We start from the raw sequence: 56,435 nt of genomic DNA, 5'->3' as shown, positions 1-56,435 counted from the left end.
CTCCTGCGGTAATCCATACTGGCTGAGATCGACCAGCGAGCCGCTGCCGAGATCCGCCACTACCGGAACATCCAGCTCCTTGCCAATAGTGGCCAGCTCTGCCTCATCCACCGACTTCGTAAAGCCTTCGATGCTGTAATTACTGGTATGTACTTTCATCAGCAGACCGGTGTTTTCATTTACCGCCTGACGATAATCTTTCGTGTGGGTCCGGTTGGTGGTACCCACTTCGCGCAGAATACATCCGGCCTGACACATCACGTCCGGAATACGAAATGCGCCGCCAATTTCTACCAGTTCTCCGCGTGAAACGACCACCTCTTTGCCGTTAGCCGTGGCCGCCAGCATCAGCAAAACCGCTGCCGCATTGTTATTGACGATACAGGCGTCTTCCGCCCCCGTCAGACGGCAGAGTAAATCCGCCAGGGCCCGATCCCGATGTCCACGCCCGGCATCATCCAGGCTGTATTCCAGCGTCACCGGCGTGCGCATCGCCTGCACCACCGCCTCGATCGCTTCTTCGGCCTGCGATGCGCGACCAAGATTGGTATGCAGCACCGTTCCGGTCAGGTTAATCACCGGACGCAGCGCACTTTGCGATTCTCGTTCCAGCCGGGCGCAGGCCTCTTGCGCCCAGTCCTCACACCATGCCGGGAGCGCGTGCGTGTCGCGAATAGCTTCTCTGGCTTCGTCGAGCATGTGACGCAGCAGGTCAACCACCCGGGTATGACCGTGAGACTCACGTAAAGCTGGGAAGGCGCTATCGCGCAATAAACGATCGATCGCAGGAAGCTGGCTGTAGAGTGAACGCATGTCGGTTGTCATGAAAGGGCCTGGCTGTTGGTGGCCCTCTCCACCGTGGAGAGGGATATCGATATAGGAAGGATTGTACCGTGACTTTGCTTAGGCGAGTATAATGTGTATCAAGCCTTTGGCGGTTCCGTACGGGCAAAACTTTCGCGTTGAAAGAGCGTTTCCACCAGTTTGACCAGACGCGGGCGATCAACACACCAGCCTGGCGCAACCCGACGGAAATTGAGATAACCGACGGCACAGGCAATCGCAATGGTGGCCAGGTTAACCGTATCCGTTTTCAGCGTACCCTCCGCCAGATAACCTTCCAGCATATCCAGACTACGGGTAATCTTCTCTCGCTGGCGTAACAGTTCGGTTTCTGACTGCTGCGCGGCGGGGCGAGCCTGTTCGCGTACCGAGACTAAACCGGCATCCATAATGCCATCGGCCAGCGCTTCCAACTGGCGTACCTTCAGCGCCGCCAGTGGTTCACGCGGCAGCATCGCTGGCGCAATATCCAGCAGTTCTATGTATTCCGCGATGATCGGAGAGTCAAACCAGTACTCGCCCTCATCGGTAACCAACGCGGGCACTTTTCCTAACGGGTTATAGCGTGCCACGCCGCTATCTGCGTTATAGGGGAGTTCATTCACAAATTCGAAAGTGATGCCCTTTTCCAGTAACAGAATAGAAATTTTACGCACAAAAGGGCTGGTATAGCTGCCAATGAGTTTCATGCCGGGTCCTTTTTGCCAACAAAAATATCAGTATGGCTCAGGTCAGTGCAAATGGCAGGTGATGACGGTCTCAATGATCCAAATAAAGGTAATGCATCCAACTGGTCATGCGCAGCAGCACTTTTCGCATCACTGAAACGTGAGCGAAATGGTCGGAATAGACCGCCACCTGGGCATAGATACCGTCCGGCAGCGCATCCACATCGGCATTGGGAGCCAGCTCAATCGTGGCCAGCACGCCATCGGTACCCGGCACCACCGTTAAGGACTGTAATGCTCCCTGCGCCTGATAAGAACCGCCCGGAACAACCGGCAGAATGCTGGTGAGCTTGCCGGAGAATACCTGGCCTGGCAGCGCGTTGAAGACCACTTCCGCTTCATCACCCGGTTTAAGGCGCAGCAACGAATTCTGGCGGAATTGCGCCACGATTTGCCGTTTTTGTTCCGGAATAAATACCATCACCGGGCGCAGAGGCAGCGCGGCGGCATAGGTCCCGGGCCGGATAAGCACCTGCGTTACATAACCGTTGCTGGGCGCACGTACGATAGTCTGCTCAAGATTGTATTTGGCTTCAGCGAGCTGGGCGCGCAGAGACGCAACCTGAGATTGCTCTCCATTGACCATACTGTCTAACTGGCTCTGAATCTGCGTCTGTTCAGCAACGGAGCCTTTGACCAGCGCATCCTGCGCCAGAAAGTTTTGCCGGGCATTGTCGATGTCGCTTTCAGAGAATGGATTAACCTTCGCCTGACTGCCCTTCAAATAGCGTTGATAATCTTTATACAGGCGATCTCGTTCAGCGGAAACGCGGGTGGTATTGGCTACGGCTTCAGACAGCTGCGCTTTCATATTGTCGATGTTGTGCGTAGCGGTCACCAGGTCGGCCTGCAGCCTGTCGACCCGCGCCTGATAACGAACGGGATCGAGTTTAAATAACACCTCGCCTTTTTTAATCAGCTGATTATTTTTATCTGTCACCTCACTAACAATTCCGGTGACCTGTGGGGTAACAGGAATTGAAATAACCGCCTTTTGCGCCGTAAAGGTATACGGGTGGTTATAGTTCATTAATAAAATGAGTCCCGCCACAATAAACACCCCACCTAATGCGGCGGTGGCAAGCGTCCATTGATTTACCGGAATACGGAATATTTTAAAAATGGCCCAGGCGAATGCCACATAGGTCAGGACAATCAACAAGTCCATGATCAAATCTCCGGAAAGGTGGAGTTATCGTTTTTTTTCTCCCCATCCAGTCTATTTTCCAACTGGGTGATGCGCGCGGCCAGCGCGGCAATTTCAGGGTCAGGTTCCTTCCCGGACGGCGTGATGTGTGACTGCATTCCCCAGCCTCGTTCTGGCTGATAGAGCGTGGCCCAGATCCACAGGAAGGGCCAAATAACATGCAGCGTAAATAAACTCACCCAACCCGCCGTATGGATGGCATCGGCATGGGGATGGTTGCGCTTCTTAGCCATGTTATAGGGAATATCATGGATGGCGATGATTCCGTAAAACAGAACCAGAAAAACGAAGATCAGCACACCTAACGCGAAATAGTTTAGAAACATACCCGCCTCGTATTCACGCTAATCAGAGCTTTCAATTGCAGGCAGCCGAAAGGAGTCATGGCTGGTAATTTGAACATAATTGCAGTTAGCCATTTCCGCCATACCACCAGGGTATAAATTTTCAGGTTGATGGCTTGCGGGGTAGTTGCAAGAAATAGGTGATGAAACAGAATCCGCTCCAGATCACACCAAGAGAAATCCAGACAAATATTTATTGCGAAGTAGATCACAAATACCCAACAAACAGCCAAAGCAAAAACGTGAACAACTTCACACTTAACGCCCATTTTTAGCCAATTCTTGACCTGTGATGTTTTTTTGTACCGATATTTTGTGATGAAAATCACATTAACTAACGCCATACACCCTATATTTACGTGACAAACGTCACATAAAAATCCGTCGACTGGACAGTTGAACGATTCAGTGCCAGATTTCGCAGTATCTACAGGGTCCGGCTACCTCCTGCCGCTACATTAACAAACCTCGGGCTTTTAGCCTGCGCGACAGCAAACATAAGAAGGGGTGTTTTTATGTCATCCGATATTAAGATCAAAGTGCAAAGCTTTGGTCGATTCCTCAGTAACATGGTGATGCCAAATATCGGCGCGTTTATCGCGTGGGGTATTATCACCGCATTATTCATTCCGACAGGGTGGTTGCCGAACGAAACGCTGGCGAAGCTTGTCGGCCCAATGATCACCTATCTGCTGCCGCTGCTGATCGGTTATACCGGTGGTAAGCTGGTTGGCGGCGAGCGTGGCGGCGTGGTGGGTGCTATCACCACCATGGGCGTTATCGTCGGTGCCGATATGCCAATGTTCCTCGGCGCGATGATCGCAGGTCCGCTGGGCGGCTGGGCTATCAAACATTTCGACAACTGGGTAGACGGTAAGATCAAGTCCGGTTTTGAGATGCTGGTGAATAACTTCTCCGCAGGCATCATCGGGATGATCCTCGCCATTCTGGCATTCCTTGGCATTGGCCCATTGGTTGAAGCACTGTCCAAAATCCTGGCGGCAGGCGTTAACTTCATGGTTGTCCATGACATGCTGCCGCTGGCGTCTATCTTCGTTGAACCGGCGAAAATCCTGTTCCTCAACAACGCCATCAACCACGGTATTTTCTCACCGCTGGGTATTCAGCAGTCCCACGAGATGGGCAAATCCATCTTCTTCCTGATTGAAGCTAACCCGGGTCCGGGTATGGGCGTTCTGCTGGCATACATGTTCTTCGGTCGCGGCAGCGCTAAGCAGTCCGCAGGCGGCGCGGCTATCATCCACTTCCTGGGTGGTATCCACGAAATTTACTTCCCGTACGTGCTGATGAACCCGCGTCTGATCCTGGCCGTTATCCTCGGCGGTATGACTGGCGTATTTACCCTGACTATCCTGAACGGCGGCCTGGTTTCTCCGGCTTCTCCGGGTTCTATCCTGGCCGTGCTGGCAATGACGCCGAAGGGTGCTTACTTCGCGAACATCGCTGCTATTTGTGCCGCAATGGCTGTCTCCTTTGTCGTCTCAGCCATTCTGCTGAAAACCAGCAAAGTGAAAGAAGATGATGACATTGATGCCGCTACTCGTCGTATGCACGACATGAAAGCGGAATCCAAAGGTGCATCTCCGCTGGCGGCTGGCGACGTGACTAACGACCTGAGCCATGTGCGTAAAATCATCGTTGCCTGCGATGCGGGTATGGGCTCCAGCGCCATGGGGGCGGGCGTACTGCGCAAGAAAGTGCAGGATGCCGGTCTGTCTCAGATTTCCGTCACCAACAGCGCGATTAACAATCTGCCGCCGGATGTCGATCTGGTCATTACTCACCGTGACCTGACCGAACGTGCGATGCGCCAGGTGCCTCAGGCACAGCACATTTCGCTGACCAACTTCCTCGACAGCGGCCTGTACGCCAGCCTGACCGAACGTCTGGTTGCAGCACAGCGCCACAACGTGAACGAAGAGAAAGTCCGCGATCACCTGAAAGACAGCTTTGAAGAGGGTGATACCCACCTGTTCAAACTGGGTGCGGAGAATATCTTCCTCGGCCGTAAAGCCACTAACAAAGAAGAAGCGATTCGCTTTGCCGGTGAGCAACTGGTGAAAGGCGGCTACGTTGAGCCAGAATACGTCGAGGCGATGCTGGACCGCGAAAAACTGACCCCGACTTACCTCGGTGAGTCCATCGCAGTGCCGCACGGTACGGTTGAAGCCAAAGACCGCGTGCTGAAAACCGGCGTGGTGTTCTGCCAGTACCCAGAAGGCGTGCGCTTCGGTGAAGAAGAAGACGACATTGCCCGCCTGGTCATTGGTATCGCCGCACGTAACAATGAACATATCCAGGTGATCACCAGCCTGACCAACGCTCTGGATGACGAATCCGTGATCGAACGTCTGGCCCATACCACCAGCGTGGATGAAGTTCTGGAACTGCTGGCCGGTAAAAAAGCTTAACCATTAAGTATCTCCAAAATAGTTCGAGCTGCAGAAAGGCGGCAACGCAGCGAATCCCCAGGAGCGTACATAAGTACGTGACTGGGGTGAGCGAGGAGAGCCAACGCATCTGCAGTTCGAAATATGAAGGCGATATCCTCTCCCTTGTGGAGAGGGTTAGGTTGAGGGAAACGCCTCACCCCAGCCCTCTTGGGTAAAAACATTAATGAAGGTTAATACTATGAAAGCATTACATTTTGGCGCAGGTAATATCGGTCGTGGCTTTATCGGCAAACTGCTGGCGGACGCGGGGATACAACTGACGTTCGCGGATGTAAACCAGGTCGTGCTCGATGCCCTGAATGCCCGTCATAGCTATCAGGTTCATGTGGTGGGTGAAAACGAGCAGGTTGATACCGTTTCCGGCGTCAACGCCGTGAGCAGCATCGGCGATGATGTTGTCGACCTGATTGCCCACGTAGATTTAGTCACTACCGCCGTCGGTCCGGTCGTTCTTGAGCGTATCGCTCCGGCCATCGCCAAAGGGCTGGTTAAACGCAAGGCGCAGGGCATCGCCACTCCGCTGAATATTATCGCCTGTGAAAACATGGTGCGCGGAACCACCCAGTTGAAAGGCCACGTTATGAACGCGCTGGCAGATGAAGACAAATCCTGGGTTGAAGAACATGTTGGCTTCGTCGATTCCGCCGTGGACCGCATTGTTCCCCCTTCGGCTTCTGCGACCAACGATCCGCTGGAAGTCACCGTCGAAACCTTCAGTGAGTGGATTGTCGACAAAACACAGTTCAAAGGCGAACTGCCTGACATCCCGGGAATGGAATTAACTGATAACCTGATGGCATTTGTCGAACGTAAACTCTTCACGCTGAACACCGGGCATGCTATAACCGCGTACCTCGGAAAATTGACCGGTCATCAGACCATCCGTGACGCGATTCTCGACGAGAAAATCCGTGCAGTGGTAAAAGGTGCGATGGAAGAGAGCGGCGCGGTACTGATCAAACGCTATGGCTTTGATGCAGCAAAACATGCGGCATACATTCAGAAAATCCTCGGTCGCTTTGAAAACCCGTATCTGAAAGATGACGTTGAGCGCGTGGGTCGTCAGCCGCTGCGTAAACTGAGCGCGGGCGATCGTCTGATTAAACCGCTGCTGGGCACGCTGGAGTATGGCCTGCCGCACGCGAATCTGGTCACCGGTATTGCTGCAGCGATGCACTATCGCAGTGAAGAAGATCCGCAGGCCCAGGAACTGGCCGCGCTGATTGACGAAAAAGGTCCACAGGCCGCGCTGGCACAGGTTTCCGGTCTGGATGCCAACAGTGATGTGGTGGCGGAGGCGGTTAACGCATATAACGCAACCAAATGATAGAGAATGTGGCGCAGGTCAGCCTGCGCCCAAATGACAGATTGTCAGATATGCAGGCAATAATGGAACAAACGCAGGCCTTTGAAAATCGTGTGCTTGAGCGTCTGAATGCTGGCAAAACCGTACGCAGCTTCCTCATCACCGCCGTAGAACTGCTCACCGAAGCGGTGAATATCCTTGTGCTTCAGGTATTTCGCAAAGACGACTATGCGGTAAAATATGCCGTAGAACCCCTGCTCGACGGCGACGGTCCGCTGGGCGATCTTTCCGTTCGTCTGAAGCTAATTTACGGTCTGGGCGTACTCAGCCGGCCGGAGTATGAAGATGCGGAGCTTCTGATGGCGCTGCGGGAAGAGTTAAACCATGACGGTAATGAATACGCGTTCACCGACGACGAAATTCTTGGCCCATTTGGCGAACTCCACTGCGTGACGGCACTCCCGCCGCCACCGCAGTTTGATACCTCAGACTCAGGTTTGCACGCAATGCAGATTCAGCGCTACCAGCAGATGGTACGCTCCACGATGGTACTTTCCCTGACCGAGCTGATTTCTAAAATCAGCTTAAAAAAAGCCTTTCAAAAATAAGACCCTGCAGGCTTACTTCTCTTCCTGCTGCGGTCGATACAGCTGCCGATAATACGCCAGACGTTGCAGATACAGCTGCGCATTCTCCTGCGGTATTTCAGTAGGGACAACGTTGCGCGGTGGTGTTTTATTCAGATATTCGCGAAAAGCCTGGCTTGAAGCCATAAAATCGACCGTCTTATCAATAAGGGCCGAAACGTTCTCACCTATTTTCGCCATAATCTTCCCTCCTCCATGTATTAACCGCGCTCAGCCTGCGCGGTTGCTCATTTAAGTTTAGGATCGGTTGGGCGATTATATTGAGGAAAACGTGCTTCACTATGAACCCGTCAATAAAAAGCACCACGGCCGACCTTATCACTTAAAACTCCTTATTAATCAAAATATTAGTATTTTCATTAGCTAAATAATACTTGCAACATTTGATTATTTATCTTCGATTAGTTGTGAATAATCCCGCTCTGCGCGCATACTATAGGATATTCATCCTATTTTTATCAGAAGCTATCCTATGAAAGAAGTCGAAAAAAACGAAATTAAACGCCTGAGCGATCGTCTGGACGCGATCCGCCACCAGCAGGCAGACCTGTCCCTGGTTGAAGCCGCCGACAAATATGCCGAGCTGGAGCAAGAGAAAGAAACGCTGGAAACCGAGATCGCGCGTCTGCGTGACGTCCACGGTCAGAAGCTGAGCAAAGAAGCGCAAAAGCTGGCGAAACTTCCTTTCCGTCGTGCTATCACCAAAAAAGAACAGGCCGACATGGGCAAGCTGAAGAAGAGCGTGCGCGGCCTGATCGTCGTTCACCCGATGACCGAGCTTGGCCGTGAAATGGGCCTGAAAGAGATGACGGGCTTCGCGAAGAGCGAGTTCTGATCTCCCACCGGGCAACATTCGCTTGCCCGGTCCTTCCCTTCCCCTCGCAATTGGCCCTACCAATTTTAGCCAGATCCTACCAGCACCTCACATTTCATTAAAATGTGCGTACAATACCGTTGCCAATAAATAACATTTGATTAACTATTCATTGTCATTACCCCTACACAACAATATTGGCAGGGCCACTTTTACACATAATGTGACCAGGAGATGAGCACAGACTCATTCCATTATGTCGGCGGCCCCCAGGAGACCTGCAATGAATCTCTGGCAACAGAACTACGACCCGGCCGGTAACATCTGGCTTTCCAGTCTGATCGCATCGCTCCCTATCCTGTTCTTTTTCTTCGCCCTGATTAAGCTCAAGCTGAAAGGCTATGTTGCGGCGTCATGGACGGTGGTGATCGCTCTGACGGTCGCCCTGCTGTTTTACAAAATGCCAGTCGATCACGCTCTGGCTTCCGTGGTGTACGGCTTCTTCTATGGTTTGTGGCCAATTGCCTGGATCATTATCGCCGCGGTATTCGTCTATAAAATCTCGGTGAAAACCGGGCAGTTCGACATCATCCGCTCCTCAATACTCTCGATTACCCCGGACCAACGTCTGCAAATGCTGATTGTCGGTTTCTCCTTTGGGGCATTCCTCGAAGGGGCGGCAGGATTTGGCGCTCCGGTAGCGATTACCGCTGCACTGCTGGTTGGTCTGGGCTTTAATCCTCTGTACGCGGCAGGTTTGTGCCTGATCGTAAACACCGCTCCGGTCGCTTTTGGCGCAATGGGCATTCCGATTCTGGTTGCCGGTCAGGTTACCGGGCTGGATAGCTTCGAGATTGGTCAGATGGTGGGCCGTCAGTTACCGTTCCTGACCATTATCGTGTTGTTCTGGATTATGGCGATTATGGATGGCTGGCGCGGCGTAAAAGAGACCTGGCCTGCGGTGATGGTCGCTGGCGGCTCGTTTGCTATCGCGCAGTACCTCAGCTCTAACTTTATCGGGCCGGAACTGCCAGACATTATCTCGTCTCTGGTTTCGCTGGTCTGCCTGACGCTGTTCCTGAAACGCTGGCAGCCGGTACGCATCTTCCGCTTTGGCGATATGGGCGCTTCACAGGTCGATCAGACGCTGGCTCGCACCCACTATACCGCTGGACAGGTGGTCCGCGCCTGGTCTCCGTTCCTGTTCCTGACCGCCACCGTCACGCTGTGGAGCGTACCGCCGTTTAAAGCGCTGTTTGCACCAGGCGGCGCGATGTACCACTGGGTGGTCAATATTCCGGTTCCGTACCTCGATAAGCTGGTTGCCCGTATGCCGCCGGTTGTACACGAAGCCACAGCCTACGCGGCGGTGTATAAATTTGACTGGTTCTCCGCAACCGGTACCGCGATTTTGTTTGCCGCCCTGCTGTCTATCGTCTGGTTGAAGATGAAGCCGTCCGCAGCGCTGCAGACTTTTGGCAGCACGCTGAAAGATCTGGCATTACCTATTTACTCCATCGGAATGGTGCTGGCATTCGCGTTTATCTCAAACTACTCCGGGCTTTCATCAACCCTGGCGTTGGCCCTGGCACACACCGGCAGCGCGTTTACCTTCTTCTCACCGTTCCTCGGCTGGCTGGGGGTATTTCTGACCGGGTCCGACACCTCATCAAACGCACTGTTTGCCGCCCTGCAGGCTACGGCTGCTCAGCAAATCGGCGTTTCGGATGTGCTGATGGTGGCGGCAAATACCACCGGCGGCGTGACCGGCAAGATGATCTCGCCGCAATCTATCGCTATCGCCTGTGCGGCAGTGGGATTAGTGGGGAAAGAGTCTGACCTGTTCCGCTTTACCGTGAAACACAGCCTGATTTTCACCTGCATGGTGGGTGTGATTACCACGCTGCAGGCCTATGTCTTAACCTGGATGATTCCATGATAGTGATGCCCAGACGCCTGTCAGACGAAGTCGCATCTCGTGTGCGGGCGCTGATTGAAGAACAACAGCTGGAGGCGGGCATGAAGTTGCCCGCTGAGCGCCAACTGGCTGTACAGCTCGGCGTATCGCGTAACTCGCTGCGCGAGGCGTTAGCAAAGCTGGTCAGTGAAGGCGTAGTGATTAGCCGTCGTGGCGGCGGGACGTTTATCCGCTGGCAGCATGAGGCCTGGTCTGAACAAAACATCGTTCAGCCGCTGAAAACCCTGCTGGCTGACGATCCTGATTACAGTTTCGATATTCTGGAGGCCCGCCACGCCATCGAAGCCAGTACCGCCTGGCACGCAGCCATGCGGGCCACCGCCGCGGATAAAGAGAAAATCAGGCTCTGTTTCGAGGCCACGCAAAGCGAAGATCCGGATCTCGCCTCGCAGGCTGACGTTCGTTTTCATCTCGCCATTGCGGAAGCCTCGCACAACGTGGTGCTGTTGCAGACCATGCGCGGTTTCTTCGACGTCCTGCAGTCTTCGGTAAAACAGAGCCGCCAACGTATGTACCTGGTACCGCCCGTATTTTCTCAACTGACGGCGCAGCATCAGGCCGTGCTGGACGCCATTGTTGCCGGGGATGCCGACGGGGCGCGTAAGGCCATGATGGCGCACCTCAGTTTTGTCCACACCACAATTAAACGATTTGATGAAGATCAGGCCCGGCAGGCGCGTATAACTCGCCTGCCCGGTGATCCTGGTGAGAATAGCAGGGAGAACAACACATGATTATTTCAGCAGCCAGCGACTATCGCGCCGCAGCCCAGCGCATCCTGCCCCCCTTCTTGTTCCACTATATTGACGGCGGGGCGTATGCCGAGCACACCTTGCGCCGTAACGTGGCAGACCTGTCAGAGGTGGCGCTGCGCCAGCGCGTACTGAAGAATATGTCCGACCTGAGCCTGGAAACCAAGCTGTTCAACGAAACACTCTCCATGCCGGTAGCCCTCGCGCCTGTCGGCTTATGCGGCATGTACGCACGCCGGGGCGAGGTTCAGGCCGCCGCCGCCGCTGATGCCAAAGGCATTCCGTTTACGCTTTCCACAGTGTCCGTATGTCCGATTGAAGAAGTCGCCCCGACCATCAAGCGTCCGATGTGGTTCCAGCTGTATGTTCTGCGCGATCGCGGTTTTATGCGTAACGCACTGGAGCGCGCCAAAGCGGCGGGTTGCTCCACGCTGGTCTTTACCGTCGATATGCCAACGCCTGGCGCACGCTACCGTGATGCCCATTCCGGTATGAGCGGTCCAAATGCGGCACTGCGTCGCTACTGGCAAGCAGTCACTCATCCACAGTGGGCATGGGACGTTGGTCTGAACGGTCGCCCGCATGATTTAGGCAATATTTCGACTTATCTGGGCAAACCCACCGGCCTTGAAGATTACATCGGCTGGCTGGCGAATAACTTCGATCCGTCGATTTCCTGGAAAGACCTCGAGTGGATCCGCGAATTCTGGGATGGTCCGATGGTGATCAAAGGGATCCTCGACCCTGAAGATGCCCGCGACGCCGTACGCTTTGGCGCGGATGGTATCGTTGTCTCTAACCACGGTGGCCGTCAGTTAGATGGCGTGCTGTCTTCAGCTCGTGCGCTGCCCGCCATTGCCGATGCGGTGAAAGGCGATATCACCATTCTGGCTGATAGCGGGATCCGCAATGGTCTGGACGTTGTACGCATGATAGCGCTGGGCGCGGATAGTGTACTGCTGGGGCGTGCTTATCTGTACGCGCTGGCGACCCACGGCCAGGCCGGTGTGGCGAATCTGCTGAACCTGATCGAGAAAGAGATGAAGGTGGCGATGACCCTGACCGGTGCGAAGTCGATTAGCGAAATCAGCCGTGATTCGCTGGTACAGGAACTGGGTAAGAGCCTGCCTGCCGCGCTGGCACCTCTGGTCCAGGGTAGCGCAGCGTAACAACATCCCCGTAAACCCCATTTTCTGAATGGTCGGTCTGTTTTCAGCCCGACCATTTTTTATCCAAAACTAACGACTAGTTAACATTTACAACCAATATATTTGACAACTTTTTATCCACCCGCCAAATGTATAGACAAGCTAATACAACAGCATTTTATACATATAACAACCATCATAACGGGCGAGGGTGACATGGCTTATTCCGGAAAAGTGAATATCCAGCAGGCGATAGATGACAGTGCTTTTTCGCGCTTCCACTGGGTCATTATTGTCCTGGGTTTTCTGGTTTTAGCCATTGACGGCTTCGATACGGCGGCGATGGGCTATATTGCCCCCACGCTTTCAGCCGACTGGGGGATCAAGAAACAAGATCTTGGACCGGTGTTAAGCGCCGCGCTATTGGGCCTCTCATTTGGTGCCCTGCTGGCCGGACCGATTTCCGATCGTATGGGTCGTAAGCGCGTCCTGGTCTTTTCCTGTCTGTTCTTTGGCCTCGCCAGTCTGGGAACCGCCTATGCCCAGACGCTGAATATGCTCACGTTTTGGCGCTTTCTCACCGGGCTTGGGCTTGGCGCGGCAATGCCCAATGCCATCACCCTGGTGTCAGAATTCGCCCCGAAACGCTGTCGTTCAATGGCGATTAACACCATGTACTGTGGCTTTCCGTTAGGGGCTGCGGGCGGCGGCGTGATCTCCTCCTGGCTGATCCCCAACTACGGCTGGCACAGTGTTCTGCTTGCTGGTGCGATCGCCCCGCTGGTCCTCACCGCACTGTTGGTGCTGTTCCTGCCAGAGTCGGTTAAGTATCTGGTTCACCGCGGTAAAGGGGTTGCACAGATTAAACGCATTGCTCAACGCTTTATGTCGGGAAGTCTGGAACAGGTTACCCAGTTTTATCTGGATGAAGACCGTATCACGGTCAAAAAAAGCAGCGTGGCACAGTTATTTAGTATGCCCTGGCTGCCGGGTACGCTGATGCTCTGGATGACCTACTTTATGGGGCTGGTTATCTATTACGTGCTGCTGAGCTGGATGCCAACGCTGATGCTGGGAATGGGCTATCCGCTGGCCGAATCCGCCTGGCTGACATCGCTGTTTACCTTTGGCGGTACGGCGGGGATCCTGCTGGCCGGTTGGTTAATGGACCGCTGGGAAGCCCATAAAGTGGTCTCACTTGGCTTTATTCTGACGATGCTGTTTGCCCTCGCTCTCGGGTTTGAACATAACCACATCATCTTGTTCGGCGCACTGATCTTCCTGATGGGGATTACCATGAACGGCGCGCAGTCCGGGCTGCAGACGCTGGCCGCCACGTTTTATCCAACCCACTGCCGTGCGACGGGCATTGCCTGGATGCAGGGCGTGGGCCGCTTCGGCGGCGTAGCCGGAACGATGATGAGCGCCCAGTTGCTTTCCCTGCAATGGCAGGCAGACAGTATCTTAATGTTCCTCAGCCTTCCGGCCCTGGTCGCTGCTGCCGCGACAATTTACAAGCTGCAGCGCTATAAACCGCACGCGCTGACCGTCGCATAGTACCCGCTCTTTCTGCTATTCTGCCCCCCGTTATCAAGGGGGCAGTATGCTTAACATCGTTTTATTCGAACCAGAAATCCCGCCAAATACCGGCAATATTATCCGTCTTTGCGCCAACACCGGCTTTCGTTTGCATATTATAGAGCCAATGGGCTTTACCTGGGACGACAAGCGCCTGCGTCGCGCGGGGCTGGATTACCATGAATTTACCGCCGTGCTGCGCCACCCTGATTACGCCGCCTTCGTCGCCGCAGAACATCCGCAGCGCCTGTTTGCTCTGACCACCAAAGGTACGCCAGCGCATAGCGCGGTATGCTATCAGGACGGGGATTATCTGATGTTTGGTCCGGAAACACGCGGTCTGCCAGCCAGCATCCTTGACGCGCTGCCGGCCGAACAAAAAATTCGTATTCCGATGATGCCAGACAGTCGCAGCATGAACCTGTCAAATGCGGTGTCGGTGGTGGTGTATGAGGCCTGGCGCCAGCTAGGGTATCCGGGCGCGGTACTGCGTAGCTGATGATTGTTGGATGGCGGCTAGCGCCTGATCCGACCTACATTAATTTGATGAAATTCATTTCGAGCGTTATCGGCGCAGACAGATTGAACACGGACTGCGCGCAGTCACCGGAGCGTACACGCAATACGTGAGGATGACGAGCACAGCTCAGGTTCAATCTGCCAGGTAAGATAGCTCGAAATCAGATACCATCTCCATACTCAAAAGTATGATGTATCCCGTTGAAATGCTGATCCATATCCATGGACGGCTTATCGCTGTCAGGCTTGCCGACGATGCGTGCCGGAACGCCTGCTGCAGTGGTATGCGGGGGTACCGGCTGTAAAACGACGGAACCTGCGCCAATCTTCGCGCCGCGCCCGACTTCAATGTTGCCGAGAATTTTTGCTCCCGCGCCAATCATCACGCCTTCACGAATTTTCGGATGACGGTCACCGCCGGCTTTACCGGTCCCGCCCAGCGTGACGGATTGCAAAATAGAGACGTCGTTTTCAATCACGGCAGTTTCACCGACCACAATACCAGTGGCGTGATCGAGCATAATCCCACGGCCAATTTTTGCCGCCGGGTGAATGTCTACCTGGAAGCTAACGGACACCTGATTTTGCAGGAAGATCGCCAGCGCCTGACGCCCCTGATGCCACAGCCAGTGACCGATACGGTAGGCCTGAAGCGCATGAAAGCCCTTCAGATACAGAAGTGGGGTGGAATATTTATCGACAGCCGGATCACGCGTGCGTACCGCCTGAATATCACAGGCCGCTGAGGCAATCATTTCAGGATCGGCCGCGTAGGCCTCTTCCACGACTTCGCGAATGGCAATGGCGGGCATGATCGGAGAAGCGAGTTTATTCGCCAGCATATAGCTTAGCGCACTGCCGAGGTTTTCATGCTTGAGCAACGTTGCGTGATAAAAACTGGCCAGCATTGGCTCACATTCCGCCAGTGCCCGGGCTTCCGCTTTAATGTTTTTCCAGACGATATCCAGTTCTTCACACGGCATTGCGTACTCCAGAAGGTAGCAAAACGACCGACCCGTTCTTCGCGGGTCGGGTCGTTATATTCAACAGTTCCTTACAGCTAGTGGCGACTCAGCTCGTCCCTGCGTGCACGGCCTAATAACGTCAATGCTGCCTCGCGCGCGTTTTTTCCGCAATACAATACTTGATAAATTTCCTCGGTTATTGGCATCTCAACACCAAAACGGTGCGCCAATTCACGAACTTCTTTCGTATTGCGGTAGCCTTCAACCACCTGACCAATCTTGTCCTGCGCCCCCTGCACGTCCATCCCCTGGCCGAGCATCATGCCAAAACGACGGTTACGCGACTGGTTGTCGGTACAGGTCAGCACCAGATCGCCTAAACCCGCCATACCCATAAAGGTGGCAGGATCGGCACCCAACGCCGCGCCAAGGCGAGACATTTCGGTCAGTCCACGAGTGATCAATGCGGTTCGCGCATTCGCGCCGAAACCGATGCCGTCAGACATCCCCGCGCCAATCGCAATGACGTTTTTCACCGCGCCGCCAAGCTGCACGCCAATGAAATCCGGATTGCTGTAAACGCGGAAGCTCTTGCCACAGTGCAGCAACTGCTGGAGATCGTCAGCAAAGGTGTCGTCCGTCGAGGCCAGAGAAATCGCCGTCGGCATGCCCGCCGCCAGCTCTTTGGCGAACGTCGGACCGGAGATAACCGCCAGTGGAATAGAATTCCCCAACGCTTCACGCGCGACGTCCTGCAGCAGGCGTCCCGTTTCCGCTTCCAGACCCTTTGTCGCCCAAACCAGACGCGCGTCAGGACGCATCAGCGGTTTGATGTTGCGCAGCACTTCGCCAAAGACGTGGCTCGGCACTACCACCAGAATATTACGACTGGCGGCCAGTGCAGTGGCTAAATCACTTTCCAGGCGCAGCGTTTCGGGAAAAGGCACATCAGGGAGGAACGCGACGTTGCAGCGATCGTGCTCGAGGGTCGCGATATGTTTCGGATCATGGCCCCACAGGACAACCTGATGGCCATTTCTTGCCAGGGTGATGGCAAGAGCGGTGCCGTACGAGCCGGCACCAATCACAGTCATTGAAGCATTACTTTGGTTCATCAGGCATCCTGATGTTCTTCAGTACCTTCGCCAGCCTGCTGCTGTAAATAGTTCATGAACAGCGCATCAAAGTTGACCGGCGCAAGGTTCAGTTGCGGGAATGTACCGCGGGAAACCAGGCTGGTGATGCATTCGCGGGCATACGGGAACAGAATGTTCGGGCAGTATGCACCAAGGCAATGCGCCATCTGAGTCCCTTCAATACCACTGATGGAGAAAATACCGCCCTGCTGAACTTCACACAGGAACGCAGTTTCTTCACCCAGAGAAGCCGTTACGGTGACACGCAGCACTACTTCATACACATCATCTGCCAGTTGGGTAGATGCGGTATCAAGATCCAGTTTAACCTCTGGCTGCCAATCTTTCTGGAAAACATGTGGTGCATTTGGCGCTTCGAAAGACACATCCTTGGTATAAATACGTTGGATCTGGAAAGCCATTTCAGTGTTATTTTGTTCTGACATGTTGAGAAAACCCTTTAGTGTTGTCCTTTAAATACTTCGGTACGCCTTAACGCAGCAGTGGATCCAGTCCACCACGTGCATCCAACGCATACAAGTCGTCACAACCACCAATGTGCTGTGCATCAATAAAAATCTGCGGAACCGTTGTACGGCCACTGCGCTTGATCATCTCTTCACGCTTCACGGCATCGCCGTCAATCGGAAGTTCCTGGAAACTCACACCCTTGCTGTTCAACAGCGCCTTTGCACGATGGCAAAACGGGCAGGTTGCTTTGGTATAGATCTCAATATTGGCCATGACTTATCTCCAGTGTTCTTTTACCCTGAGGCATGAAAGAAGACGGGTAAATTACTTGCCGCGAACCAGTGGCAGATTCTCGCCACTCCAGCCCGCTACGCCGTCTTTCAGTACAGATACCTGCTCAAAACCGGCTTTAATCAGCGCAGTTGCTGAATCCTGGCACTGCATACCAGAGCCATCAACCACAATAACAGGTTTGTTTTTGTGTTTTTCCAGCTCGCCAAAATTGTTGGCTTTGATTTCGCTCGGCAGCAGGTTCGTGGAGCCCGCGATATGGCCTTTGCGGAAGTCGTCGCGCTGACGTAAATCCACAATCACCGCATCTTCTTTGTTGATAAGACGAGTAGCTTCTCCGCGCGTAATTACCTTCACTTTCGAAGTCAGGCTCTTAAACGTGGTAAATAATACAGCCGCCAGTAACGCAATCCAGGCGATACTCAATACAGGGTGGCGACTAACAAATTGCATAATTTCTTGCATGGGGGGTAACAACTCCCGACTTAGTGATTAAAAAACCAGGAAAGGAGTATACCTGCGCGTTGGCGCAAATACAGCCAGAGCGTGCATTGGATTGCATTTTTGCGGGGCGCTACGGAAAAAAAAACGTAAATCCGCGCCCTCTGCGACACGCTCTGGTCGATTATTTGATCTTCTGGGGCTATTTTATCGATTCAGCTGTAGTAAAATTACGCAATTATTTTTGTCTATTGAGTGTGAGGTTGTCGCAATGTCGGTTTCTAAAAAACCTATGGTACTGGTGATTCTGGATGGCTATGGCTATCGTGAAGACAGCCAGGATAACGCCATCTTTAATGCCAAAACCCCGGTAATGGATGCTCTGTGGGCAAAACGTCCGCATACCCTGATTGATGCCTCTGGCCTGGAAGTCGGCCTGCCCGATCGCCAGATGGGCAACTCCGAAGTGGGTCACGTCAACCTGGGCGCGGGCCGCATCGTGTATCAGGACCTGACCCGTCTGGATGTTGAAATTAAAGAACGGACTTTCTTCGCTAACCCAGTGCTGACCGATGCGGTCGACCAGGCAAAAAATAGCGGCAAAGCGGTTCACATCATGGGCCTGCTCTCTGCTGGCGGCGTTCACAGCCACGAAGATCACATCATGGCGATGGTAGAAATGGCAGCTGAACGCGGTGCTGAGAAAATCTATCTGCACGCTTTCCTTGATGGCCGTGATACCCCGCCGCGCAGCGCTGAACATTCGCTGCAGAAATTCGAAGAGAAATTTGCCGCGCTGGGCAAAGGCCGCGTAGCGTCCATCATTGGTCGTTACTACGCCATGGACCGCGACAACCGTTGGGATCGCGTTGAACAGGCTTATGACCTGATGACGCTGGCAAAAGGCGAGTTCCAGTTCGCTACGGCTGTTGAAGGCCTGCAGGCTGCTTATGCCCGCGACGAAAACGACGAATTCGTGAAAGCGACCGTGATCCGTGCTGAAGGCCAGGCTGAAGCCGCCATGGAAGACGGCGATACGCTGATTTTCATGAACTTCCGTGCTGACCGTGCGCGTGAAATCACCCGTGCGTTTGTTAACGCTGACTTCGACGGCTTCGCCCGTAAGAAAGTCGTTAACCTCAACTTTGTGATGCTGACCGAATACGCAGCCGACATCAAAACGGCTGTTGCTTACCCACCAGCGTCTCTGGCCAACACCCTTGGCGAGTGGATGGCGAAGAATGACAAAACGCAGCTGCGTATTTCCGAAACTGAAAAATATGCCCACGTGACCTTCTTCTTTAACGGCGGCGTAGAAGAGCCGTTCAAAGGCGAAGACCGCATCCTGATCAACTCGCCGAAAGTCGCGACCTACGATCTGCAGCCGGAAATGAGCTCTGCTGAGCTGACCGAGAAGCTGGTTGCTGCGATTCAGAGCGGAAAATACGACACCATCATTTGTAACTACCCGAACGGCGACATGGTTGGTCACACCGGGGTGATGGAAGCTGCGGTTAAAGCGGTTGAAGCGCTGGATTACTGCGTTGAGCAGGTGACTAAAGCGGTTGAATCCGTTGGCGGCCAACTGCTGATCACCGCAGACCACGGTAACGCAGAGCAAATGCGCGATCCGTCCACCGGTCAGGCGCATACAGCACACACCAACCTGCCCGTTCCGCTGATTTATGTCGGTGGTAAAAACGTCAAAGCAGTTGAAGGCGGCAAACTTTCTGATATCGCCCCGACGATGCTGACGCTGATGGGTATGGAAATCCCGCAAGAGATGACTGGTAAGCCGCTGTTCATCGTGGAATAATCCCTCCCCATGAGGGGAAAGGCGATTAATACCATCACTTGGGCCGTGAAACTGCAAAAGCTTTCAGTCAGGCCCTTGTTCTACGCCAGCGCGCTTAGCGCTGGCGTATTGCTGTGCGCCTTTTCCGCCCACGCGGACGAGCGCGATCAGCTCAAATCTATTCAGGCTGATATCGCGGCAAAAGAACGCGCGGTACGCCAACAACAACAACAACGCTCCACTCTCCTCGCTCAACTTAAAGCTCAGGAACAGGCCATCGCCGTTGCTGCCAGGCAACTACGCGAAACGCAAAACTCGCTGGCGCAGCTGAATGCGCAAATCACTGAAATGAATGCCGCCCTCGCGAAGCTGGAAAAACAGCGGGCTGCGCAAGAGCGTAGCCTGGCAGCCCAACTTGACGCAGCGTTTCGCCAGGGCGAACACACCGGTATTCAGCTCATTCTGAGCGGGGAAGAGAGCCAGCGCGGGCAACGCCTGCAGGCCTATTTCGGCTATCTGAACCAGGCGCGGCAGGAAACCATCGCGCAGTTGAAACAAACCCGCGAAGAAGTCGACTCGCAAAAAGCCGAGCTGGAAGATAAGCAGAGCGAACAGCAGACGTTGCTGTACGAACAGCGCGCTCAGCAGGCTAAGCTGGAGCAGGCGCGTAATGAACGCAAGAAGACGCTCTCGGGTCTGGAGTCATCGATTCAGCAGGGTCAGCAGCAACTGGGCGAAATGCGCGCCAACGAATCACGCCTGCGCAACAGCATCGCTCGCGCCGAAGCCGCAGCCAAAGCACGCGCGGAACGTGAAGCACGCGAGGCGCAGGCCGTACGCGACAAACAGAAGGATGCGTCACGGAAAGGCTCAACCTACAAGCCAACCGAAAGCGAAAAATCACTGATGTCCCGTACCGGCGGTTTAGGTTCCCCACGCGGCCAGGCATTCTGGCCCGTTCGTGGCCCAACGCTACATCGTTATGGCGAACAGTTGCAAGGTGAGCTACGTTGGAAGGGGATGGTTATTGGCGCATCCGAAGGCACCGAAGTTAAAGCCATTGCCGATGGGCGCGTCATTCTGGCGGACTGGTTGCAGGGCTACGGCCTCGTAGTCGTCGTTGAGCACGGTAAAGGCGATATGAGCCTGTACGGTTATAACCAGAGCGCGCTGGTCAGCGTCGGTACGCAGGTTCGCGCCGGGCAGCCTATTGCACTTGTGGGTAGCAGCGGCGGACAGGGCAGGCCGGCACTCTATTTCGAAATTCGTCGCCAGGGTCAGGCGGTCAATCCACAGCCGTGGTTGGGAAGATAAGTTTTGCCTCAATTTCGTCGTCTATTATTCTCTCTCGCCAGCGTGCTGGCCTTCGCAACACCTGTTTTTGCTGGCAAACTTGCCATCGTTATTGATGATTTCGGCTATCGTCCACACACCGAAAATCAGGTTCTGGCGATGCCTTCCACCCTCTCCGTTGCCGTTCTGCCTAATGCCCCACACGCGCGTGAAATGGCGATTAAAGCGCATAACAGCGGGCATGAAGTTTTAATCCATCTGCCGATGGCGCCGCTGAGCAAACAGCCGTTAGAGAAAGATACTTTGCGCCCGGAAATGAGCAGCGAAGAGATTGAGCGGATTATTCGCGACGCGGTAAGCAAAGTACCGAATGCGGTCGGGCTGAACAACCATATGGGCAGCGCGATGACCTCCAGCCTGTTCGGCATGCAGAAGGTGATGCAGGCGCTGGAACGCTACGATCTCTACTTCCTGGACAGTATGACCATCGGCAACAGTCAGGCAATGCGCGCAGCATCAGGAACCGGCGTGAAGGTTATCAAACGCAAAGTCTTCCTGGATGACACGCAAAACGAAGCCGATATTCGCCGTCAGTTTAATCGTGCCGTTGAGCTTGCGCGCCGCAACGGTTCAGCAATTGCCATTGGGCATCCTCACCCTTCGACGGTTCGCGTCCTGCAGCAAATGCTTTATAACCTGCCTGCGGACATTACGCTGGTTCGCCCAAGCAGCCTGCTCAATGAACCACAGGTAGACACCTCCAGACCAAACTTTACACCGCCGAAGAATGGTAAACCTGATGCGCCACGTAATCCTTTCCGCGGGGTGAGATTATGCAAACCGAAGCAGCCGTTAGAGCCGGTTTACGCCAGCCGCTTCTTCAGCGTGCTCGGTGAAAGCATCACCCAAAGCACGCTGGTGCAGTACATGCGCCTGCAATGGCAGGGCTGGGGGAATACATCCTCACCCAGCGCTATGAACGCTAACGTAAATTAAGCGTTTTACGGGCAATACGAGAAGGCGAGGATGTTTTATCGCGCCATTTCCAGAGACGGAATGACCATAGCAGCGCCTGGTACAAAACTTTGGCGCTGCGTACGTTAGTAATCATGCGTTTATACATACCAGAGACAAAAATCTCTGCAATCATGCGTTGACGAATATGGACATCCGGCTCTTTGCGTACTGCGTGGCAAACGCGTAATGCTTCATAGGTTATTTGCTGATGAAATTCCGGATAAATAGTAATCCGACCCGCATATTCACGATTCAACTTATCCAATAACCGTGTAATTTTAATATAGTGGCGTTGGTAATTGAGATTTTTTAAGCCTTGTCTTTTAAGACGGCTAACTGATTGATCGTGTAAGAAGTATTTATACAATGATTGCTCGGTATATCGCACACGTTTGGCGTTAAACATAAACTCCGTCGTCCATACAATATCCTGATGATGCAACCCTGGAATAAACGCTATCTTGTTTTTCTCGATAACATCTCTGCGATAAACCCCCATCCAGACCACATGCGTCCAACGGCGTGAAGCCAATGCCATACGTAACCAGTCGGGGCCGGTCAATACACCCGTAGACCGCAGACGGTCCGTCGGTATTGATTGCCAGGTGTCCCCCGTTTCGAAAATGCACCAATCAGAATTGCACTGTGCCAGATCGAGGTCATCCTGAAGCGCCATGGTCATCAGGGTTTCATACATATTGGGATAAACCAGGTCATCGGCATCGACAAATGCAACATAATCCCCTTTGGCCACTGCCAGACCACGATTACGCGCGACAGATGCCCCGGCGTTAGGCTGATGTAACAACCGGACATGGGAATAGTTATCAGCATAATGTCTTGCAATATCAACAGAGTTATCCGTTGAACCGTCATCCACAATAATGATCTCTATCGCAGCCCATGTCTGTGCGATCAAAGATTCCATGCAATCCCGAAAACTATCACCCGCGTTATACAACGGAATAATAACACTCAACATATTTGTGCGGTTTCTCATCAGATAACCCAAGTTTGTCAGTACACTGATGACTTTTACTACAGTTTCATTAAGGAATTATTAAGGTTAGAACGTTTAATTTTCAGAAGCGGCGCAGCGAAAGCAACCAGTATGGGAAAATGCCATGCGGCGCCTGAGTTCAGCGGCCTGTGATAGCTCAGATCGTCTACATATTGAGGGACACAACCTGTATACTATACCCCTGTAAATTAACGCGCGATGTACACTGATATTGAGGAAAGTGATGGCCATCAGTAAGACACATGAAAAAGGTTATACGGTCTATTGCAAAGAGACCAAAATAGACCTTAAGTCACTGATGAATAAGTATATAAACAAAGAAATCAGTGGCAAACCATTGAGCAGTGGTAACGCCATGCGCAGTGTAGAACTGGTCGAGTACAACTCACAAAAATTTATCATCAAAAACGACCGTGAAGTTGATCCTCGATTTGAGAAAAAAATGCAGAATTTTATCTCCGGCCCCTTTTATTCCAGGCTCATCAAGAAACTGGACACACTCTCCCCGGAAATGCGCGCCTGTACAGCGGATCTCTACTATGCCGCTGAAAAAGTACGCCTTCGTCAGTGTCATGATGTTTATATTATTCATGAATATGTTGAAGGCACTCCTTTAAAAGAAATTAACCATAAGAATGCCGATGAAGTGAAACAGTGCGTTCTGCGCCTTCACAAAGCCGGGTTGGCATCTAATGATATCCACCCTGGAAATTTCATTCGTACGCCAGGCGGTGAATTAAGAATAATTGACTTATCCTGTAAGGGAAATATGAAGATTTGCCAGGCTAATGATATTTTAGCTTTGCAGCGAAAATATCATATTAACATCAAAGGAAAAGGGTTAATCTACAAGCTCATCTGGCTCAAAGAAGCGACAAGAACTTTATCCAGAAAGCTTCGTGGCAAATAGTATTTATTCTTTATACGGCCAGAATAAAGAATCTGGCCGTTGGTAGCATTTAATACAAGTCGAGCATTCAATCCCAGCTCAGGATCACTTTCCCTGACTGGCCCGAGCGCATCGCGTCAAAGCCCTGCTGGAATTCATCGATGGAGAATCGATGGGTGATGATCGGCGACAAATCCAGACCAGACTGAATCAATGCGGCCATCTTGTACCAGGTCTCAAACATCTCACGACCGTAGATACCCTTAATAAACAATCCTTTAAAGATAACTTTAGTCCAGTCGATGGACATGTCTGATGGTGGAATACCCAGCATAGCAATACGGCCACCGTGGTTCATGGTGTCCAGCATGGCGCGAAACGCTGGCGGCGCGCCGGACATCTCCAGACCGACATCAAACCCTTCGGTCATGCCCAGTTCAGCCATCACGTCGGTCAGACTCTCTTTCGACACGTTGACCGCGCGAGTAATGCCCATTTTACGCGCCAGTTCAAGGCGATACTCATTAACATCGGTAATCACCACGTGGCGTGCGCCAACGTGCCTGGCAACCGCTGCCGCCATAATACCGATTGGACCCGCGCCGGAAACCAGCACATCTTCCCCAACCAGATCGAACGACAGCGCCGTATGCACCGCATTACCGAACGGATCGAAGATAGACGCCAGGTCGTCAGAGATGTTGTCCGGAATTTTAAACGCGTTAAATGCCGGGATCACCAGGTATTCTGCAAAGCAGCCAGGACGGTTTACGCCAACACCGGTCGTATTGCGGCACAGGTGAGTACGTCCACCGCGGCAGTTACGGCAATGCCCGCAGGTGATATGACCTTCGCCTGAAACGCGATCGCCGATTTTAAAGCCTTTAACTTCCTGGCCGATGCCAACAACTTCGCCGACATATTCATGTCCAACGACCATCGGTACCGGGATGGTTTTTTGCGACCATTCATCCCAGTTATAAATGTGAACGTCAGTCCCGCAGATGGCTGTTTTACGGATTTTAATCAGCAAATCGTTATGGCCGACTTCCGGTTCAGGAACGTCGGTCATCCAAATGCCCTCTTCCGCTTTCAGTTTGGATAACGCTTTCATTTCACATCCTCAGGCAATAACGCCCAGTTGTTTACCAATGCGTGTGAACGCCTCAACAGCACGCGTAATCTGCTCAGGGGTATGCGCCGCAGACATCTGGGTACGAATACGCGCCTGACCTTTTGGAACCACCGGATAGAAGAATCCAGTAACGTAAATCCCCTCTTTTTGCAGCTCGCGGGCGAAATCTTGCGCCACTACCGCATCCCCCAACATGACCGGGATAATTGCGTGATCCGCTCCCGCTAACGTAAAGCCTGCGGCAGACATTTGCTCGCGGAACTGACGTGCGTTCTCCCACAGGCGATCGCGCAGCTCGCTGCCTGCTTCGACCATCTCCAGCACTTTAATGGAGGCAGAAACAATTGCAGGAGCCAATGAGTTGGAGAACAGATACGGACGGGAACGTTGACGCAGCCACTCAACAACCTCTTTGCGCGCTGCGGTATAACCGCCAGATGCGCCGCCGAGCGCTTTACCCAGCGTACCAGTGATGATGTCCACACGCCCCATCACGTCACAGTATTCATGTGAGCCACGACCATTTTCGCCGACAAAGCCGACAGCATGGGAATCATCAACCATGACCAGCGCGTCGTATTTATCCGCCAGGTCACAAACGCCTTTCAGGTTAGCAATCACACCATCCATAGAGAACACGCCATCGGTGGCGATCAGGATATGACGGGCTCCCGCTTCACGCGCTTCTTTCAAACGAGCTTCCAGTTCGACCATGTCGTTGTTGGCGTAACGGAAACGCTTTGCTTTACACAAGCGAACACCGTCAATGATAGAAGCGTGGTTGAGCGCATCTGAGATAATCGCATCTTCTGCGCCCAGCAGCGTTTCAAACAGGCCGCCGTTGGCGTCAAAGCAGGAAGAGTAAAGGATGGCATCTTCCATACCGAGGAATGCCGCCAGTTTTTGCTCCAGTTGCTTATGGCTGTCCTGGGTACCGCAAATAAAGCGGACCGAAGCCATACCAAATCCGTGAGAATCCATACCTGCTTTTGCAGCTGCAATCAGTTCCGGGTGGTTAGCCAGCCCCAGATAGTTGTTCGCACAAAAGTTAATAACGTGGCTTCCGTCCGCCACGGTGATATCCGCCTGCTGGGCAGACGTAATAATGCGCTCTTCTTTAAACAATCCTTCCGCACGTGCGGTTTCGAGATCGTTCGTTAACTGTTTGTAAAAATCCCCACGCATTTCAATTCTCCAGACTGGGCAAATTTCAGCACATATTACCCAAAGCTATACGCTGATACGAGATGACGCATCATCACTTCTTCAAAATGAAGCATAAATCACGTATACCCACATGGCTAATCAGTGATGCCGTCGTATGGATTCATTGGACGCAATTAATCGCAACCAATTGAATTGGCTGGATTTTATAAAAAATCATAAAAAAACAACAGCAATAGCAGAAGAATGCCTTTGCAGCATTCTATCTGGTTAGGTAACCCTTCAATCTCATTCAAGCCACTACTTTCGAGTGAGAAAAATTCGCAATGCCTGGAGTTTTGCACCTAAAGCGGTTCGCCGATAAACACGGAACAGATCGAACCATTTGCCCCGACCAAGGTAATTAAGCATTAATAGATCAGGGCGCTTGTAATAACACATGACAAAAATACCCTGATCATCATCAACAATATTATTTCTGAGAGTCTCTTTTTGACACTCAGTGACTAATGAGTAAAACTCTTTCCATTTCTCTGGTGAACCAACAATAGCGCCGCCGATAATATAAGTATGATTTCCGATCATAAAATCAAAAACCTGTTTTCTGGATGATATAACCAGACCCTTTTTAATCGTGAAGAGATGCATTTTATTACGGTCAAAAGGGAAGTCCCATACTTTTAATCCACGAGTAACCTGCGGTTTACGGCAATATCCGAAGTCTACCCAAGCAACCATCGGAGTATTAACTAAGCCTGCATTTATGGCCTTCACTACAAAATATGCTTTTAAATTATTGATCAACACATATTCTGGAGACCAGTACTCAGGGTTACCTAGCTGTCGCGTCTCTAATTTATTCTTAAAGGTATCATCCTGCTGAATTTGTCTTATTTTATTATTAATATGCTTAAATTTTTTACCTAAATCTATGGTTATAATTTTTGTGGGCTTACCTTTGCGTATTTCCGCAACTCTGTCTTCAAACTCAGACGAGGTAAAAATAACCATATCATTTTCTAAAGCGGCTAACCGTTTGAAGTAGTCAAAATAGACATCAGAAGATCGGGAAAGTTTTTCACGGAAGCCTTTATTAACAGTCCACTCCCCCCTACCGATATCAAAATATGCTGTCACAATAGTGGTAGACGATTTCATAACCATTTTCAAACCATTAATAAAAAAAATATTATATCACAAAGTTTTTGTTTTTGTACATATAATATACATAGATGGATATAAAAAAACTAAGTACATTTAAGATTAATTTAATAGACTTAATAACCATTAAATAAGCATTCTTATACTGGTGTTTATAGGCCTTCTACCGACCCACCATCTTACTTAAGAGGCTGAAGGGATGCCGATGTGATGGTATGATTACAGACATTAGTGTCTGAGATTGTCTCTGACTCCAAAATTCGAAGGTTACATTTATGATCATCGTTACCGGCGGCGCGGGCTTTATCGGCAGCAACATCGTCAAGTCATTGAATGATAAAGGCATCACCGACATCCTGGTGGTGGACAACCTGAAAGATGGCACCAAGTTTGTTAACCTGGTGGATCTGAATATTGCTGACTACATGGACAAGGAAGACTTCCTGATCCAGATTATGGCCGGAGAAGATTTCGGCGATATCGAAGCGATTTTCCACGAAGGCGCATGCTCCTCCACTACCGAGTGGGACGGCAAGTATATGATGGATAACAACTATCAATACTCCAAAGAGCTGTTGCACTACTGCCTGGAGCGTGAAATTCCGTTCCTGTATGCGTCCTCTGCCGCCACCTACGGCGGCCGCACTTCTGATTTCATCGAATCCCGTGAATATGAGAAACCGCTGAACGTTTACGGCTACTCAAAATTCCTGTTCGACGAGTACGTTCGTCAGATCCTGCCAGAAGCCAATTCTCAGATTGTTGGCTTCCGCTATTTCAACGTCTACGGACCGCGTGAAGGCCATAAAGGCAGTATGGCGAGCGTCGCTTTCCACCTCAACACCCAGCTCAACAATGGCGAAACACCAAAACTGTTCGAAGGCAGTGAAAACTTCAAGCGTGATTTCGTTTACGTAGGCGATGTGGCTGCGGTGAACCTGTGGTTCCTGGAAAACGGGGTTTCCGGCATCTTTAACCTTGGTACCGGTCGTGCGGAATCTTTCCAGGCCGTTGCCGATGCAACGCTTGCGTACCACAAAAAAGGCAGCATTGAGTACATCCCATTCCCGGAAAAACTGAAAGGTCGCTATCAGGCGTTTACCCAGGCCGATCTGACTAATCTGCGTGCTGCGGGCTATGACAAGCCGTTTAAAACCGTTGCTGAAGGTGTAACGGAATATATGGCCTGGCTGAACCGCGACGCGTAAGTATGAAAATTTTGGTGGTAGGCCCGTCCTGGGTGGGCGACATGATGATGTCGCAAAGTCTCTATCGCACGCTTAAGGCGCGCTATCCCCAGGCGATAATCGACGTGATGGCACCTGCATGGTGCCGTCCGTTATTGTCGCGCATGCCTGAAGTTAACGAAGCTATCGCCATGCCGCTGGGACACGGCGCGCTGGAGATCGGCGAGCGGCGTAAACTCGGTCATAGCCTGCGTGAAAAACGCTATGACCGCGCCTATGTGCTGCCTAACTCGTTTAAATCCGCGCTGGTACCGTTTTTTGCTGGCATTCCCCATCGTACCGGATGGCGTGGTGAAATGCGCTACGGCCTGCTAAACGATGCGCGCGTGCTGGATAAAGATGCCTGGCCGCTGATGGTCGAACGCTATGTAGCCCTGGCCTATGATAAAGGCGTAATGCTGTCAGCTAAAGATTTACCGCAGCCTCTGCTATGGCCGCAGTTGCAGGTAAGCGAAGGTGAAAAGTCCCTGACCTGTCGCCAGTTTTCCCTTTCTGCCGAACGCCCCATCATCGGCTTTTGCCCTGGTGCGGAATTTGGTCCAGCGAAACGCTGGCCACATTACCACTACGCAGACCTGGCGAAGCAACTGATCGATGAAGGCCATCAGATTGTGCTTTTTGGCTCTGCAAAAGACCATGACGCCGGAAATGAGATCCTGGCGACGCTGAGCGTTGATCAGCAGGCCTGGTGCCGTAATCTGGCGGGCGAAACACAGCTGGAGCAGGCCGTCATTCTGCTCGCCGCCTGCAAAGCGGTGGTCACCAACGACTCTGGATTAATGCACGTTGCCGCAGCGTTGAATCGACCTCTGGTAGCGTTATATGGCCCCAGCAGCCCGGATTTTACTCCGCCGCTTTCACACAAGGCTCGCGTAATTCGCTTGATTACGGGCTATCACAAAGTACGCAAGGGAGATGCAGCAGAAGGCTATCATCAGAGCCTGATTGACATCACACCCCAGCGCGTGCTGGAAGAACTCAACGACCTGTTGTTACAAGAGGAAGCCTGACGGATGCGGGTACTGATCGTTAAAACATCGTCTATGGGCGATGTACTGCATACGTTACCGGCATTAACCGATGCGCAGCAGGTCATGCCGGATATTCAATTTGATTGGGTAGTGGAAGAAGGCTTCGCGCAGATCCCATCCTGGCATGCAGCCGTTGACCGGGTGATCCCAGTGGCGATCCGCCGCTGGCGTAAAGCCTGGTTTTCAGCGCCGATTAAAGCCGAGCGTAAAGCCTTTCGCGATGCGGTGCGTTTACAGCAGTATGACGCGATAATTGATGCGCAGGGTCTGGTAAAAAGCGCGGCGTTGGTTACGCGTCTGGCACGTGGCATCAAGCATGGTATGGACTGGAGCACGGCGCGCGAACCATTGGCGAGCCTGTTTTATAATCGCAAACATCACATTGCCAAACAGCAGCACGCGGTAGAACGTACGCGTGAATTGTTCGCCAAAAGTCTGGGATATTCTAGGCCCCAGTCGCAGGGTGATTACGCTATCGCTCAGCATTTTCTGAAAGAACGTAATGCTGATGCGGGCCAGTATGCCGTATTTCTGCATGCCACAACGCGTGATGATAAGCACTGGCCAGAAGCCAACTGGCGGGAGCTAATTGGCTTGTTAAATAACGCTGGCATACTTATTAAACTGCCATGGGGTGCTCCTCATGAAGAAGCACGAGCCCGTAGGCTGGCAAATGGTTTTTCTTATGTTGATGTTCTTCCACGGATGACTTTGGGAGAGGTCGCTCGCGTACTGGCGGGGGCAAAATTTGTGGTGTCGGTTGATACAGGCCTGAGTCATTTAACCGCTGCACTGGATCGCCCTAATATTACGTTGTACGGTCCAACGGACCCAGGATTGATTGGTGGGTATGGGAAGAATCAAGTGGCATGTCGCTCAGAAAGTGAAAATCTTTCAGACTTGCGTTCTTCGACCGTATTAGAATCAATTAATTGCAATTTTTTAAATAATTGTCTGTAAGTGTCGGAGAAATGATGGCTTTAACAAAGTTTTTTTTAGATGAGAAAAAAAACTGGAAGATAAACTGGAATAGAGGACTTATATTTCTGTTTGTCGCCACCTATTTCTTAGGTGGTATTACTCGTTATAAACATTTGATTGTCATCCTGATGACTATCACAACGATAGTTTATTTATGTAAGAATCCTCGACATTATATTCCTATTTTTAAAACATTTGTTTTTGCAAGTGTATCATTTCTTGTAATCGCTACCTTCGTCTCTTTAGTGTTCACTCCTGAACTAAAAGCTAGCCTGAAAGAGATAAACAACTCAGTTGTTGAAAATGTCTTATTATGCACTATTGCGATCCCTGTATTACTAAGAGAAGAAAGCAAAGAAACCATTTCAAAGTTGATATTCTTCTCGTTCCTTACAGCTCTTAGTTTGCGATGCCTTTCAGAACTTGTCCTTTATTATCAGGACTATCAGCAAGGAATCATGCCTTTTACTAATTACCAACATCGCGGAATTTCAGATGCAATGGTGTTTTTATTCCCAGTGCTTCTGAATCTATGGCTCGTTAAATCAGCGAAATACCGTATATTATTCCTGTTGTTAGGGGCGATATACACCTTTTTAATTCTTGGAACATTGTCCCGTGGCGCATGGTTATCTGTATTCATTATTGCTCTTACATGGATAATCATGTACAAACAATGGCGATTGCTTACTGTAGGAATCCTCGTAGCTATTGTTGCTCTGACAGCTATATTTTCACACAAAGATATGTCAGAAAAACTGACCTTTAAATTGCAGCAAACTGACAGTTCATATCGCTATACTAACGGTACGCAAGGAAGTGCGTTTGACCTAATCTTAGAAAATCCAGTTATTGGTTATGGTTTTGGTAATAACGCTTATAAAACTGTATACAACAAGCGTGTTGTTGATTATCCAAACTGGACATTCCGCGAGTCAATTGGACCACACAACCTTATTCTTTTTGTATGGTTTGGTACAGGATTACTTGGACTTGTGGGTTTAATACTGGTGTACACTAGCATTGTGAGAGAATGTGTTACGCATGCATTTAGGGAGAATTACTATTCCCCATACAATGCTTATATAATAATTTTACTTTCATTTTTCGGTTATTTTATTATACGTGGCAACGTTGAGCAGATTGAGTTAGATCTGTTGGGTATTTTTGCAGGTTTTCTGTTAGCGCTGAAGAATAAATAAAATAGTAAAAAAAAGGCTACTTTATGTAGCCTTTTTTTCACTCGAACCAGTTACAAATAACCTCTTCAAACCGTTGTGTAACCGCAGACCAACTATAGTTTCCAAAGACATATTGCTGACCTCGTTGGGCGGTATCCGCTAAACTACTTTCCGCCATTACCCTGGTAATATCCTGAGTAATAGTTTCTGCAGTCATCGGCTCTGTAAGGTGATAGCCTGTAATTTTATCTTTAACAAACTCAACCATGCCGCCTCGAGTACTGACTAATACAGGTCTTCCAGCGCCCATAGCCTCAATAGCCACCATACAAAATGGCTCCTGAAATTGAGAAGGAATCACAACTATATCTGCCAGTGGATAGTAATAGTGCATTTTCTCGGGTGAGATACTACCTAACATAATACAATGTGGTTTGAGGCGCTCAGCTATTTCCCGAACTTCACGCTGATAATCACCTTTATCGTTCTTACTTACTTCCATGTGATCACCAACAACCACAAGCTTCAGATTTTTGTTCTCATGCAGCAACTTTTCAAAAGCCTGCAGAAGTAAGAGAACGCCTTTATCAGGGACTATACGTCCAGCAAAAAATACCACCTTGCTTTCAGGGGGAATATTTAATTTATTTTTTGATATTGATTCATATGACGATTGATAGATATCCAAGTCAATACCATTAGGCACAATAACAATATCAGCTTCAGGAAGATAAGATTGATAATAGTTCTTCAAAAACAAACTTGGTACGATCATCTTAACTTTTTTATCAAGCAACTTAGGTTCAAACGCATTATGCATATGAATCACAACTTTAGCCTGAGGAGCTTGCGAACGAATTTGTCGATATAGCTTCATACTGTTATGGACAACAATCACACTTTGATCGGTTATCTCAAACTTTTCGGCAACTTTCAGTATGCGCTTTGAATAAGGTAACGGATCCAGCCGAGTCCACTTTTGGAAAATACGCTTATATACCGAGCTAAATCCAATACGATGAATACTACATCTTTCGTTTACGTAAGAATAATCAGAATATCCTTCATTCTTTATACAGACAATACGATTAGGGAATTTGGTTCTTTGGGCAACCTGATACATCCAGGTCTCAACTGCTGCGGCACCACGTGGTGGAATAGAATAAATAGGTGTTACAGTAAATATGATTTTATCAATCATAAAGATCACCATTACATTGTTTTATATTTAATTGCTGCGATCAGGCCTGGAATTATTTTATTTTGATAAAGAAGGTGTTTATATTCTTCTCTATATTCGTGCTTTTGTTTTGCAACTTGATAAGGCTGATTCTTCCATGGTGACTTCTCATATACTGTGCGGAAAAATTGTGCTGAGGAATAGTCAGCCCACTCGTGCCATGGTTTTGTTACACCAGTATAATGAATAAATACTGTCTCTTCATTAATCACTGATTTATAGTAATTTTTATTTTTAATCTCAAACTCAGACTTCAATGAATAAATTGAGTTATATTTCCTCGGTAGTAATACCGCATGATGCAAAAACATGATATTTAAAATATCCTGGTCAGGATATTTTACTCTGGAAACTATACTTTCATCTGACAATAGTTCGAAGAATTTTTTCGTTAAATTAGAGTTAAGCCATTGCTGCAAGTTTATATACATGACACCCGAGTTAAAGTAGTTGCCTTTAAACTCAGGATTATGTAGACGCTCTGCACTTTTATCCTGCATTGAATCAACATCTACTACAACCGCACCATATTCCCCATCAAATTTCAGTGCGGCAAGATCCTCTAAAGAGCCTTTACACGTAATATCAGCATCAAGATATAGCAGTCGATCTAATCGTTCAGAAAAATAATCAAATGAAAGCAAGCGATAGTATATTGACACTGGCCATATATTTGTTTTAGGTAGTGACACCAGCGGTTCAGAATCAATATGATATAGCTTAATAACTGTTTTATACTGTTCTGCTAATTGTGTCAAAAGTACAATATATTCTTGATCTAAATAATCCGCAATAATATGAAAAGTAAAATTAATATTACTCTCTTTATTATTTTCAAGGATTGATGCAATAGAAATTGCCGCGCCAGTTTGGTAATTTTTATCGATTCCCCATGAGATATTAAAAGTGTCACGATCATCACATGGTGTAACACGTCTGTCTAACTCAATAATATCTTTGAAGTTAGTTAATCTTTTGAAGTCCAAGTTAATTACCTTTAATTATTTCAGCTATATTTTCCAGCGGCTAAGATATGCATTGCTGTTGATTATTTTAACAATGTACTTAGCCAGCAGTTAACCTTTCAACTTGGTCAGATAATAATTAAAGTAGTTACACAGTCCCTGAACGTATAACCCTTGTTTAAATTTATGCTTTGCACAATATCTGAATTGATTGCTATTGGTCGGTTTGAGAAGCGCTACTGAATGCCAGGGCGAGGCCTCTTTCGCAACTAAAAAACTCTTCGATACCGGATAGTTGGACCACTCATGCCAGGGTTTTGTCGGTCCCACATAATGAATGAAGACAGTTTCATTATTCACAGGATTGACTACTGTATCTTTCAGTTCATAATTAATGCTAAAGCGTGTATTGTATTTACCATTGATAAAAGTTACTTTTCCGGCTAACAATACATTAAGGACATCTTGATCAAGATGAGTTATTCTTTCCACCCATTCTGGAACTCGCAACATTTCGATGGCTCGGGAAGAGATATTATTACTGTGCCATGCATTGATGTTGATAAGTAAGAATCCAGCATTAAAGTATCCGGTGATTAATTCTGGAGTGGCCAGCGTTACAGAACGATTATGCCACCATTCGGAATCTCTTTCCGTTACAACGACAGCGATCTCATCTGCGGAAAACTTATAATCGACCAGTTCTCGTACACTACCCTGGCAAGCAATATCAGCATCCAGGTATAATAATTTATCTATTTTATTATAGAAATAATCTGCAATAACAAAACGGAAGTATGTTGCATAAGTCCAGTTTTTTGTACTAGGTAAGTCTTTTAATTTATTGCAATCAATTAGGTAAACTTTGATACAGGATTGATATTGTTTAGCAAGATCGGCGAATCTGGCTTTATCACTCTCATCGAAATAATCAGTAAATATATGAAATGTGAAATCGATTTTTTTATTCGACAATAATACAGAGGCTATTGATACACCGCAGCCAAATAAAAAATTCCTGTCAATACCATAACCGATATTAAAACAGTCTGCAGAAGCATTTTCCCGAAAATCGTACTCAAAAACAGAAAGGATAACTTCTTTATCGCTAAATTGAGACATTTGACTCTTACCAATTTTTGAGAAATAGACCATGTTCTCACATGATGCATTTCAAATAGTTCAGGATAAATTAATCACAGAGATTTACGGATTGTTCTTTCGCGTATTTTATTAGCTTTAACCTGAGCTTCCTTGAACAAATCAGCCTCCTGACTTAGGATGCTTTTCAACGGCAACTCGCAATAGATGCGTAGAAATCTATAAATATCACGCTGGGTTAATCCAATGTTCATGGACGAAAAATAGAGACCGATTAAGTCCTTATCGCGCCAGCGTTGGGGAACAGTCGACCGAATCTGAGCACGGTGCAAATCAATCACTGAAATCTTGAGATCGTCCTCATGCCCTGAAAAAGGCAGATGTAATAAAAAGTGGCAAATATAGCAATCGCGATGATTGATACCACCAGCATGCATCTTACGCACCATGGTGGCAACACGATCAATAATTATACGCTTCACTTTCACATCGGGAGAATTTGTGGCCCAATCAGCACAGTAATCTTCTAAGCTGATAGTTGGTGTGAGATCCTCAGTAATAATAAACGAGGTTTTAGTCAGTGGATTCAACCCTTTCTCACCAAATCCCACGCCTGTCATTGTATCCACACCTAACTGACTCAGGCGATGAATGGCATTCCATTCTCTATCAGCACCTAATACTGGCATGCGTAATGAAAGTAGGTTTTTAACAATCTCTTTCAGAGAAGTGCCTCTGTGCCATTTTAAAAAATAGCTTTTACCCGTTAGTTCAAATCGTAGAGTACGGCGAGTCTCCAGTTCTCTGAATACTTCACCTTGTAAATTTTTAACTTCTTCAAATGCATCTTTCCCGCGCCATAGTGTGGCTAACGGTTCTTTTAATTCAACCATCTAAACCACCCGTAATCATATCCGCAGCTTTCTCCGGTAGGCTGTATAAATCTTGCGTATCCGCATAGTGTCGTGCATTTGCCCTCCATTCCGAACACAATGAAGGCTCTACCAGCGCTTTACGTAAGGCTTCATTCAGCGTTTCTTGCCGGAATGGTTCTGCAATTGCCATTCCACAATTAGCATCAACAATATAATGCGCGTAACCGCATACGGCCGTGGTCAACACCGGCAGCCCGGCAGTGATTGCTTCTAGTAAAACAATACCTGCCGCCTCCTGATAAGCTGGATGCATCAATATATCAGCCGCAGCCATTAATTCTGCAACATCATTACGGCCAGAGTAGAAATGGACATTACTGCGTACGCCAAGTTTTTCCGCCAGCGCCTCAAATTTTCTCGGTCTGTCTTGTCCAACAACATACAGTAGCGTATTAGTTCGAAGCGTTTCTGGTAACGAGGCCAGTGCACGTATTGAACGATCCACACCTTTACGAGTGAAATCAGAGCCTACCTGCAATAATAGATTTTGTTGCTCTGTTATACCGTTTTTCTGGCGATAAACTTCACGGCTATTCGGAATCTGCTGGCTATACTTCCTGTCTGGATAAATCCCTGGAGGAAGAATATGAAATCGTTGAGCTTCTGTCTGATAGTGTTTCTGAAAATCAGCAATCTGCTTATCAGTTAGCATTAATAGCTGCGTCGGTTTACCCTGCTCAAACGTCGCGCGTTCAAACGCTGCATAGTGCCGATATCGTGAAGTTAACCGATAGAGGAAACCTTTTTCTTGTGCCACTTTCTCGGCATAGCAAACGTCAGCAGCATAGTAGAGATCCAGCCCTGGCATTTTATTAAAACCAACTACCCGATCGACAGGGTGCTGAAGTAAATGTGCCTGGACCCAGGAACAATACTCCGCATTGCGACCATGGTTTGTCCGGGACTTGACCGGTACAAGAACCAATTCAAAAACGTCAGGACACTCACCTTCCCAGGACTGCGTATAGACACGAACATGGTGACCACGTGCCGCTACAGTTTGCGCAATGCGCATAAAATCACGCTGTAACCCACCGAATGGGAAGTATTTATACAAACAGAAAGCAACAATCATACGGGACTCCCCGCTTGTGGCGGCACAAGTCTACCCGGTAATAATTTATCGATAGCAGCAATAACATCGTCAGCGGGAATCACCGAAAGATACATTTCATTGCGATCGCGCTGCTCGCGTGGAGGCATCGGACGATAATCACCAGCCCAAAATTGAATCATCTGCTTTGACCATGGTCGCCAAAAATTATGATCCGTTGCGCCAAACAGGCATATCAATGGTGTATCAACCGCAGCAGCAATGTGTCCCGGAGCAGAGTCCACCCCAATAAACAACTGCGCATGATCGATGACCGCTCCTAGCTCGGGGAAGCTCATCTTTCCCGCCAGCGCAGTAACGGGCCTTTCTTTGCAACCTTGTGCAATTTCATTCACGCAAGCCAGATCGTCTTCGCCTGGGCCAGAGGTCACAACTACCTCCAAACCACGCTGGTGTAAGGCGTCAATTACCTGTGAAAACTTTTCGTTATTCCAGCATTTGAAGCGTTGGCGTGCCGTTGGTTGAATTACAACATATTCATCACCAACCCCAGCCCGATTTAATTCTGTGCGCATACGTTCCCAGCTATCCGGAGGATAGCTCATTGTTGTATGCGTAATAGTCGATTTAAGTTTCAACGGGGCCAGCACAGACAGATTGCTTTCCACCACATTTTCACCGCTAAGCGGAGCCAGACATGTAAAACTATTTTTCCAAAAAGAAGATTGCCGATGTGCATAATCTTGAGAGATTTTGATTGGCGCGTTCAGTAACCGCATCAGTATCGCAACCATCCACTGATCGGTAAGGTTTACAACTAAATCATACCCATTCGCGCGCAACGTTCCGATCAGGTGCAGAAAATTAGTAATTTTATCAGTTACTTTTGTCTTTTTATTTTTAATACCATAAAGGGCATTAATTTCTGGGTTTTCCGACAAAATTGGGATGGTATCCTGATAGAGAAGCACGTCGATTTTCGCATCAGGATAGTTCTGCTTTAGCGTACTAATGACCGGAGTTGTTAACAACATATCTCCGTGAAAACGCATTTTTATGACCAGAATTCTATTAATTGGCTTATCCACAAGCGGCTCTTTTATCGTGAGTGTCCGGTAAAGTTAAGCAGAAAAAAGCACGCTACCGCCCCAGGCTCAACAGCTACCTGATTACTGATATCGCACTGATTTTTTACGCGCTAGTGTATCACTTCTTTCGCCATGTTCCGACTCGAATAATTCTTGCACAGCCAATGATTTTAAAACATATAAATCAATGAATTAAGATGTTCAGACCTTTTGATTTTTAGCCCTCTATCTCGACTAAACCGGAAAATATCAACAGAAAACGTAAAGATGCAAAAGATGCTGGTACCCTGGACATCCCCCGCGAGGGACGCTATTTAATTTAAAAATAGGAAAAGTATTGGTAAAGCCACAGCTAAATACATAGAATCCCCAGCACATTCATAAGTCAGCTACCATTATGCTCGAATTGCTTTACACCGCCCTTTTCTACCTTATTCAGCCTTTGATCTGGGTACGGCTTTGGGTGCGCGGACGTAAGGCTCCGGCCTACCGTAAACGCTGGGGTGAACGCTACGGCTTTTACCGCCGTCCGCTAAAACCAGGCGGCATCATGCTTCATTCGGTTTCCGTGGGCGAAACGCTGGCAGCTATCCCATTAGTCCGCGCTCTGCGACATCGTTACCCCGACTTGCCGATCACGGTCACCACCATGACGCCAACCGGTTCCGAGCGCGTACAATCCGCTTTTGGCCCTGACGTTCAGCATATTTATCTGCCATACGATTTACCGGATGCCCTAAACCGTTTCCTGAATAAAGTTGACCCCAAGCTGGTGCTAATTATGGAAACCGAGCTGTGGCCGAATCTGATCGCGGCACTGCATAAGCGCCATATTCCGCTGGTCATTGCCAATGCACGTCTTTCCGCTCGCTCAGCTGCTGGCTACGCTAAATTAGGTAAATTTGTTGGCAGGCTACTGCGCCGAATTACGTTGATTGCCGCCCAGAACGAAGAAGATGGCGCTCGTTTTATCACGCTTGGTGCCAGAAGCAATCAGGTCACCGTTACCGGTAGCCTGAAGTTTGATATTTCCGTCACGCCGCAGCTGGCCGCAAAAGCGATTACATTGCGCCGTCAATGGGCACCTCACCGCCCGGTATGGATTGCAACCAGCACGCACGACGGCGAAGAAAGCATTATCATTGCCGCCCATCAGGCGTTATTAAACCAGTTCCCTAATCTTTTACTGATTCTGGTACCCAGACATCCTGAACGGTTCCCGGATGCCATTAACCTCGTACGCCAGGCTGGGCTAAGCTATACGACACGTTCTTCAGGCGAAGTTCCGTCATCAGGAACCCAGGTCGTAATCGGCGACACCATGGGCGAGTTGATGTTGCTGTACGGCATTGCCGACCTTGCTTTTGTTGGCGGTTCGCTGGTTGAACGCGGTGGACACAACCCACTGGAAGCCGCGGCGCACGCCATTCCGGTACTGATGGGGCCACATACTTTTAATTTTAAAGATATTTGCGCCCGCCTCGAACAGGCAAGCGGATTGATCACCGTCACCGACGCAACTACGCTGGTGAAAGAGGTCTCTTCTTTACTGACCGATGCAGATTATCGTAATTTTTATGGCCGTCACGCAGTTGAAGTTCTGTATCAAAATCAGGGCGCGCTTCAGCGTCTGCTGCAGCTGCTGGAACCTTATCTGCCACCCAAAACGCATTGAGGCAAGTCATGCAAAAACGGGCGATTTATCCAGGAACCTTTGATCCCATTACTAACGGCCACATCGATATCGTGACAAGAGCGACAAGCATGTTCGATCACGTAATCCTGGCAATTGCCGCAAGTCCCAGTAAAAAACCGATGTTTACTCTGGAAGAGCGCGTTGAGCTGGCACAACAGGCAACGGCGCATCTCGGTAATGTGGAGGTTCTGGGATTCAGCGACCTGATGGCAAACTTTGCCCGCGATAATCAGGCTAACATTCTGATCCGTGGCCTGCGTGCGGTAGCTGATTTTGAGTATGAAATGCAGCTGGCCCATATGAACCGTCATCTGATGCCACAACTGGAAAGCGTCTTTCTGATGCCGTCTAAAGAGTGGTCATTTATCTCATCGTCACTGGTGAAAGAAGTTGCCCGCCACCAGGGTGACGTAGCGCACTTTCTGCCGGAAAACGTTCATCAGGCATTATTGAGTAAACTGAAGTAATGCGTCTGGCCGGATGAGGCATACGCTACGTCCGGCCAATAATGGTGTTATTTCTGACAGCGACGGCAATAAAACGTTGTGCGCTGAGCGTGTTTTGTCGCAATGATTGGCGCGCCGCATACGCGACAGGGTTCACTTTCTCTCCCATAGACCTGCAGCTCCTGGGCAAAATAACCCGGCTTACCGTCGCTTTGCAGAAAGTCCTTCAGCGTGGTCCCGCCCTGCTCGATAGAACGCAGCAAAACCGCCTTGATAACGCGCACCAGCAGTTCGCACTCATCCTGCGACAAAGATGACGCCAGACGGTCAGGATGGATACCAGCCGCAAACAGCGACTCGCTGGCATAGATGTTTCCCACCCCCACGACCAGCTTGTTATCCATCAGCCAGGGTTTAATCGCAGTTTTCTTCTTCGCACATTTCTGCTGCAGATAACCAGCATTGAAATCGTCGCTCAGCGGCTCAGGGCCAAGATGGGCGAGGACATTATGCCCATCCAGCTCTTTAGTCCACAGCCAGGCGCCAAAACGACGCGGATCGGTATAGCGCAGGACTTTGCCGTTACTCATCACTAAGTCGACGTGGTCATGTTTTTCTGCCGGAAGCTCTTCAGAAAGGATACGCAAACTACCCGACATCCCCAGGTGAATGATTACCCAGCCATCTGATAGCTCCAGCAGCAGGTATTTCGCGCGCCGCTGTACGCTCAGGACAGGTTTATCACTCAGACGATAGATTTCCTCTGATACTGGCCAACGCAAACGACCGTTACGCACAGTCGCGTGCATAATCGTTGCCCCCACCAGATGCGGCTCAATACCGCGGCGGCTGGTTTCGACTTCAGGTAATTCAGGCATAGTATCTCCGGCGGTGTATCAGGTCTCATTAATATGGGGACGGCCAGAAAACAAAAAACCCCGCCGAGGCAGGGTTTTTCTTTACATCAAAGCGGAAATTATTTGATTTTCGCTTCTTTGTATAAAACGTGCTGACGAACAACTGGATCGAACTTTTTCAGCTCCAGTTTTTCCGGCTTAGTACGTTTGTTCTTCGTGGTGGTATAGAAGTGACCAGTACCAGCAGAAGAAACCAGCTTGATTTTCTCACGAATACCTTTAGCCATGATTTATTTCCTCTTAGTACTTAGTACTTTTCGCCACGGGCACGCAGTTCAGACAGAACTGTTTCGATGCCTTTCTTATCAATAACACGCATACCTTTAGCAGATACACGCAGGGTGACAAAACGCTTCTCGCTCTCAACCCAAAAACGGTGAGAGTGCAGGTTAGGCAGGAAACGGCGTTTAGTCGCGTTCAGTGCGTGGGAACGGTTGTTACCGGTCACCGGACGCTTGCCAGTAACTTGGCAGACTCGGGACATGTCTATTCTCCAAAAATCAAATTAGCTCGAGCTTCGTATGGGGTATTGGCGCCTCGTCAGGCTTCTCAGCCCGGTTATCGCAGTTCAATACACTAAATCTTTCATCGTTGCCTCGTCATTGGACGCAACAAGAATGATTTTGCGTATTTGCGAACTCTCGATTGCCAGGCCCAAATGCCAAACCCGAGATTCTCAAAGGTGGCGTAGTATACGCTGAGTCAGCGATGTGCTCAAGTCCCGAACAGACAAAGATCCCGATGGATCGCGTAAAGTGCGTTAAATCCAACCGCGTTCCGCAAAAGAAACGTACTCTCCGCGCCCAATGACCAGATGATCAAGCACCCGGATATCCATGAACTGACAGCATTTCACAACACGCTCGGTGATGAGTTTATCTGCTTTGCTCGGCTCTGCACACCCCGAAGGGTGATTATGTGCAAGGATCACCGCAGAAGCATTCATTTTTATCGCTTCGCGGACAATTTCTCGCGGATGCACTTCAACGTGGCTTAGCGTTCCGGAAAAAAGTTTACGGTGTTTAATCACGCGATGTTGAGAATCCATAAAGATCACATAAAAGATCTCGCGTTCCTCTTGCGAAAGCTGGCTTTGCAGAAATTCACGCGCCATTTCCGGGCTAAGTATCGCACGCTCCTCTATCACCTGTACGTTGTAGTAGCGCCTTGCCAGCTCCACTATTCCCTTCAACTGTGCGTACTTCGCGATACCGATGCCCTGAACATAGCTGAAATCCATGTAATCAGCAGACAACAGGCCATACAACGAATCAAAATGCTGAAGCATCTCTTTCGCCAGCGTAAGCACATCTTTACCCAGTATCCCGGTGCGTAGAAAAAGAGCCAGTAGCTCTACGTCGGTCAGCGAACTGGCCCCCTGCGCCAACAGCTTTTCCCTAGGCATTATACGTCCTGTATTTTCCATGCTTTTCCCCTCCTTTCGCGTCCGCATAGTGGCATAACGCCAGCGGCGAATCGACGCTCTGTTTTCACTTCTTCGTAGAGCCTCGCAAACTGGAGCGCGGGCAAAAGCACGACACATTGCGGATTGTGATAAAATATCCGCCTTCTGGTGAAACCCAACAGGAAAGATCATGATGAGCCTGGCCGGTAAAAAAATCGTACTTGGCGTCAGTGGCGGGATTGCTGCGTACAAAACCCCTGAGCTGGTGCGTCGTTTACGGGAACGCGGCGCAGACGTCCGCGTGGCGATGACCGAAGCAGCAAAAGCGTTTATTACTCCTCTGAGCTTACAGGCGGTTTCGGGCTATCCCGTTTCCGACAGCCTGCTTGACCTCGCAGCCGAAGCCGCGATGGGCCACATTGAGCTGGGGAAATGGGCCGATTTGGTTATACTGGCCCCTGCGACGGCAGACCTGATTGCCCGCGTTGCCGCAGGTATGGCCAACGATCTGGTGTCTACGATCTGTCTGGCAACGCCAGCGCCTGTTGCCGTGCTGCCGGCTATGAACCAGCAGATGTACCGCGCTGCCGCAACCCAACACAATCTGGGCATTCTTGCCTCGCGCGGTTTGCTCATTTGGGGTCCTGACAGCGGTAGTCAGGCATGTGGTGATGTCGGTCCTGGACGTATGCTGGATCCGTTAACAATTGTGGATATGGCGGCAGAACATTTTTCACCTGTCAAAGATCTGCAACATCTCAACATCATGATTACAGCAGGCCCGACGCGTGAACCGCTTGATCCCGTGCGTTATATTTCCAACCACAGCTCCGGGAAAATGGGATTTGCTATCGCGGCCGCTGCCGCAAAACGCGGGGCAAACGTCACGCTGGTATCAGGTCCGGTTTCGTTACCTACACCGCCTTTTGTCCAGCGCATTGATGTGATGACCGCGCTGGAAATGGAAGCCGCCGTGCAATCTGCGGTGCAACAACAGCATATTTTTATCGGCTGCGCCGCAGTCGCTGATTATCGCGCTGAAACTGTCGCCAGTGAAAAAATCAAAAAACAGGCAACGCAGGGTGATGAATTAACAGTAAAAATGGTCAAAAACCCGGACATCATCGCTGGTGTTGCCGCACTGGATGCTAATCGTCCTTTTGTCGTTGGGTTTGCCGCCGAAACAAATAATGTGGAAGAATATGCCCGGCAAAAACGCATCCGCAAAAACCTTGATGTGATCTGTGCGAACGACGTTTCGCTGTCTACTCAAGGATTTAACAGCGACAGCAACGCATTACACCTTTTTTGGCAGGATGGAGATAAAGTCTTACCGCTTGAGCGCAAAGAACTCCTGGGCCAATTATTACTCGACGAGATCGTGACCCGTTATGATGAAAAAAATCGACGTTAAGATTCTGGACCCGCGCGTAGGGCAACAATTTCCGCTCCCGACGTACACCACTTCTGGTTCTGCCGGACTTGACCTGCGTGCCTGTCTTGATGACGCCGTAGAACTGGCGCCTGGCGCAACAACGCTGGTGCCAACCGGGTTAGCTATCCACATTGCCGATCCTTCTCTTGCGGCGGTGATGCTCCCGCGCTCCGGGCTGGGCCATAAGCACGGGATCGTACTGGGCAATCTGGTCGGTTTGATTGATTCCGACTACCAGGGCCAGCTGATGGTTTCAATCTGGAACCGTGGTCAGGACAACTTTACTATTGAACCGGGCGAACGTATCGCGCAGATGGTATTTGTACCGGTCGTCCAGGCTGAATTTAATTTGGTGGAAGAGTTTGAAGCCACCGATCGTGGCGAAGGTGGCTTCGGCCATTCCGGGCGCAAGTAACCCGCAGAAAAGTATCTCACAGCGTAATAACGCAATAACACACCGCAAACACCCGTTTGCGGTCGCTGTGTGGATGCCTGCCTGGCAAGAGCTTATTTTCAGGGGTATTTTGTAACATGGTAGAAAAGCAAACTGCGAAAAGGAATCGTCGCGAAGAAATACTTCAGTCTCTGGCACTGATGCTTGAGTCCAGCGATGGTAGCCAACGCATCACGACAGCTAAACTGGCGGCCTCTGTGGGCGTTTCCGAAGCGGCCTTGTATCGCCATTTTCCCAGCAAGACCCGCATGTTCGATAGCCTGATTGAGTTTATCGAAGATAGTCTGATTACCCGTATCAATCTGATTTTGAAAGATGAAAAGGACACTAACGCGCGATTGCGTCTGATCGTACTGCTGATTTTAGGGTTCGGTGAACGTAATCCTGGCCTGACGCGAATTCTGACCGGACACGCGTTGATGTTCGAGCAAGACCGTCTGCAAGGCCGTATTAACCAGCTTTTTGAGCGAATTGAGGCGCAGTTACGCCAGGTTCTGCGAGAAAAAAGAATGCGTGAAGGTGAAGGCTACACCGTGGATGAAACGCTGCTGGCCAGCCAGTTACTGGCTTTCTGCGAAGGTATGCTGTCCCGGTTTGTACGTAGCGAATTTAAATACCGTCCAACGGATGATTTCGACATCCGCTGGCCGTTGGTTGCCGCTCAATTGCAGTAACACCGTTGTTGGATGGCGACCTCGCCTATTTTGCCTACGAACCCCGCGGTGCGTAGGCTGGATAAGCGCAGCGCCATCCGGCAGTTCTTATACGCCGTACGCTTCGCGATACGCCCGTACTGCGGCCAGATGTTCTGCCATTTCTGGTTTTTCTTCCAGATACGCAATCAGATCTTTCAGGGTAATGATAGAAATCACCTTGCAGCCATAATCGCGTTCCACTTCCTGAATCGCTGAAATCTCGCCGCGACCGCGTTCCTGACGATCGAGAGAAATCAGTACCCCCGCCAGCGTGGCACCGTTAGCCTGAATAATTTCCATCGACTCACGAATAGCCGTACCTGCGGTGATAACATCATCCACCAGCATTACACGCCCCTCAAGTGCGCTACCTACCAGATTACCGCCTTCACCGTGGGTCTTCGCCTCTTTACGGTTAAAGCAGTACGGCAAATCTTTATCGTGGTGTTCCGCCAGCGCAACAGCCGTGGTGGTCGCAATCGGGATACCTTTGTAGGCCGGACCAAACAGCAAATCGAACTCAATACCGGAATCCATCAGCGCTTCGGCATAAAAACGGCCTAACAGAGCCAGGCAGCGCCCGGTATTAAACAGCCCGGCGTTGAAGAAATAGGGGCTTTTACGCCCGGATTTCAGCGTAAACTCGCCAAACTTTAGTACCTGCTTGCTAAGCGCAAACTCAATAAACTGGCGCTGATACGGTTTCATGGATTCGCTCCTCATCTCACTTTATTACAGACAAAAAAAAGGCGACTCATCAGTCGCCTTTAAAATCAATTTTCTAACGCCGCCTTCTGCGTCGTTACAATGGATTCGATTCCCCCTCGGGCTAACGCCAGTAGGGTGAGAAGTTCTTCATGGCTGAACGGCTCGCCTTCTGCCGTGCCCTGCACCTCTATAATGCGTCCGTCTTCAGTCATCACCACGTTCATGTCGGTTTCTGCGGCAGAGTCTTCAACATATTCGAGGTCACAGAGCGCCTCACCGTTCACAATGCCCACGGAAACCGCGGCGACCATCCCTTTCATCGGGTTAGTTTTCAGTTTACCGCTCGCTACCAGCTTGTTCAGCGCATCAGCCAACGCCACACATGCGCCGGTAATTGATGCAGTGCGCGTACCGCCATCTGCCTGAATAACATCGCAGTCCAGCGTAATAGTGAATTCACCGAGCGTCTTCAGATCAACCGCGGCGCGCAGCGCACGAGCGATCAGACGCTGGATTTCCATGGTACGACCGCCCTGCTTACCTTTCGCCGCTTCTCGGGCGTTACGGGTGTGCGTGGCGCGTGGCAGCATTCCATATTCTGCGGTGATCCAGCCCTGGCCCTGACCTTTCAGAAAACGCGGTACGCCTTCATCAATAGAGGCGGTACACAGCACTTTGGTATCACCAAATTCGACCAGCACGGAGCCTTCAGCGTGTTTTGTATAATTACGGGTCAGGGTGACGGGACGCACCTGGTTGGCACTACGACCTGCTGGACGCATGATAAAATCTCCGGCTTGAAACGAATGTGGCTGCGCATTATACGGACTTCCGACTGTTATTCCTATCCTGACAAGACGTGGATGGCTATAATCCTCCCATCTCATCTTTAAAAACAGGAACGTCTATGATCCGCAGCATGACCGCCTACGCCCGGCGTGAAATCAAGGGTGAATGGGGTAGCGCTACCTGGGAAATGCGCTCGGTAAACCAGCGTTATCTGGAAACTTATTTTCGCCTGCCGGAACAGTTCCGTAGTCTTGAACCCGTTGTTCGCGAACGCATACGCACGCGTCTGACGCGCGGTAAAGTCGAGTGTACGCTGCGTTTTGAGCCTGATGCCAGCGCCCAGGGCGAGCTGATTCTAAATGAAAAGCTCGCTAAACAGCTCGTTAGCGCTGCTAACTGGGTCAAAATGCAGAGTGATGAAGGTGAAATTAACCCAGTTGATATCCTGCGCTGGCCAGGCGTAATGGCTGCCCAGGAGCAAGATCTGGACGCCATTGCCGCCGAGATCCTCGCCGCGCTTGACGGTACGCTGGATGACTTCATCGTCGCGCGTGAAACCGAAGGTCAGGCGCTGAAAGCGCTGATCGAGCAGCGTCTGGAAGGCGTCAGCACTGAAGTCGCTAAAGTGCGTGCACATATGCCGGAAATTCTGCAATGGCAGCGTGAGCGTCTGGTAGCCAAACTGGAAGACGCCCAGGTGCAACTGGAGAATAACCGCCTTGAGCAAGAACTGGTGCTGATGGCGCAGCGCATAGATGTAGCAGAAGAGTTAGATCGTCTGGAAGCCCACGTCAAAGAAACCTACAACATTCTGAAGAAAAAAGAGGCTGTTGGCCGCCGTCTGGACTTCATGATGCAGGAATTCAACCGTGAGTCGAACACTCTTGCATCCAAGTCTATCAATGCCGAGGTGACTAATTCCGCAATTGAACTGAAGGTATTGATCGAGCAAATGCGCGAGCAGATTCAGAATATCGAGTAATTTTGCGTACCATGCCTATGCTATCGTAACGTACTAGATAGCCTGCTCAATGCAGGCTATCCGTACCGCCAGTAAGTGCTGATTGATATAAAATTGAATACTTATTTATCTGGCATATATTTGTCGTTATAAATACTCTTCAGAATATCAACCCGAACAGCATTACTGCTGTTCATATTCACGACTGTCAGTACTTCATCGGATCCCCTGAGGCGCCAGCATTCTGCCTCAACATCGCATTTTACCTGTTTTTCATAGCCCGCCATTGAGAGATACTTACTAATCCTCCCCGTATCCCTGGTATCATGGAACGTCACACTCCATACATCAGCCTTAGGACCAGAAATGTTCGTATAATTAAAGTCATACACTTGGGATATTCTCGGCATTTTTTTTAAAACTTGGGGAGTGTAATAATCATATTTGGCTTTATCAAACTCTGTATATTGTGCGTTACCTGCAAGTCTCATTTTAATATTAGGCCAGAAATAAGAGCTGCATATAGCTATTACCATCAGCACTATTATGACTGCCTGTTTCATATGTTTCCCTTTTTTACCAGTTAACGATCGTTCCATCTCTGGAAACTATTTTAACGTTACCAGAACTAAAATCGCTGTAAGGTATCACTGTTCTCATGAATGCTCGCCTTGGTGCATATCCGAGAGTAACTTTCTGACATCATCTCCTCGGGCATGTCCCATATCTATCCAACCCAAAACTTCGGTGTATATTATCCCGCTTCTTAAATTTCCAGCCTCTCTGCCATCCTGAATTTCTTCTCTTACGCTCATACCTGGCATTCCAACGCACTAAATGCTGAAGATTTTGCTGTAAATGCACCCATCCACATAGAAGCGATAGCTGAGGAAGTCATTTTTCAGAATAGAAGCCGCTGAATATCAGACTTTACTCAGAATAACTTCCCCAATGACATCTGGAGTGTAGTGGTTCTAAGAAATATCATTTTTGCAGCGCACCAAAGCACATACCACACCTACTAATCTCTCGCTGCAACATTCAAGGTATGACTGAAATACGAACCGGAGTGTCAATTTGTCCAGTGGTCGAGGGTGATAGTTTGGGTGAAATATGATACGTAGCCCACCCATAAACGACGGGGCTACGTGTTTTTCCCAACACTTCGGTTGTGACCCATCCAGTTCGAATTATATTTTCTCATCATTTATTGTCACTATTCATAAAGTAAAGCGCATGCCATAACGCATTTACAGCAAAATCACATTAGCTGTAGTTATTAAAATCGCTTCACCTTAGAAAATCTCAATCGTGACAATGCGCACAAATCGTTAACCTTAGCCCCAGCAAATCAGGGGGGAATACATGCTGTTACACGTTTTATATTTAATTGGTATTACTGCCGAAGCCATGACCGGTGCGCTTGCGGCTGGGCGTCGCCGTATGGATACATTTGGCGTCATTATCATTGCCACCGCGACGGCCATTGGCGGCGGCTCGGTACGCGACATTCTTCTCGGCCACTATCCGCTCGGCTGGGTAAAGCACCCTGAATACGTCATTATCGTGGCGACCGCTGCGGTACTCACCACCATTATTGCCCCCGTCATGCCCTATCTGCGTAAAATATTCCTCGTCCTGGATGCGCTGGGCCTGGTGGTCTTTTCTATTATTGGTGCCCAGGTGGCACTGGATATGGGTCATGGACCGATTATTGCCGTGGTCGCTGCGGTCACTACCGGGGTCTTTGGTGGTGTATTACGTGACATGTTCTGCAAACGCATCCCGTTAGTATTCCAGAAAGAACTGTATGCCGGCGTTTCATTTGCCGCTGCTGTGCTGTATATCGTGCTGCAACATTATGTCTCCAGCCACGATGTGGTGGTGATCTCTACCCTGCTCTTTGGCTTTACCGCCCGACTGCTGGCGCTACGCCTGAAGTTGGGGCTGCCGGTATTTTACTATCGCCATGAAGGCCATTAAGGCATAAAGCCCGTGATCCGCTGAGCAGCTAACCAGTTGCTCAGCGCTGTGATCTCTTTATCCTCCAGCCACTGAATAACCTGTCGTGCCCGTCGCTCCCCCATGAAAGGAAGTTGCCGCCAGCTTTGTTCACTGCGTTCCCGTAACTGCTGCCACGATCCATCCCGACTGGCATTCAACGTTGCCTGTGTTAACGGTATTCCCATGGCAATCACCCAGCGCGTAAATGGAAGATGGCGTGACAGATTGAACTGATGCCACAGCTTCCCCCCTTTGTTCACGCCAAATGTGGACTGTAGCTGCTCCTGCGTTAATCCAAGCCAGGAAAAGATATGTTCAAAGCGATACGTCTGATGTAGCTCCCGCCATCCCGCCTCGCCCATACCCTCCAGCCCTAACACATCTTTGGCCCCCAGCCAGACGAGCCTGGCAACAAACTGTTCCTGACACTCCGCTGTGGCATAAAAACAAGTTAGTGAATTGAAGCGCCCCTCAGGTGGTGCTGGCTTATTACGCTGGGTGCTGCGCCAGACCACCTCATCTATACGGGGAATCCCCTGTCCGGCCAGACTTATCAGAATCTGATCGCCAGGCGCAATATCCCATTCATTCCAGCGCCGTACTGAGCCAATATTGACGCGCTGCACCCGCTTATCATCCAGCATGACGGGGACCAGCAATGCAACCACCGCAATTTTCCCGCTTTTGCCAACGGAAAACTGAATACCCGTCACCTCAGATACCCTGGCCACGGGAGGATATTTCCACGCTGCCAGCCAGTCTCCCTGTCCGGGTAGCCAGTATTGCGCCCGCGGTTCTTTTCCCGTTCGCACCACCACACCATCCGTCACAAAAGGTAACGCTGAAGTCCACCACCTGGCGCGCGCCTTCTCGACGTCATCCGCACTCTTCACGGCCTGAGTATATCGTTGCGTGAAACTGAACCCGGCAGCAGTGAGTTGCTCAAGTCTTTCCGACATGGCAACTGGACCATCAGGCCAGGCCCAGATAAAAATAGCCAGCGAGCGTAACATTTCCGGGTTGCTCTGGCGCATCATCATTCCAGCAACCTTTGAGCGGGCGTTCATTCCCCCTCTCTGCTGCTGAATATGCCCTTGTTGCTGCAAAAATATCTCCCCCTGCAACGTACTGTTAGAAAGCAGCCCGCTGGTAGTACGTGGAACGGAAGGGATCTGAAGAACCTTTTGCGTCCAGTCTTCGCCTTTCAGACCGTTACCACGGCTAATCGCCCGTATCAGATTTCCATTGCGATAAACCAGCGTGACCGCCACGCCATCCACCTTCGGCTGCACCCAGAGATCGCTACGAGCATGCATCCATTGCTGTAGCGCTTGCTTATCGGCAAGTTTTCGAACTCCCGTGTGGGGAACGGTGTGCGAGACGGTTCCACTTATTGGGGGCGCAGATAGATCTGGTGGGGCTTCATCGCCAAAACAGCGCTGCCACTGGATGAGCTGCGCATTGAGCTGGTCATAAACGGCGTCGTCTACGACACTTTCCCCTTGTTTCCAGTAACTGTCATTCCACTGTGTTATCTGCTGCTGTAGTCGTGAAATTTCCTCTTGTGCCCTGGCAGGCGACCAGACGGGGCATACCGCCCATGAGGGTAGATACCACATTAGCAAAACCAGCCCTATGCATTTCCATAATCCCATGCTATCTCCGCTGAACAGTACGTTTCCCGGCAGATATAACGCGAATTGAAATGGAAACAGAGCGGCAAAAAATCATCCTGCGAGCAACGTTCCTGACATTTGCACGAATTGCTGCAAATCGCGGATAAAACAGGAAACTGGTACGCAAAACGCAATAAACATGCGCAAAAAGTGTGACAAGGGCTACGTCACATAGCGGCTACGTGTATAATAAGCCCGTATGTAGGCTCTCTTTCGACAATCACATACATTAAGATACTCATGGCTCAAGGCACGCTTTATATTGTTTCTGCCCCCAGTGGCGCGGGTAAATCCAGCCTGATTCAGGCTTTATTAAAGACCCAACCGTTGTATGACACCCAGGTTTCTGTTTCGCACACCACGCGCGCACCGCGCCCGGGGGAAGTGCACGGTGAACACTATTTTTTTGTGAACCATGACGAATTCAGAACCATGATTGGCAGAGACGCGTTCCTGGAACACGCTGAGGTTTTCGGTAATTACTACGGCACCTCGCGTGAGACCATTGAGCAAGTATTAGCATCCGGCGTAGACGTCTTTTTAGATATCGACTGGCAAGGTGCGCAGCAAATTCGTCAAAAAATGCCGCATGCGCGCAGTATTTTTATTTTGCCGCCATCTAAGATTGAGCTGGATCGCCGTCTTCGTGGCCGCGGTCAGGATAGCGAAGACGTGATCGCAAAACGTATGGCGCAAGCTGTTGCAGAAATGAGCCATTACGCCGAATATGATTATCTTATTGTGAATGATGATTTCGATACCGCCCTGGGCGATTTGAAAACTATCATTCGCGCCGAACGTCTGCGCATGAGCCGCCAAAAGCAGCGTCATGACGCTTTAATCAGCAAACTGTTGGCAGACTGAACCCACATTCAGTATCATGCCCAGTCATTTCTTCACCTGTGGAGCATTTTAAGTATGGCACGCGTAACTGTTCAGGACGCTGTAGAGAAAATTGGTAACCGTTTTGACCTGGTACTGGTCGCCGCGCGTCGCGCTCGTCAGATGCAGGTAGGCGGAAAGGATCCGCTCGTACCGGAAGAAAACGATAAAACTACCGTTATCGCGCTGCGCGAAATCGAAGAAGGTCTGATCAACAACCAGATCCTCGACGTGCGTGAGCGCCAGGAACAGCAAGAGCAGGAAGCCGCTGAATTACAAGCCGTTACCGCTATTGCTGAAGGTCGTCGTTAATCACAAAGCGGGTCGCCCTTGTATCTGTTTGAAAGCCTGAATCAACTGATTCAAAACTACCTGCCGGAAGACCAGATTAAGCGTCTTCGGCAGGCGTATCTCGTTGCACGTGACGCTCACGAGGGCCAGACACGTTCAAGCGGTGAACCCTATATCACGCACCCGGTAGCGGTAGCCTGCATTCTGGCCGAGATGAAACTCGACTATGAAACGCTGATGGCTGCACTGCTGCATGACGTGATTGAAGATACCCCTGCCACCTACCAGGACATGGAACAGCTTTTTGGTAAAAGCGTTGCTGAACTGGTAGAAGGGGTGTCGAAACTTGATAAGCTTAAGTTTCGCGATAAGAAAGAGGCGCAAGCTGAAAACTTTCGCAAGATGATTATGGCGATGGTGCAGGATATCCGCGTCATTCTCATCAAACTCGCTGACCGTACCCACAACATGCGCACGCTGGGCTCATTACGCCCGGACAAGCGTCGCCGCATCGCCCGTGAAACCCTCGAAATCTATAGTCCGCTGGCACACCGTTTAGGTATTCATCACATTAAAACCGAGCTGGAAGAGCTGGGTTTTGAAGCGCTGTACCCGAACCGCTATCGCGTGATTAAAGAAGTGGTTAAAGCCGCTCGTGGCAACCGCAAAGAGATGATCCAAAAAATCCTCTCGGAAATCGAAGGGCGTTTACAGGAGGCAGGCATTCCGTGTCGCGTAAGTGGCCGCGAGAAGCACCTGTACTCTATTTACTGCAAAATGGTGCTCAAAGAGCAGCGTTTTCACTCCATCATGGATATCTACGCTTTTCGCGTTATCGTTCATGATTCCGATACCTGTTATCGCGTACTCGGCCAGATGCACAGCCTGTACAAACCTCGTCCTGGTCGCGTGAAAGACTATATCGCCATTCCGAAAGCTAACGGATATCAGTCTTTGCACACCTCAATGATCGGCCCTCACGGCGTCCCGGTTGAAGTACAGATTCGTACCGAAGACATGGACCAGATGGCAGAGATGGGTGTAGCAGCGCACTGGGCTTACAAAGAGCACGGCGGCGAAAGCAGCACCACCGCACAAATCCGCGCTCAACGCTGGATGCAGAGCCTGCTGGAACTGCAGCAGAGCGCCGGTAGCTCGTTTGAATTTATTGAAAGCGTCAAATCTGATCTCTTCCCGGATGAGATTTATGTTTTCACACCGGAAGGGCGCATTGTCGAACTGCCTGCCGGTGCAACGCCTGTCGACTTCGCCTACGCCGTGCATACCGATATCGGTCACGCCTGCGTCGGCGCACGCGTCGACAGACAACCTTACCCGCTTTCGCAGCCGCTCTTTAGCGGACAGACCGTTGAGATTATTACCGCTCCGGGCGCCCGTCCGAATGCAGCGTGGCTCAACTTCGTCGTCAGTTCGAAAGCGCGCGCAAAAATTCGCCAACTGCTGAAAAACCTCAAGCGCGATGATTCCGTCAGTCTGGGTCGTCGACTGCTCAACCATGCCTTAGGCGGTAGCCGTAAACTGGCTGAGATCCCGCCAGAGAGCATCCAGCGTGAGCTTGAACGCATGAAGCTCGCCACGCTTGACGATCTGCTCGCGGAAATCGGTCTGGGTAACGCCATGAGCGTGGTGGTAGCGAAAAACCTCCAGCAGGGCGAAGCAACGGCAAACGTGCCAGCGCAATCTGGTCACGGTCATCTGCCGATCAAAGGCGCAGATGGCGTGCTGATCACCTTCGCGAAATGCTGTCGTCCGATTCCTGGCGATCCAATCATTGCCCACGTCAGCCCGGGTAAAGGTCTGGTGATTCACCATGAATCCTGCCGTAACATTCGTGGCTATCAAAAAGAGCCAGAGAAGTTTATGGCGGTGGAATGGGATAAAGAGACAGAGCAGGAGTTCATCACCGAGATTAAGGTGGATATGTTTAACCACCAGGGTGCTCTGGCGAACCTGACGGCGGCAATCAACACGACCACCTCCAACATTCAAAGTCTGAATACGGAAGAGAAAGATGGCCGCGTCTATAGCGCCTTTATTCGCCTGACCGCTCGCGATCGCGTGCACCTGGCGAATATCATGCGCAAAATCCGCGTCATGCCGGACGTGATAAAAGTCACCCGTAACCGTAACTAGAACACGTTTTATGAATACTCAACGTTATGCACGTATTTGCGAGATGCTCGCACGTCGTCAGCCCGATCTGACCGTCTGCATGGAGCAGGTCCACAAACCTCATAACGTTTCTGCAATCATTCGTACTGCAGACGCGGTCGGCGTGCATGAAGTCCACGCCGTCTGGCCTGGTAGCCGTATGCGCACCATGGCCTCTTCTGCCGCAGGCAGCAACAGTTGGGTACAGGTGAAGACTCACCGCACTATTGGCGATGCGGTCACACATTTAAAAAGCCAGGGTATGCAGGTTCTGGCAACACATCTGTCAGATAAAGCCGTGGATTTTCGCGAGATTGATTACACGCGCCCCACCTGCATCCTGATGGGCCAGGAGAAAACCGGCATCACTCAGGAAGCGTTGGATCTGGCGGATCAGGACATCATCATTCCCATGACTGGCATGGTGCAATCGCTGAACGTTTCGGTCGCCTCCGCGCTGATTCTGTACGAAGCACAGCGCCAGCGGCAAAACGCCGGCATGTACCGACGAGAAAACAGCATGCTGGCGCAAGATGAGCAGCAGCGTTTGCTGTTTGAAGGCGGTTATCCGGTGCTGGCGAATGTCGCTAAGCGCAAAGGTCTTCCCTACCCCCACGTAAACACGCAGGGCGAAATTGAAGCCGATGCAACGTGGTGGGCCACTATGCAATCTGCGAGATAAACGCGATGAAAGGCCGTTTACTGGATGCCATCCCACTCAATTCTCTGACCGGCGTTGGCGCAGCGCAAAGCAGTAAACTGGCGAAAATTGGCCTGCACACCGTGCAGGACCTTCTGCTCCACCTCCCTCTGCGTTACGAAGACCGCACGCACCTGTACCCGATTGGCGAACTGCTGCCGGGCGTTTACGCCACCGTAGAAGGCGAAGTGCTGAACTGCAATATCACCTTCGGCGGACGCCGGATGATGACCTGTCAGATCAGTGATGGCTCCGGCATTCTCACCATGCGCTTTTTCAACTTCAGCGCCGCAATGAAAAATAGTCTCGCCACCGGTCGCCGGGTGCTGGCCTATGGCGAAGCCAAACGCGGAAAATACGGCGCAGAGATGATCCACCCGGAGTATCGCGTGCAGGGCGATCTCAGCACGCCGGAATTACAGGAAACGCTCACACCGGTGTATCCAACCACCGAAGGCGTGAAGCAGGCCACGCTGCGCAAACTGACCGATCAAGCGCTGGACCTGCTCGATACCTGCGCCATTGCCGAACTGCTACCGCCAGAGTTGTTGCAAGGCATGATGAGCCTGCCGGAAGCTCTGCGCACATTGCACCGTCCACCGCCGTCACTGCAGTTGAGCGATCTGGAAACCGGTCAGCATCCAGCACAGCGACGTCTGATTCTGGAAGAACTGCTGGCGCATAACCTCAGCATGCTGGCACTACGCGCCGGGGCGCAACGTTTCCACGCCCAGCCGCTGCTCGCAAACAACGCGCTGAAAGATAAGCTGCTGGCGGCTCTACCGTTTAAACCCACCGGCGCCCAGGCCCGCGTTACCGCTGAGATCGAACGCGATATGGCACTGGATGTCCCTATGATGCGTCTGGTGCAGGGCGATGTCGGCTCCGGCAAAACGCTGGTTGCGGCGCTGGCCGCCCTACGTGCCATCGCACATGGTAAGCAAGTTGCGCTGATGGCCCCCACCGAACTGCTGGCTGAACAGCACGCCAATAACTTCCGCAACTGGTTCGCGCCACTGGGTATTGAAGTTGGCTGGCTGGCAGGTAAACAGAAAGGCAAAGCGCGCCTGGCACAGCAGGAAGCTATCGCCAGCGGTGAGGTGCAGATGATTGTCGGCACGCACGCAATTTTCCAGGAACAGGTGCAGTTCAACGGACTGGCACTGGTTATCATCGACGAACAGCACCGTTTTGGCGTACATCAGCGCCTGGCGCTGTGGGAGAAAGGTCAGCAGCAGGGTTTCCATCCACACCAGCTAATCAT

The 56,435-nt window shown here is 50.4% G+C and carries 58 protein-coding genes; 29 read left to right on the top strand and 29 right to left on the bottom strand.

Translation table 11 applies throughout. From position 1 onward, the window contains the following. The 5 genes from selA to FDW87_RS21070 form a co-directional block, all read right to left on the bottom strand. Positions 1-825, bottom strand: an 825-nt coding sequence (selA, locus tag FDW87_RS22510; protein ID WP_252363155.1) for an L-seryl-tRNA(Sec) selenium transferase, incomplete at its 3' end; no start/stop codon positions are given. 98 nt (positions 826-923) lie between these two features. Next, positions 924-1,532, bottom strand: coding sequence for a glutathione S-transferase (locus tag FDW87_RS12835; protein ID WP_016157739.1), 609 nt, complete (start codon positions 1,530-1,532; stop codon positions 924-926). Positions 1,533-1,602: 70 nt separating this feature from the next. Continuing rightward, positions 1,603-2,739: an HlyD family secretion protein gene (locus tag FDW87_RS12830; RefSeq protein ID WP_137379817.1), complete on the bottom strand. Its 1,137-nt coding sequence runs from the start codon at positions 2,737-2,739 to the stop codon at positions 1,603-1,605. Positions 2,740-2,741: 2 nt separating this feature from the next. Beyond that, the gene (locus FDW87_RS12825) at positions 2,742-3,104 is read right to left on the bottom strand and encodes a DUF3302 domain-containing protein (protein ID WP_016154955.1); all 363 of its coding nucleotides are present in this window, start codon (positions 3,102-3,104) and stop codon (positions 2,742-2,744) included. Beyond that, positions 3,095-3,466, bottom strand: coding sequence for a hypothetical protein (locus FDW87_RS21070; protein WP_170975112.1), 372 nt, complete (start codon positions 3,464-3,466; stop codon positions 3,095-3,097). Before FDW87_RS21070 ends, FDW87_RS12825 begins: the two co-directional genes overlap by 10 nt. A 171-nt stretch (positions 3,467-3,637) precedes the next feature. On the opposite strand from FDW87_RS21070, the gene mtlA reads away from it, so the two are divergent. The 3 genes from mtlA (at position 3,638) to mtlR (ending at position 7,510) form a co-directional block, all read left to right on the top strand. Then, a complete protein-coding gene (gene mtlA / locus FDW87_RS12820) occupies positions 3,638-5,554 on the top strand; it encodes a PTS mannitol transporter subunit IICBA (RefSeq protein ID WP_016154956.1) in 1,917 nt (638 codons plus the stop codon). Between the two features lie 220 nt (positions 5,555-5,774). Continuing rightward, positions 5,775-6,923 (top strand): mannitol-1-phosphate 5-dehydrogenase, encoded by a 1,149-nt coding sequence (mtlD, locus tag FDW87_RS12815; protein ID WP_016154957.1) that lies wholly within the window; start codon positions 5,775-5,777, stop codon positions 6,921-6,923. Then, entirely contained in the window at positions 6,920-7,510 is a 591-nt protein-coding gene (gene mtlR / locus FDW87_RS12810) for a mannitol operon repressor MtlR (RefSeq protein WP_005120486.1), read from the top strand. The genes mtlD and mtlR overlap by 4 nt, the downstream gene beginning before the upstream one ends. Before the next feature lie 12 nt (positions 7,511-7,522). Here mtlR and FDW87_RS12805 read toward each other — a convergent pair whose 3' ends face one another. Beyond that, complete coding sequence (locus FDW87_RS12805) at positions 7,523-7,729, bottom strand: hypothetical protein (protein WP_016154958.1); 207 nt, start codon at positions 7,727-7,729, stop codon at positions 7,523-7,525. Positions 7,730-8,021: 292 nt separating this feature from the next. On the opposite strand from FDW87_RS12805, the gene FDW87_RS12800 reads away from it, so the two are divergent. The 6 genes from FDW87_RS12800 to trmL all read left to right on the top strand — a co-directional run bounded on the left by FDW87_RS12800 (position 8,022) and on the right by trmL (position 14,318). Then, on the top strand, positions 8,022-8,384 hold the full coding sequence (locus FDW87_RS12800) for a YibL family ribosome-associated protein (protein WP_016154959.1): 363 nt from the start codon (positions 8,022-8,024) through the stop codon (positions 8,382-8,384). Positions 8,385-8,646: 262 nt separating this feature from the next. Next, a complete protein-coding gene (gene lldP / locus FDW87_RS12795) occupies positions 8,647-10,302 on the top strand; it encodes an L-lactate permease (protein ID WP_016154960.1) in 1,656 nt (551 codons plus the stop codon). Further along, positions 10,299-11,075: a transcriptional regulator LldR gene (gene lldR, locus FDW87_RS12790; protein ID WP_137379816.1), complete on the top strand. Its 777-nt coding sequence runs from the start codon at positions 10,299-10,301 to the stop codon at positions 11,073-11,075. The genes lldP and lldR overlap by 4 nt, the downstream gene beginning before the upstream one ends. Further along, entirely contained in the window at positions 11,072-12,262 is a 1,191-nt protein-coding gene (gene lldD, locus FDW87_RS12785) for an FMN-dependent L-lactate dehydrogenase LldD (protein WP_016154962.1), read from the top strand. Before lldR ends, lldD begins: the two co-directional genes overlap by 4 nt. A gap of 195 nt (positions 12,263-12,457) precedes the next feature. Next, a complete protein-coding gene (locus FDW87_RS12780) occupies positions 12,458-13,798 on the top strand; it encodes an aromatic acid/H+ symport family MFS transporter (protein ID WP_047415818.1) in 1,341 nt (446 codons plus the stop codon). A 46-nt stretch (positions 13,799-13,844) separates the two neighbouring features. Further along, positions 13,845-14,318 carry a tRNA (uridine(34)/cytosine(34)/5-carboxymethylaminomethyluridine(34)-2'-O)-methyltransferase TrmL gene (trmL, locus tag FDW87_RS12775; protein ID WP_016157744.1) on the top strand — a complete coding sequence of 158 codons (474 nt, stop codon included), beginning with the start codon at positions 13,845-13,847 and terminating at the stop codon, positions 14,316-14,318. 181 nt (positions 14,319-14,499) lie between these two features. Here trmL and cysE read toward each other — a convergent pair whose 3' ends face one another. The 5 genes from cysE to FDW87_RS12750 form a co-directional block, all read right to left on the bottom strand. Further along, positions 14,500-15,321: a serine O-acetyltransferase gene (gene cysE, locus FDW87_RS12770; protein WP_016154965.1), complete on the bottom strand. Its 822-nt coding sequence runs from the start codon at positions 15,319-15,321 to the stop codon at positions 14,500-14,502. A gap of 77 nt (positions 15,322-15,398) precedes the next feature. Then, entirely contained in the window at positions 15,399-16,418 is a 1,020-nt protein-coding gene (gene gpsA / locus FDW87_RS12765) for an NAD(P)H-dependent glycerol-3-phosphate dehydrogenase (RefSeq protein ID WP_016154966.1), read from the bottom strand. After that, positions 16,418-16,885 carry a protein-export chaperone SecB gene (gene secB, locus FDW87_RS12760; protein WP_003024155.1) on the bottom strand — a complete coding sequence of 156 codons (468 nt, stop codon included), beginning with the start codon at positions 16,883-16,885 and terminating at the stop codon, positions 16,418-16,420. Before secB ends, gpsA begins: the two co-directional genes overlap by 1 nt. A gap of 46 nt (positions 16,886-16,931) precedes the next feature. Continuing rightward, positions 16,932-17,183, bottom strand: a complete 252-nt coding sequence (gene grxC, locus FDW87_RS12755) for a glutaredoxin 3 (RefSeq protein WP_003024152.1) — start codon at positions 17,181-17,183, stop codon at positions 16,932-16,934. A 51-nt stretch (positions 17,184-17,234) separates the two neighbouring features. Next, complete coding sequence (locus FDW87_RS12750) at positions 17,235-17,666, bottom strand: rhodanese-like domain-containing protein (RefSeq protein WP_005120473.1); 432 nt, start codon at positions 17,664-17,666, stop codon at positions 17,235-17,237. Between the two features lie 247 nt (positions 17,667-17,913). Here FDW87_RS12750 and gpmM point away from each other — a divergent pair, with 247 nt between their 5' ends. From gpmM to FDW87_RS12735, 3 genes are read left to right on the top strand one after another with little or no spacing between them, the layout of a single operon-like run. Beyond that, entirely contained in the window at positions 17,914-19,458 is a 1,545-nt protein-coding gene (gpmM, locus tag FDW87_RS12745; RefSeq protein WP_137379815.1) for a 2,3-bisphosphoglycerate-independent phosphoglycerate mutase, read from the top strand. Positions 19,459-19,491: 33 nt separating this feature from the next. Further along, positions 19,492-20,751 carry a murein hydrolase activator EnvC gene (gene envC, locus FDW87_RS12740; RefSeq protein WP_230330234.1) on the top strand — a complete coding sequence of 420 codons (1,260 nt, stop codon included), beginning with the start codon at positions 19,492-19,494 and terminating at the stop codon, positions 20,749-20,751. A 3-nt stretch (positions 20,752-20,754) separates the two neighbouring features. Next, complete coding sequence (locus FDW87_RS12735; RefSeq protein ID WP_047415816.1) at positions 20,755-21,726, top strand: divergent polysaccharide deacetylase family protein; 972 nt, start codon at positions 20,755-20,757, stop codon at positions 21,724-21,726. Here FDW87_RS12735 and FDW87_RS12730 read toward each other — a convergent pair. Then, a complete protein-coding gene (locus FDW87_RS12730) occupies positions 21,713-22,747 on the bottom strand; it encodes a glycosyltransferase (protein WP_029139716.1) in 1,035 nt (344 codons plus the stop codon). The genes FDW87_RS12735 and FDW87_RS12730 overlap by 14 nt on opposite strands. Positions 22,748-22,991: 244 nt before the next feature. On the opposite strand from FDW87_RS12730, the gene rfaY reads away from it, so the two are divergent. After that, positions 22,992-23,678, top strand: coding sequence for a lipopolysaccharide core heptose(II) kinase RfaY (rfaY, locus tag FDW87_RS12725; protein ID WP_019078054.1), 687 nt, complete (start codon positions 22,992-22,994; stop codon positions 23,676-23,678). Positions 23,679-23,745: 67 nt separating this feature from the next. Here rfaY and tdh read toward each other — a convergent pair whose 3' ends face one another. The 3 genes from tdh to yibB all read right to left on the bottom strand — a co-directional run bounded on the left by tdh (position 23,746) and on the right by yibB (position 27,114). Continuing rightward, a complete protein-coding gene (gene tdh, locus FDW87_RS12720) occupies positions 23,746-24,771 on the bottom strand; it encodes an L-threonine 3-dehydrogenase (protein WP_016154972.1) in 1,026 nt (341 codons plus the stop codon). A 9-nt stretch (positions 24,772-24,780) separates the two neighbouring features. Then, positions 24,781-25,977, bottom strand: coding sequence for a glycine C-acetyltransferase (gene kbl, locus FDW87_RS12715; RefSeq protein WP_019078053.1), 1,197 nt, complete (start codon positions 25,975-25,977; stop codon positions 24,781-24,783). A 279-nt stretch (positions 25,978-26,256) separates the two neighbouring features. Next, positions 26,257-27,114: a protein YibB gene (yibB, locus tag FDW87_RS12710; RefSeq protein WP_032932023.1), complete on the bottom strand. Its 858-nt coding sequence runs from the start codon at positions 27,112-27,114 to the stop codon at positions 26,257-26,259. Between the two features lie 278 nt (positions 27,115-27,392). Here yibB and rfaD point away from each other — a divergent pair, with 278 nt between their 5' ends. From rfaD to rfaL, 4 genes are read left to right on the top strand one after another with little or no spacing between them, the layout of a single operon-like run. Beyond that, a complete protein-coding gene (gene rfaD / locus FDW87_RS12705; protein WP_003827312.1) occupies positions 27,393-28,325 on the top strand; it encodes an ADP-glyceromanno-heptose 6-epimerase in 933 nt (310 codons plus the stop codon). A 2-nt stretch (positions 28,326-28,327) separates the two neighbouring features. Then, positions 28,328-29,374, top strand: a complete 1,047-nt coding sequence (gene rfaF / locus FDW87_RS12700; RefSeq protein ID WP_016154975.1) for an ADP-heptose--LPS heptosyltransferase RfaF — start codon at positions 28,328-28,330, stop codon at positions 29,372-29,374. Positions 29,375-29,377: 3 nt separating this feature from the next. Next, complete coding sequence (gene rfaC, locus FDW87_RS12695) at positions 29,378-30,355, top strand: lipopolysaccharide heptosyltransferase RfaC (protein ID WP_049271732.1); 978 nt, start codon at positions 29,378-29,380, stop codon at positions 30,353-30,355. A gap of 14 nt (positions 30,356-30,369) precedes the next feature. Further along, positions 30,370-31,578, top strand: a complete 1,209-nt coding sequence (rfaL, locus tag FDW87_RS12690; protein ID WP_019078049.1) for an O-antigen ligase RfaL — start codon at positions 30,370-30,372, stop codon at positions 31,576-31,578. A 37-nt stretch (positions 31,579-31,615) separates the two neighbouring features. On the opposite strand, the gene FDW87_RS12685 is transcribed toward rfaL, so the two are convergent. The 6 genes from FDW87_RS12685 to rfaQ all read right to left on the bottom strand — a co-directional run bounded on the left by FDW87_RS12685 (position 31,616) and on the right by rfaQ (position 37,940). Further along, positions 31,616-32,758: a lipopolysaccharide N-acetylglucosaminyltransferase gene (locus FDW87_RS12685; RefSeq protein WP_049042816.1), complete on the bottom strand. Its 1,143-nt coding sequence runs from the start codon at positions 32,756-32,758 to the stop codon at positions 31,616-31,618. A gap of 11 nt (positions 32,759-32,769) precedes the next feature. Then, positions 32,770-33,783 (bottom strand): UDP-glucose--(galactosyl) LPS alpha1,2-glucosyltransferase, encoded by a 1,014-nt coding sequence (locus FDW87_RS12680; RefSeq protein ID WP_019078047.1) that lies wholly within the window; start codon positions 33,781-33,783, stop codon positions 32,770-32,772. Between the two features lie 90 nt (positions 33,784-33,873). Beyond that, positions 33,874-34,884, bottom strand: coding sequence for a lipopolysaccharide 3-alpha-galactosyltransferase (gene waaO, locus FDW87_RS12675; RefSeq protein ID WP_029139713.1), 1,011 nt, complete (start codon positions 34,882-34,884; stop codon positions 33,874-33,876). Positions 34,885-34,958: 74 nt separating this feature from the next. Continuing rightward, positions 34,959-35,756 carry a lipopolysaccharide core heptose(I) kinase RfaP gene (rfaP, locus tag FDW87_RS12670; RefSeq protein ID WP_137379814.1) on the bottom strand — a complete coding sequence of 266 codons (798 nt, stop codon included), beginning with the start codon at positions 35,754-35,756 and terminating at the stop codon, positions 34,959-34,961. Then, entirely contained in the window at positions 35,749-36,873 is a 1,125-nt protein-coding gene (locus FDW87_RS12665; RefSeq protein ID WP_019078044.1) for a glycosyltransferase family 4 protein, read from the bottom strand. The genes rfaP and FDW87_RS12665 overlap by 8 nt, the downstream gene beginning before the upstream one ends. Next, a complete protein-coding gene (gene rfaQ, locus FDW87_RS12660) occupies positions 36,870-37,940 on the bottom strand; it encodes a lipopolysaccharide core heptosyltransferase RfaQ (RefSeq protein ID WP_075205757.1) in 1,071 nt (356 codons plus the stop codon). The genes FDW87_RS12665 and rfaQ overlap by 4 nt, the downstream gene beginning before the upstream one ends. A 397-nt stretch (positions 37,941-38,337) precedes the next feature. On the opposite strand from rfaQ, the gene waaA reads away from it, so the two are divergent. Together waaA and coaD are read left to right on the top strand one after the other, a co-directional pair. Continuing rightward, a complete protein-coding gene (gene waaA, locus FDW87_RS12655) occupies positions 38,338-39,615 on the top strand; it encodes a lipid IV(A) 3-deoxy-D-manno-octulosonic acid transferase (RefSeq protein WP_016154983.1) in 1,278 nt (425 codons plus the stop codon). Between the two features lie 8 nt (positions 39,616-39,623). Beyond that, the gene (gene coaD, locus FDW87_RS12650; RefSeq protein WP_047358802.1) at positions 39,624-40,103 is read left to right on the top strand and encodes a pantetheine-phosphate adenylyltransferase; all 480 of its coding nucleotides are present in this window, start codon (positions 39,624-39,626) and stop codon (positions 40,101-40,103) included. A gap of 47 nt (positions 40,104-40,150) precedes the next feature. On the opposite strand, the gene mutM is transcribed toward coaD, so the two are convergent. From mutM to radC, 4 genes are all read right to left on the bottom strand, one after another. Continuing rightward, complete coding sequence (mutM, locus tag FDW87_RS12645) at positions 40,151-40,960, bottom strand: bifunctional DNA-formamidopyrimidine glycosylase/DNA-(apurinic or apyrimidinic site) lyase (protein WP_137379813.1); 810 nt, start codon at positions 40,958-40,960, stop codon at positions 40,151-40,153. A gap of 98 nt (positions 40,961-41,058) precedes the next feature. After that, the gene (rpmG, locus tag FDW87_RS12640; RefSeq protein WP_003024094.1) at positions 41,059-41,226 is read right to left on the bottom strand and encodes a 50S ribosomal protein L33; all 168 of its coding nucleotides are present in this window, start codon (positions 41,224-41,226) and stop codon (positions 41,059-41,061) included. Positions 41,227-41,246: 20 nt separating this feature from the next. Further along, positions 41,247-41,483, bottom strand: coding sequence for a 50S ribosomal protein L28 (gene rpmB / locus FDW87_RS12635; protein ID WP_003024071.1), 237 nt, complete (start codon positions 41,481-41,483; stop codon positions 41,247-41,249). A 276-nt stretch (positions 41,484-41,759) separates the two neighbouring features. Beyond that, the gene (gene radC, locus FDW87_RS12630) at positions 41,760-42,425 is read right to left on the bottom strand and encodes a DNA repair protein RadC (RefSeq protein ID WP_016154986.1); all 666 of its coding nucleotides are present in this window, start codon (positions 42,423-42,425) and stop codon (positions 41,760-41,762) included. A gap of 172 nt (positions 42,426-42,597) precedes the next feature. Between radC and coaBC the strand changes: the two genes are divergently transcribed. From coaBC to slmA, 3 genes are all read left to right on the top strand, one after another. After that, on the top strand, positions 42,598-43,818 hold the full coding sequence (gene coaBC / locus FDW87_RS12625) for a bifunctional phosphopantothenoylcysteine decarboxylase/phosphopantothenate--cysteine ligase CoaBC (RefSeq protein WP_137379846.1): 1,221 nt from the start codon (positions 42,598-42,600) through the stop codon (positions 43,816-43,818). Beyond that, positions 43,796-44,254, top strand: a complete 459-nt coding sequence (gene dut, locus FDW87_RS12620; RefSeq protein ID WP_170975111.1) for a dUTP diphosphatase — start codon at positions 43,796-43,798, stop codon at positions 44,252-44,254. The genes coaBC and dut overlap by 23 nt, the downstream gene beginning before the upstream one ends. Before the next feature lie 116 nt (positions 44,255-44,370). Continuing rightward, on the top strand, positions 44,371-44,967 hold the full coding sequence (slmA, locus tag FDW87_RS12615; protein WP_016154989.1) for a nucleoid occlusion factor SlmA: 597 nt from the start codon (positions 44,371-44,373) through the stop codon (positions 44,965-44,967). Between the two features lie 87 nt (positions 44,968-45,054). Here slmA and pyrE read toward each other — a convergent pair whose 3' ends face one another. After that, positions 45,055-45,696 (bottom strand): orotate phosphoribosyltransferase, encoded by a 642-nt coding sequence (gene pyrE / locus FDW87_RS12610; RefSeq protein WP_016157763.1) that lies wholly within the window; start codon positions 45,694-45,696, stop codon positions 45,055-45,057. Between the two features lie 65 nt (positions 45,697-45,761). Further along, positions 45,762-46,478, bottom strand: a complete 717-nt coding sequence (gene rph, locus FDW87_RS12605; protein WP_016154991.1) for a ribonuclease PH — start codon at positions 46,476-46,478, stop codon at positions 45,762-45,764. A 125-nt stretch (positions 46,479-46,603) separates the two neighbouring features. On the opposite strand from rph, the gene FDW87_RS12600 reads away from it, so the two are divergent. Further along, a complete protein-coding gene (locus FDW87_RS12600; RefSeq protein WP_019078038.1) occupies positions 46,604-47,467 on the top strand; it encodes a YicC/YloC family endoribonuclease in 864 nt (287 codons plus the stop codon). A gap of 101 nt (positions 47,468-47,568) precedes the next feature. Here FDW87_RS12600 and FDW87_RS22505 read toward each other — a convergent pair whose 3' ends face one another. Beyond that, complete coding sequence (locus tag FDW87_RS22505) at positions 47,569-48,009, bottom strand: hypothetical protein (RefSeq protein ID WP_019078037.1); 441 nt, start codon at positions 48,007-48,009, stop codon at positions 47,569-47,571. A gap of 802 nt (positions 48,010-48,811) precedes the next feature. On the opposite strand from FDW87_RS22505, the gene FDW87_RS12590 reads away from it, so the two are divergent. Beyond that, entirely contained in the window at positions 48,812-49,429 is a 618-nt protein-coding gene (locus FDW87_RS12590; protein ID WP_003024049.1) for a trimeric intracellular cation channel family protein, read from the top strand. Here the strand turns inward: FDW87_RS12590 and ligB are convergent. Further along, positions 49,426-51,105 (bottom strand): NAD-dependent DNA ligase LigB, encoded by a 1,680-nt coding sequence (ligB, locus tag FDW87_RS12585; protein WP_047415769.1) that lies wholly within the window; start codon positions 51,103-51,105, stop codon positions 49,426-49,428. The two genes, FDW87_RS12590 and ligB, sit on opposite strands and share 4 nt — an antisense overlap. A 261-nt stretch (positions 51,106-51,366) precedes the next feature. Between ligB and gmk the strand changes: the two genes are divergently transcribed. The 5 genes from gmk to FDW87_RS22500 form a co-directional block, all read left to right on the top strand. Next, positions 51,367-51,990: a guanylate kinase gene (gmk, locus tag FDW87_RS12580; RefSeq protein WP_019078035.1), complete on the top strand. Its 624-nt coding sequence runs from the start codon at positions 51,367-51,369 to the stop codon at positions 51,988-51,990. A gap of 54 nt (positions 51,991-52,044) precedes the next feature. Next, on the top strand, positions 52,045-52,320 hold the full coding sequence (gene rpoZ / locus FDW87_RS12575) for a DNA-directed RNA polymerase subunit omega (RefSeq protein ID WP_000135058.1): 276 nt from the start codon (positions 52,045-52,047) through the stop codon (positions 52,318-52,320). Positions 52,321-52,338: 18 nt separating this feature from the next. Then, a complete protein-coding gene (gene spoT, locus FDW87_RS12570; RefSeq protein WP_003024038.1) occupies positions 52,339-54,453 on the top strand; it encodes a bifunctional GTP diphosphokinase/guanosine-3',5'-bis pyrophosphate 3'-pyrophosphohydrolase in 2,115 nt (704 codons plus the stop codon). Between the two features lie 10 nt (positions 54,454-54,463). Beyond that, entirely contained in the window at positions 54,464-55,153 is a 690-nt protein-coding gene (gene trmH, locus FDW87_RS12565) for a tRNA (guanosine(18)-2'-O)-methyltransferase TrmH (RefSeq protein ID WP_016155007.1), read from the top strand. A 5-nt stretch (positions 55,154-55,158) separates the two neighbouring features. Further along, the coding region (locus FDW87_RS22500; RefSeq protein ID WP_252363154.1) for an ATP-dependent DNA helicase RecG at positions 55,159-56,435 on the top strand (1,277 nt) is incomplete at its 3' end.

The organism is Citrobacter sp. wls826, assembly GCF_005281245.1.
GTDB lineage: Bacteria > Pseudomonadota > Gammaproteobacteria > Enterobacterales > Enterobacteriaceae > Citrobacter > Citrobacter braakii.
This window is presented reverse-complemented; position numbering and strand designations above follow the sequence as displayed.

Excerpts from the sequence above, each read along its gene's own strand:
- FDW87_RS12835 (WP_016157739.1), bottom strand. The coding sequence starts at position 1,532 with ATGAAACTCATTGGCAGCTATACCAGCCCTTTTGTGCGTAAAATTTCT.
- FDW87_RS12830 (WP_137379817.1), bottom strand. The coding sequence starts at position 2,739 with ATGGACTTGTTGATTGTCCTGACCTATGTGGCATTCGCCTGGGCCATT.
- FDW87_RS12825 (WP_016154955.1), bottom strand. The coding sequence starts at position 3,104 with ATGTTTCTAAACTATTTCGCGTTAGGTGTGCTGATCTTCGTTTTTCTG.
- FDW87_RS21070 (WP_170975112.1), bottom strand. The coding sequence starts at position 3,466 with ATGGCGTTAGTTAATGTGATTTTCATCACAAAATATCGGTACAAAAAA.
- mtlA (WP_016154956.1), top strand. The coding sequence starts at position 3,638 with ATGTCATCCGATATTAAGATCAAAGTGCAAAGCTTTGGTCGATTCCTC.
- mtlD (WP_016154957.1), top strand. The coding sequence starts at position 5,775 with ATGAAAGCATTACATTTTGGCGCAGGTAATATCGGTCGTGGCTTTATC.
- mtlR (WP_005120486.1), top strand. The coding sequence starts at position 6,920 with ATGATAGAGAATGTGGCGCAGGTCAGCCTGCGCCCAAATGACAGATTG.
- FDW87_RS12805 (WP_016154958.1), bottom strand. The coding sequence starts at position 7,729 with ATGGCGAAAATAGGTGAGAACGTTTCGGCCCTTATTGATAAGACGGTC.
- FDW87_RS12800 (WP_016154959.1), top strand. The coding sequence starts at position 8,022 with ATGAAAGAAGTCGAAAAAAACGAAATTAAACGCCTGAGCGATCGTCTG.
- lldP (WP_016154960.1), top strand. The coding sequence starts at position 8,647 with ATGAATCTCTGGCAACAGAACTACGACCCGGCCGGTAACATCTGGCTT.
- lldR (WP_137379816.1), top strand. The coding sequence starts at position 10,299 with ATGATAGTGATGCCCAGACGCCTGTCAGACGAAGTCGCATCTCGTGTG.
- lldD (WP_016154962.1), top strand. The coding sequence starts at position 11,072 with ATGATTATTTCAGCAGCCAGCGACTATCGCGCCGCAGCCCAGCGCATC.
- FDW87_RS12780 (WP_047415818.1), top strand. The coding sequence starts at position 12,458 with ATGGCTTATTCCGGAAAAGTGAATATCCAGCAGGCGATAGATGACAGT.
- trmL (WP_016157744.1), top strand. The coding sequence starts at position 13,845 with ATGCTTAACATCGTTTTATTCGAACCAGAAATCCCGCCAAATACCGGC.
- cysE (WP_016154965.1), bottom strand. The coding sequence starts at position 15,321 with ATGCCGTGTGAAGAACTGGATATCGTCTGGAAAAACATTAAAGCGGAA.
- gpsA (WP_016154966.1), bottom strand. The coding sequence starts at position 16,418 with ATGAACCAAAGTAATGCTTCAATGACTGTGATTGGTGCCGGCTCGTAC.
- secB (WP_003024155.1), bottom strand. The coding sequence starts at position 16,885 with ATGTCAGAACAAAATAACACTGAAATGGCTTTCCAGATCCAACGTATT.
- grxC (WP_003024152.1), bottom strand. The coding sequence starts at position 17,183 with ATGGCCAATATTGAGATCTATACCAAAGCAACCTGCCCGTTTTGCCAT.
- FDW87_RS12750 (WP_005120473.1), bottom strand. The coding sequence starts at position 17,666 with ATGCAAGAAATTATGCAATTTGTTAGTCGCCACCCTGTATTGAGTATC.
- gpmM (WP_137379815.1), top strand. The coding sequence starts at position 17,914 with ATGTCGGTTTCTAAAAAACCTATGGTACTGGTGATTCTGGATGGCTAT.
- FDW87_RS12730 (WP_029139716.1), bottom strand. The coding sequence starts at position 22,747 with ATGAGAAACCGCACAAATATGTTGAGTGTTATTATTCCGTTGTATAAC.
- rfaY (WP_019078054.1), top strand. The coding sequence starts at position 22,992 with ATGGCCATCAGTAAGACACATGAAAAAGGTTATACGGTCTATTGCAAA.
- tdh (WP_016154972.1), bottom strand. The coding sequence starts at position 24,771 with ATGAAAGCGTTATCCAAACTGAAAGCGGAAGAGGGCATTTGGATGACC.
- kbl (WP_019078053.1), bottom strand. The coding sequence starts at position 25,977 with ATGCGTGGGGATTTTTACAAACAGTTAACGAACGATCTCGAAACCGCA.
- yibB (WP_032932023.1), bottom strand. The coding sequence starts at position 27,114 with ATGAAATCGTCTACCACTATTGTGACAGCATATTTTGATATCGGTAGG.
- rfaD (WP_003827312.1), top strand. The coding sequence starts at position 27,393 with ATGATCATCGTTACCGGCGGCGCGGGCTTTATCGGCAGCAACATCGTC.
- rfaF (WP_016154975.1), top strand. The coding sequence starts at position 28,328 with ATGAAAATTTTGGTGGTAGGCCCGTCCTGGGTGGGCGACATGATGATG.
- rfaC (WP_049271732.1), top strand. The coding sequence starts at position 29,378 with ATGCGGGTACTGATCGTTAAAACATCGTCTATGGGCGATGTACTGCAT.
- rfaL (WP_019078049.1), top strand. The coding sequence starts at position 30,370 with ATGGCTTTAACAAAGTTTTTTTTAGATGAGAAAAAAAACTGGAAGATA.
- FDW87_RS12685 (WP_049042816.1), bottom strand. The coding sequence starts at position 32,758 with ATGATTGATAAAATCATATTTACTGTAACACCTATTTATTCTATTCCA.
- waaO (WP_029139713.1), bottom strand. The coding sequence starts at position 34,884 with ATGTCTCAATTTAGCGATAAAGAAGTTATCCTTTCTGTTTTTGAGTAC.
- rfaP (WP_137379814.1), bottom strand. The coding sequence starts at position 35,756 with ATGGTTGAATTAAAAGAACCGTTAGCCACACTATGGCGCGGGAAAGAT.
- FDW87_RS12665 (WP_019078044.1), bottom strand. The coding sequence starts at position 36,873 with ATGATTGTTGCTTTCTGTTTGTATAAATACTTCCCATTCGGTGGGTTA.
- waaA (WP_016154983.1), top strand. The coding sequence starts at position 38,338 with ATGCTCGAATTGCTTTACACCGCCCTTTTCTACCTTATTCAGCCTTTG.
- coaD (WP_047358802.1), top strand. The coding sequence starts at position 39,624 with ATGCAAAAACGGGCGATTTATCCAGGAACCTTTGATCCCATTACTAAC.
- mutM (WP_137379813.1), bottom strand. The coding sequence starts at position 40,960 with ATGCCTGAATTACCTGAAGTCGAAACCAGCCGCCGCGGTATTGAGCCG.
- rpmG (WP_003024094.1), bottom strand. The coding sequence starts at position 41,226 with ATGGCTAAAGGTATTCGTGAGAAAATCAAGCTGGTTTCTTCTGCTGGT.
- rpmB (WP_003024071.1), bottom strand. The coding sequence starts at position 41,483 with ATGTCCCGAGTCTGCCAAGTTACTGGCAAGCGTCCGGTGACCGGTAAC.
- radC (WP_016154986.1), bottom strand. The coding sequence starts at position 42,425 with ATGGAAAATACAGGACGTATAATGCCTAGGGAAAAGCTGTTGGCGCAG.
- coaBC (WP_137379846.1), top strand. The coding sequence starts at position 42,598 with ATGAGCCTGGCCGGTAAAAAAATCGTACTTGGCGTCAGTGGCGGGATT.
- dut (WP_170975111.1), top strand. The coding sequence starts at position 43,796 with ATGATGAAAAAAATCGACGTTAAGATTCTGGACCCGCGCGTAGGGCAA.
- slmA (WP_016154989.1), top strand. The coding sequence starts at position 44,371 with ATGGTAGAAAAGCAAACTGCGAAAAGGAATCGTCGCGAAGAAATACTT.
- pyrE (WP_016157763.1), bottom strand. The coding sequence starts at position 45,696 with ATGAAACCGTATCAGCGCCAGTTTATTGAGTTTGCGCTTAGCAAGCAG.
- rph (WP_016154991.1), bottom strand. The coding sequence starts at position 46,478 with ATGCGTCCAGCAGGTCGTAGTGCCAACCAGGTGCGTCCCGTCACCCTG.
- FDW87_RS12600 (WP_019078038.1), top strand. The coding sequence starts at position 46,604 with ATGATCCGCAGCATGACCGCCTACGCCCGGCGTGAAATCAAGGGTGAA.
- FDW87_RS22505 (WP_019078037.1), bottom strand. The coding sequence starts at position 48,009 with ATGAAACAGGCAGTCATAATAGTGCTGATGGTAATAGCTATATGCAGC.
- FDW87_RS12590 (WP_003024049.1), top strand. The coding sequence starts at position 48,812 with ATGCTGTTACACGTTTTATATTTAATTGGTATTACTGCCGAAGCCATG.
- ligB (WP_047415769.1), bottom strand. The coding sequence starts at position 51,105 with ATGGGATTATGGAAATGCATAGGGCTGGTTTTGCTAATGTGGTATCTA.
- gmk (WP_019078035.1), top strand. The coding sequence starts at position 51,367 with ATGGCTCAAGGCACGCTTTATATTGTTTCTGCCCCCAGTGGCGCGGGT.
- rpoZ (WP_000135058.1), top strand. The coding sequence starts at position 52,045 with ATGGCACGCGTAACTGTTCAGGACGCTGTAGAGAAAATTGGTAACCGT.
- trmH (WP_016155007.1), top strand. The coding sequence starts at position 54,464 with ATGAATACTCAACGTTATGCACGTATTTGCGAGATGCTCGCACGTCGT.